Source organism: Micromonospora sp. NPDC023966, assembly GCF_040639095.1.
Lineage (GTDB): Bacteria > Actinomycetota > Actinomycetes > Mycobacteriales > Micromonosporaceae > Micromonospora.
Window position 1 is genome coordinate 1 of record NZ_JBEZZJ010000039.1, and the last position, 56,771, is coordinate 56,771.

52 protein-coding genes and 4 pseudogenes are annotated in these 56,771 nt (G+C 67.1%); 23 read left to right on the top strand and 33 right to left on the bottom strand.

Annotated elements, in window-relative coordinates:
* Positions 1 to 450: IclR family transcriptional regulator C-terminal domain-containing protein (locus tag AB0F68_RS30330; protein ID WP_357344422.1), on the top strand; the 450-nt coding region annotated here is incomplete at its 5' end.
* A gap of 123 nt (positions 451 to 573) precedes the next feature.
* Here the strand turns inward: AB0F68_RS30330 and AB0F68_RS30335 are convergent.
* Positions 574 to 723, bottom strand: a pseudogene (locus AB0F68_RS30335) (IS256 family transposase); the annotation flags it as partial.
* A 606-nt stretch (positions 724 to 1,329) separates the two neighbouring features.
* Here AB0F68_RS30335 and AB0F68_RS30340 point away from each other — a divergent pair.
* A complete protein-coding gene (locus AB0F68_RS30340; protein WP_357344424.1) occupies positions 1,330 to 2,673 on the top strand; it encodes a hypothetical protein in 1,344 nt (447 codons plus the stop codon).
* Here AB0F68_RS30340 and AB0F68_RS30345 read toward each other — a convergent pair.
* Both AB0F68_RS30345 and AB0F68_RS30350 read right to left on the bottom strand, forming a co-directional pair.
* Positions 2,642 to 3,313 carry a hypothetical protein gene (locus AB0F68_RS30345; RefSeq protein ID WP_357344426.1) on the bottom strand — a complete coding sequence of 224 codons (672 nt, stop codon included), beginning with the start codon at positions 3,311 to 3,313 and terminating at the stop codon, positions 2,642 to 2,644. The genes AB0F68_RS30340 and AB0F68_RS30345 overlap by 32 nt on opposite strands.
* Positions 3,314 to 3,398: 85 nt before the next feature.
* Positions 3,399 to 4,922, bottom strand: coding sequence for a DUF4127 family protein (locus tag AB0F68_RS30350; protein ID WP_357344428.1), 1,524 nt, complete (start codon positions 4,920 to 4,922; stop codon positions 3,399 to 3,401).
* A 184-nt stretch (positions 4,923 to 5,106) separates the two neighbouring features.
* Here AB0F68_RS30350 and AB0F68_RS30355 point away from each other — a divergent pair, with 184 nt between their 5' ends.
* Positions 5,107 to 5,874: an AAC(3) family N-acetyltransferase gene (locus tag AB0F68_RS30355; protein ID WP_357344430.1), complete on the top strand. Its 768-nt coding sequence runs from the start codon at positions 5,107 to 5,109 to the stop codon at positions 5,872 to 5,874.
* Positions 5,875 to 5,896: 22 nt separating this feature from the next.
* Here AB0F68_RS30355 and AB0F68_RS30360 read toward each other — a convergent pair whose 3' ends face one another.
* A complete protein-coding gene (locus AB0F68_RS30360) occupies positions 5,897 to 6,571 on the bottom strand; it encodes a GntR family transcriptional regulator (RefSeq protein WP_357344432.1) in 675 nt (224 codons plus the stop codon).
* 445 nt (positions 6,572 to 7,016) lie between these two features.
* On the opposite strand from AB0F68_RS30360, the gene AB0F68_RS30365 reads away from it, so the two are divergent.
* The 6 genes from AB0F68_RS30365 (at position 7,017) to AB0F68_RS30390 (ending at position 13,597) form a co-directional block, all read left to right on the top strand.
* Complete coding sequence (locus AB0F68_RS30365; protein WP_357344434.1) at positions 7,017 to 8,258, top strand: ABC transporter substrate-binding protein; 1,242 nt, start codon at positions 7,017 to 7,019, stop codon at positions 8,256 to 8,258.
* 37 nt (positions 8,259 to 8,295) lie between these two features.
* The gene (locus tag AB0F68_RS30370) at positions 8,296 to 9,168 is read left to right on the top strand and encodes a sugar ABC transporter permease (RefSeq protein ID WP_357344436.1); all 873 of its coding nucleotides are present in this window, start codon (positions 8,296 to 8,298) and stop codon (positions 9,166 to 9,168) included.
* 79 nt (positions 9,169 to 9,247) lie between these two features.
* Positions 9,248 to 10,036 carry a carbohydrate ABC transporter permease gene (locus AB0F68_RS30375; protein WP_357344438.1) on the top strand — a complete coding sequence of 263 codons (789 nt, stop codon included), beginning with the start codon at positions 9,248 to 9,250 and terminating at the stop codon, positions 10,034 to 10,036.
* Positions 10,033 to 10,764, top strand: a complete 732-nt coding sequence (locus AB0F68_RS30380) for a putative N-acetylmannosamine-6-phosphate 2-epimerase (protein ID WP_357344440.1) — start codon at positions 10,033 to 10,035, stop codon at positions 10,762 to 10,764. The genes AB0F68_RS30375 and AB0F68_RS30380 overlap by 4 nt, the downstream gene beginning before the upstream one ends.
* Entirely contained in the window at positions 10,761 to 11,750 is a 990-nt protein-coding gene (locus AB0F68_RS30385) for a BadF/BadG/BcrA/BcrD ATPase family protein (RefSeq protein ID WP_357344441.1), read from the top strand. The genes AB0F68_RS30380 and AB0F68_RS30385 overlap by 4 nt, the downstream gene beginning before the upstream one ends.
* A gap of 11 nt (positions 11,751 to 11,761) precedes the next feature.
* Positions 11,762 to 13,597: a DUF4434 domain-containing protein gene (locus AB0F68_RS30390; protein WP_357344443.1), complete on the top strand. Its 1,836-nt coding sequence runs from the start codon at positions 11,762 to 11,764 to the stop codon at positions 13,595 to 13,597.
* A gap of 158 nt (positions 13,598 to 13,755) precedes the next feature.
* On the opposite strand, the gene AB0F68_RS30395 is transcribed toward AB0F68_RS30390, so the two are convergent.
* The 3 genes from AB0F68_RS30395 to AB0F68_RS30405 all read right to left on the bottom strand — a co-directional run bounded on the left by AB0F68_RS30395 (position 13,756) and on the right by AB0F68_RS30405 (position 16,297).
* The gene (locus AB0F68_RS30395; protein ID WP_357344445.1) at positions 13,756 to 14,997 is read right to left on the bottom strand and encodes an alpha/beta hydrolase; all 1,242 of its coding nucleotides are present in this window, start codon (positions 14,995 to 14,997) and stop codon (positions 13,756 to 13,758) included.
* A 290-nt stretch (positions 14,998 to 15,287) separates the two neighbouring features.
* The gene (locus AB0F68_RS30400; protein WP_357344447.1) at positions 15,288 to 15,941 is read right to left on the bottom strand and encodes a nucleotidyl transferase AbiEii/AbiGii toxin family protein; all 654 of its coding nucleotides are present in this window, start codon (positions 15,939 to 15,941) and stop codon (positions 15,288 to 15,290) included.
* A 2-nt stretch (positions 15,942 to 15,943) separates the two neighbouring features.
* Positions 15,944 to 16,297, bottom strand: a complete 354-nt coding sequence (locus AB0F68_RS30405) for a hypothetical protein (RefSeq protein ID WP_357344449.1) — start codon at positions 16,295 to 16,297, stop codon at positions 15,944 to 15,946.
* Between the two features lie 1,112 nt (positions 16,298 to 17,409).
* Here AB0F68_RS30405 and AB0F68_RS30410 point away from each other — a divergent pair.
* From AB0F68_RS30410 to AB0F68_RS30420, 3 genes are all read left to right on the top strand, one after another.
* Positions 17,410 to 19,971, top strand: a complete 2,562-nt coding sequence (locus AB0F68_RS30410; RefSeq protein WP_357344528.1) for a DEAD/DEAH box helicase — start codon at positions 17,410 to 17,412, stop codon at positions 19,969 to 19,971.
* 626 nt (positions 19,972 to 20,597) lie between these two features.
* A complete protein-coding gene (locus AB0F68_RS30415; protein ID WP_357344451.1) occupies positions 20,598 to 20,786 on the top strand; it encodes a hypothetical protein in 189 nt (62 codons plus the stop codon).
* Positions 20,776 to 21,735 carry a hypothetical protein gene (locus tag AB0F68_RS30420; RefSeq protein ID WP_357344453.1) on the top strand — a complete coding sequence of 320 codons (960 nt, stop codon included), beginning with the start codon at positions 20,776 to 20,778 and terminating at the stop codon, positions 21,733 to 21,735. The genes AB0F68_RS30415 and AB0F68_RS30420 overlap by 11 nt, the downstream gene beginning before the upstream one ends.
* Before the next feature lie 180 nt (positions 21,736 to 21,915).
* Here the strand turns inward: AB0F68_RS30420 and AB0F68_RS30425 are convergent, their stop codons facing one another.
* The 11 genes and pseudogenes from AB0F68_RS30425 to AB0F68_RS30475 all read right to left on the bottom strand — a co-directional run bounded on the left by AB0F68_RS30425 (position 21,916) and on the right by AB0F68_RS30475 (position 28,560).
* A complete protein-coding gene (locus AB0F68_RS30425; protein WP_357344530.1) occupies positions 21,916 to 22,758 on the bottom strand; it encodes an IS5 family transposase in 843 nt (280 codons plus the stop codon).
* Positions 22,759 to 22,936: 178 nt separating this feature from the next.
* A complete protein-coding gene (locus AB0F68_RS30430) occupies positions 22,937 to 23,272 on the bottom strand; it encodes a hypothetical protein (RefSeq protein ID WP_357344455.1) in 336 nt (111 codons plus the stop codon).
* A 511-nt stretch (positions 23,273 to 23,783) separates the two neighbouring features.
* Complete coding sequence (locus tag AB0F68_RS30435) at positions 23,784 to 24,107, bottom strand: VOC family protein (RefSeq protein WP_357344457.1); 324 nt, start codon at positions 24,105 to 24,107, stop codon at positions 23,784 to 23,786.
* A gap of 206 nt (positions 24,108 to 24,313) precedes the next feature.
* The gene (locus AB0F68_RS30440; RefSeq protein ID WP_357344459.1) at positions 24,314 to 25,021 is read right to left on the bottom strand and encodes a hypothetical protein; all 708 of its coding nucleotides are present in this window, start codon (positions 25,019 to 25,021) and stop codon (positions 24,314 to 24,316) included.
* Between the two features lie 391 nt (positions 25,022 to 25,412).
* Complete coding sequence (locus tag AB0F68_RS30445; RefSeq protein WP_357344461.1) at positions 25,413 to 25,592, bottom strand: TrmO family methyltransferase; 180 nt, start codon at positions 25,590 to 25,592, stop codon at positions 25,413 to 25,415.
* Between the two features lie 60 nt (positions 25,593 to 25,652).
* Positions 25,653 to 26,375, bottom strand: a complete 723-nt coding sequence (locus tag AB0F68_RS30450; protein WP_357344463.1) for a class I SAM-dependent methyltransferase — start codon at positions 26,373 to 26,375, stop codon at positions 25,653 to 25,655.
* Positions 26,376 to 26,436: 61 nt separating this feature from the next.
* Positions 26,437 to 26,568: a hypothetical protein gene (locus AB0F68_RS30455; RefSeq protein WP_357344465.1), complete on the bottom strand. Its 132-nt coding sequence runs from the start codon at positions 26,566 to 26,568 to the stop codon at positions 26,437 to 26,439.
* Positions 26,569 to 26,580: 12 nt separating this feature from the next.
* Positions 26,581 to 26,709, bottom strand: coding sequence for a hypothetical protein (locus AB0F68_RS30460; protein ID WP_357344467.1), 129 nt, complete (start codon positions 26,707 to 26,709; stop codon positions 26,581 to 26,583).
* Positions 26,710 to 26,733: 24 nt separating this feature from the next.
* Complete coding sequence (locus tag AB0F68_RS30465; protein ID WP_357344469.1) at positions 26,734 to 27,000, bottom strand: hypothetical protein; 267 nt, start codon at positions 26,998 to 27,000, stop codon at positions 26,734 to 26,736.
* A gap of 263 nt (positions 27,001 to 27,263) precedes the next feature.
* A pseudogene (locus tag AB0F68_RS30470) lies at positions 27,264 to 28,261 on the bottom strand (ATP-binding cassette domain-containing protein).
* A complete protein-coding gene (locus tag AB0F68_RS30475; protein WP_357344471.1) occupies positions 28,258 to 28,560 on the bottom strand; it encodes a hypothetical protein in 303 nt (100 codons plus the stop codon). Before AB0F68_RS30475 ends, AB0F68_RS30470 begins: the two are co-directional and overlap by 4 nt.
* Positions 28,561 to 28,619: 59 nt before the next feature.
* Between AB0F68_RS30475 and AB0F68_RS30480 the strand changes: the two genes are divergently transcribed.
* The gene (locus AB0F68_RS30480; protein WP_357344473.1) at positions 28,620 to 29,249 is read left to right on the top strand and encodes a TetR/AcrR family transcriptional regulator; all 630 of its coding nucleotides are present in this window, start codon (positions 28,620 to 28,622) and stop codon (positions 29,247 to 29,249) included.
* Between the two features lie 400 nt (positions 29,250 to 29,649).
* Entirely contained in the window at positions 29,650 to 30,948 is a 1,299-nt protein-coding gene (locus AB0F68_RS30485; protein ID WP_357344475.1) for an IS4 family transposase, read from the top strand.
* A gap of 598 nt (positions 30,949 to 31,546) precedes the next feature.
* On the opposite strand, the gene AB0F68_RS30490 is transcribed toward AB0F68_RS30485, so the two are convergent.
* Positions 31,547 to 32,029, bottom strand: a complete 483-nt coding sequence (locus AB0F68_RS30490; protein ID WP_357344477.1) for a TetR/AcrR family transcriptional regulator — start codon at positions 32,027 to 32,029, stop codon at positions 31,547 to 31,549.
* A 35-nt stretch (positions 32,030 to 32,064) separates the two neighbouring features.
* Here AB0F68_RS30490 and AB0F68_RS30495 point away from each other — a divergent pair, with 35 nt between their 5' ends.
* From AB0F68_RS30495 to AB0F68_RS30520, 6 genes are all read left to right on the top strand, one after another.
* The gene (locus AB0F68_RS30495; RefSeq protein WP_357344479.1) at positions 32,065 to 32,355 is read left to right on the top strand and encodes an antibiotic biosynthesis monooxygenase; all 291 of its coding nucleotides are present in this window, start codon (positions 32,065 to 32,067) and stop codon (positions 32,353 to 32,355) included.
* Positions 32,345 to 33,334 (top strand): ATP-binding cassette domain-containing protein, encoded by a 990-nt coding sequence (locus AB0F68_RS30500; RefSeq protein ID WP_357344481.1) that lies wholly within the window; start codon positions 32,345 to 32,347, stop codon positions 33,332 to 33,334. The genes AB0F68_RS30495 and AB0F68_RS30500 overlap by 11 nt, the downstream gene beginning before the upstream one ends.
* 86 nt (positions 33,335 to 33,420) lie before the next feature.
* Entirely contained in the window at positions 33,421 to 34,167 is a 747-nt protein-coding gene (locus AB0F68_RS30505; RefSeq protein WP_357344483.1) for an ABC transporter permease, read from the top strand.
* 50 nt (positions 34,168 to 34,217) lie between these two features.
* On the top strand, positions 34,218 to 34,646 hold the full coding sequence (locus tag AB0F68_RS30510; RefSeq protein WP_357344485.1) for a hypothetical protein: 429 nt from the start codon (positions 34,218 to 34,220) through the stop codon (positions 34,644 to 34,646).
* Positions 34,647 to 34,704: 58 nt separating this feature from the next.
* On the top strand, positions 34,705 to 35,166 hold the full coding sequence (locus AB0F68_RS30515) for an SAM-dependent methyltransferase (RefSeq protein ID WP_357344487.1): 462 nt from the start codon (positions 34,705 to 34,707) through the stop codon (positions 35,164 to 35,166).
* Between the two features lie 216 nt (positions 35,167 to 35,382).
* Positions 35,383 to 35,808, top strand: coding sequence for a hypothetical protein (locus AB0F68_RS30520; protein WP_357344489.1), 426 nt, complete (start codon positions 35,383 to 35,385; stop codon positions 35,806 to 35,808).
* 141 nt (positions 35,809 to 35,949) lie between these two features.
* Here AB0F68_RS30520 and AB0F68_RS30525 read toward each other — a convergent pair whose 3' ends face one another.
* The 9 genes from AB0F68_RS30525 to AB0F68_RS30565 all read right to left on the bottom strand — a co-directional run bounded on the left by AB0F68_RS30525 (position 35,950) and on the right by AB0F68_RS30565 (position 50,261).
* Positions 35,950 to 37,449, bottom strand: a complete 1,500-nt coding sequence (locus tag AB0F68_RS30525; RefSeq protein ID WP_357344491.1) for a hypothetical protein — start codon at positions 37,447 to 37,449, stop codon at positions 35,950 to 35,952.
* 256 nt (positions 37,450 to 37,705) lie between these two features.
* Positions 37,706 to 41,317, bottom strand: coding sequence for an alpha-glucuronidase family glycosyl hydrolase (locus tag AB0F68_RS30530; protein WP_357344493.1), 3,612 nt, complete (start codon positions 41,315 to 41,317; stop codon positions 37,706 to 37,708).
* A gap of 27 nt (positions 41,318 to 41,344) precedes the next feature.
* Positions 41,345 to 45,034, bottom strand: coding sequence for an alpha-glucuronidase family glycosyl hydrolase (locus AB0F68_RS30535; protein WP_357344495.1), 3,690 nt, complete (start codon positions 45,032 to 45,034; stop codon positions 41,345 to 41,347).
* A gap of 204 nt (positions 45,035 to 45,238) precedes the next feature.
* Complete coding sequence (locus AB0F68_RS30540; protein WP_357344497.1) at positions 45,239 to 46,033, bottom strand: substrate-binding domain-containing protein; 795 nt, start codon at positions 46,031 to 46,033, stop codon at positions 45,239 to 45,241.
* A 703-nt stretch (positions 46,034 to 46,736) separates the two neighbouring features.
* Positions 46,737 to 47,648 (bottom strand): NADP-dependent oxidoreductase, encoded by a 912-nt coding sequence (locus AB0F68_RS30545; protein WP_357344499.1) that lies wholly within the window; start codon positions 47,646 to 47,648, stop codon positions 46,737 to 46,739.
* A gap of 44 nt (positions 47,649 to 47,692) precedes the next feature.
* Positions 47,693 to 48,073 carry an MmcQ/YjbR family DNA-binding protein gene (locus AB0F68_RS30550; RefSeq protein ID WP_357344501.1) on the bottom strand — a complete coding sequence of 127 codons (381 nt, stop codon included), beginning with the start codon at positions 48,071 to 48,073 and terminating at the stop codon, positions 47,693 to 47,695.
* Between the two features lie 45 nt (positions 48,074 to 48,118).
* Complete coding sequence (locus AB0F68_RS30555; protein ID WP_357344502.1) at positions 48,119 to 48,766, bottom strand: nitroreductase family protein; 648 nt, start codon at positions 48,764 to 48,766, stop codon at positions 48,119 to 48,121.
* Positions 48,767 to 48,827: 61 nt separating this feature from the next.
* A complete protein-coding gene (locus AB0F68_RS30560) occupies positions 48,828 to 49,619 on the bottom strand; it encodes an isocitrate lyase/phosphoenolpyruvate mutase family protein (RefSeq protein ID WP_357344504.1) in 792 nt (263 codons plus the stop codon).
* 108 nt (positions 49,620 to 49,727) lie between these two features.
* Positions 49,728 to 50,261 carry a carboxymuconolactone decarboxylase family protein gene (locus tag AB0F68_RS30565; protein ID WP_357344506.1) on the bottom strand — a complete coding sequence of 178 codons (534 nt, stop codon included), beginning with the start codon at positions 50,259 to 50,261 and terminating at the stop codon, positions 49,728 to 49,730.
* Positions 50,262 to 50,396: 135 nt separating this feature from the next.
* On the opposite strand from AB0F68_RS30565, the gene AB0F68_RS30570 reads away from it, so the two are divergent.
* The gene (locus AB0F68_RS30570) at positions 50,397 to 51,032 is read left to right on the top strand and encodes a TetR family transcriptional regulator C-terminal domain-containing protein (protein WP_357344508.1); all 636 of its coding nucleotides are present in this window, start codon (positions 50,397 to 50,399) and stop codon (positions 51,030 to 51,032) included.
* 91 nt (positions 51,033 to 51,123) lie between these two features.
* Positions 51,124 to 51,471 (top strand): annotated as a pseudogene (locus AB0F68_RS30575) (transposase); the annotation flags it as partial.
* 370 nt (positions 51,472 to 51,841) lie between these two features.
* On the opposite strand, the gene AB0F68_RS30580 reads toward AB0F68_RS30575, so the two are convergent.
* Both AB0F68_RS30580 and AB0F68_RS30585 read right to left on the bottom strand, forming a co-directional pair.
* Entirely contained in the window at positions 51,842 to 52,246 is a 405-nt protein-coding gene (locus tag AB0F68_RS30580; RefSeq protein ID WP_357344510.1) for a DUF4440 domain-containing protein, read from the bottom strand.
* Between the two features lie 112 nt (positions 52,247 to 52,358).
* Positions 52,359 to 52,769 carry a GNAT family N-acetyltransferase gene (locus AB0F68_RS30585; RefSeq protein WP_357344512.1) on the bottom strand — a complete coding sequence of 137 codons (411 nt, stop codon included), beginning with the start codon at positions 52,767 to 52,769 and terminating at the stop codon, positions 52,359 to 52,361.
* A gap of 972 nt (positions 52,770 to 53,741) precedes the next feature.
* Between AB0F68_RS30585 and AB0F68_RS30590 the strand changes: the two are divergent.
* Positions 53,742 to 54,355, top strand: a pseudogene (locus AB0F68_RS30590) (IS5 family transposase); the annotation flags it as partial.
* Between the two features lie 49 nt (positions 54,356 to 54,404).
* Here AB0F68_RS30590 and AB0F68_RS30595 read toward each other — a convergent pair.
* The 3 genes from AB0F68_RS30595 to AB0F68_RS30605 all read right to left on the bottom strand — a co-directional run bounded on the left by AB0F68_RS30595 (position 54,405) and on the right by AB0F68_RS30605 (position 55,887).
* Positions 54,405 to 54,632 carry a hypothetical protein gene (locus AB0F68_RS30595; RefSeq protein ID WP_357344514.1) on the bottom strand — a complete coding sequence of 76 codons (228 nt, stop codon included), beginning with the start codon at positions 54,630 to 54,632 and terminating at the stop codon, positions 54,405 to 54,407.
* Positions 54,633 to 54,850: 218 nt separating this feature from the next.
* Positions 54,851 to 55,606, bottom strand: coding sequence for a 50S ribosomal protein L11 methyltransferase (locus tag AB0F68_RS30600; protein ID WP_357344517.1), 756 nt, complete (start codon positions 55,604 to 55,606; stop codon positions 54,851 to 54,853).
* A 77-nt stretch (positions 55,607 to 55,683) separates the two neighbouring features.
* Positions 55,684 to 55,887, bottom strand: a complete 204-nt coding sequence (locus AB0F68_RS30605; RefSeq protein WP_107078210.1) for a cold-shock protein — start codon at positions 55,885 to 55,887, stop codon at positions 55,684 to 55,686.
* Between the last annotated feature and the right edge of the window lie 884 nt (positions 55,888 to 56,771).

Here is a 56,771-nt window from a genome sequence, read left to right on the forward strand (position 1 = left end):
GAGGTGGTGTACGTGGCCCGCGTGCCCACCAAGCGGATCATGACGGTGGGGATCAGCGTCGGCACCCGGTTCCCGGCCTACGCCACCTCGATGGGACGAGTGCTGCTCGCCGCGCAGCCAGCGGAATGGCTGGACGACTACATGGCCACGGCCGAGCTGAAGCAACTGACACGCAATACCCTGACCGACCCGGCGAGGCTGCGCGCGGTCCTGACGAAGATCGCCGCTCAGGGGTACGCGATTGTCGACCAGGAGCTGGAGGAGGGGCTGCGGTCGCTGGCTGCGCCGATCCACGGCGAGAGCGGGCAGGTGATCGCCGCGGTCAACGTCTCCGCGCACGCCAGCCGCGGGTCGTCGGAGGCGATCCGAAAGGAGCTGTTGCCGCCGCTGCTCGAAACGGCCAGGCGGATCGAGGAGGACGTGCGGCAGGGGCAGCGCCGGCCGACCTGATCTCGGCGACGCCGGTGCCTCCTCCATTGCGGCCTCGAGTGCTTGCGATCGAACCCTTGGCCGCGGGCCTGCGGCGGCGCCATCAGGGTGAGACAACGTACTCATCGAGAACGTCGGTCCTGGAGCAGCATCGCCTTTCTCATAGCCGAGGTGCTCGGTCATCTCCGCCTCCAAGGCGGTCTGCGCAACGGTGCGGGTGATCTGGCTGAGCAGGCCACCAGGCCCGACCAGCGACACACCCTGCGCCCGGGCCTGATCGATCAGCTCCTGCGCAATCCGCACGTCCAGCCCCGCAGGAGCCGGGCCTTCGACAGCCTGCGTGTCCTCGGCTGCGGTGTCCTTGTTCGTCAACGTTGATCCTTCCCGGCCGGAGCAACCGCTCCAGCCTGCCGGATCACCGCCTCACACACGATCTTTCTGACAGACCCGACCAAAGGGCTGTTTCCGTGGTCAGTCAGGGTCCCTAAAGGACCTGCGGGGGTTAAAAATCAAGTTAGGCGGGGTCGTGCAGGACGGTTTGGCCGACGAGGTCCAGAAAACAGCCGCTAAGGCGCTTGTGCTTGTGGACGGTAGGCGCTTCCGATCCGGTTGCCGCCGAACTGGCCGCCGCGCTCCTCCGTCTCGAAATGGTCTAGCCAAGTTGCCTCTTGACGACCATCGATGCTGCATCTACGGTCAGTGGTTAGCGGAATGGACTATACCAATCTGGAGAGGCGAAGAATGAGACGAGATCGAGGTCGTCGTAGACCAGCGCGCTCCATCGCCGTGGGCGTAGTCATCGCAGCGTTGACTGCCTTGACCATGGGGCCAGGCCCGGCACTCGCGGCGGACCAGGCTGCATCGGCCGGAATCACGTCCAGTAGCGACCGGGTGCGTAGGGTGAGCGGCCCAACCATCCAGCTCGACCCAGGGTTTGCGTACTACCAGGGCCGCTCGCGGGAAAGCATCGCAGACGAGATCGTCCAGAACGGCTATGTGGCGGTTCGGTACTTCGTCGTCAACGAGAACAACGTCGACGCTGAGTTGGTTGACGCACTCCAGGCCCGGGGACTGACTGTGTGGGCGCTGGTGCTCGGCAACGGCTCCTACTCAGTAGAACGCTTCCCTGAGGGCTGGCAGGACTGGCAGATGCAGCTCGTGACGCCAGCGAACGACGGGTACTACCGCTTCTCGCCGCACTCGCCCGAGTACGTCGCCTGGAAGAAGCAGGCCGTTGCCAAGCTCGTCCACGACTACGGCTTCGACGGCATCGAGGTCGCCGAGCCCTACTTCCCGGACTGGAACGGCATCAGCCGCGGCTACTACGGCGACGTCGGCCCGCATGCACAGCGTGCCTTCAAGGCGGAGTACGGCCGGGAGATCCCGAACTTCACCGACCCCAGCGCGAGCAACTACTACCTCAACGACCGTGAACTTTACGACAAGTGGGTGGAGTTCCGCGTTGACGCGGTCAACCGCTTCCTCAACGAGCTCATCAACGGGACTGGGGGTGTCCGTGACGTCAACCCCGGCGTGCTGGTTGCGACCTGGTCCTTGGCGGTCGACGCCGGCCCCGACTCTGTTGCCTTGGAGCGCGAATACCAGGGACTTGACGCCGCCGAGATGATCTCGACGGTCAAGCCGGACCTTCACGTGCTGCAGACCAACTGGCCCGACTGGATCCGCCCCGACCTTCCGGGTGACTACGTCCTCACATACCAGAACTTTGTCGATGACATTCGAAAGGACCACCCGCGCATTCCGCTCGGCGTGCAGACCGACATCGGATCCCAGCCCGCAATGGCTCGCGATCGTAACTGGCTCAACAGCTTCGTGCAGACCGCGACCGAGATGGGCTTCAGCACGTGGACCGCGTACGAGTACCACATCGGCGGGTACATGTACCAGGAGCCGCCTGTGCCGACCACGGCTGCTCGACTTCCAGACGGCGGCGTCACGGTCTCGTTCCAGAAGAGGATCGACGCCGAGTCGGCCAAGGCACCGGAGAGTTTCGCAGTCTACATCGGCGACAACCGCCGCCTTTGGGTCAAGCGCGATTCCGTGTCGGTTGACGGCAACCGAGTGGTCATCGATGGGGAAGGGCTGCCCCGCGGCGCGTTCAAGCTTCAGGTTCGCAACGTGACCGACGACCCCGACACGTGGCTGTACCACAAGGATGCCTCACCGAATGTCGTGCCCGCCGGCGCGAGCATCATCGTTCCGCCAGTCCGCGGTGGCTTCTGACGCCGAAGGCGCCAGACCATCTATGGTGCGGCCTCAGCGTCATCCTCTGATAGTGCAGCTTATGCATGAGGGCGGTCGAGGAAGCGGACGCGACGTTGAGTGATGACCGCACAAGGGCTGGAAGCAGTCCCCTCCCATGGGAGGGGACTACTTCCAACCGGCGGGCTCCGACGGTGATCACGTGGTGGTTCGAGCCGGTCCAGGTGCGGTCGACCGCTCGGCGGCGTTGGCCTCGAGGCGGTCGGCCAGCTCGTGTGGGCGGCTCAGCGCGGTGGTGCCCGCCGTCGATCTCGTCCGGGGTGATGCCTAGGCGCTCCCGGGCGACGCGGCTGAGGAGCCGGGCGTCTCTGCTGGCGCGGGGATCATGGGCGCGTGACCAGGACGAGCAGTTCACCGCCACGCGGTCGTAGACGAGCGGGGCGGTGAAGCCGCCGAGCGATTGCACGACGGCGGTCGGATTGCTCCGGTCTCCGATCGCGTCGGCCACGGTGTCGGCGTATCGAGCGGGCCGGCCGAGTCGTCGTCGCAGGGAAGATCCGGCGAGATGGCCTCGCGCCCGCAGTTCGGCCTTCATCAGATACCAGTACCAGCCGACATCACCTGCGTCGTGGATGCGGCGCAAGGTGACGAGGCGGTCCATGGCTCCGTGCCGCGCCGCCGCCGCTGCATGGTGATCTCGGCTGCTATCAGCTCGTCGGAAGCATGGACCGGCCTCAGGGTGGAGATCACGGGCGGTGCTGCTCCGCGGCCGCTTCTACCGGCGCGATCTGCAGACCGATTTCGAAGGGACGCCCCCAGGGGAAGTCGACGGACCGGACGCGCCACCTGGCGTCATCCTTGTCGAGCAGCTGTGCCAGGACTTGGTCGAGCCGGTCCCGGACCCAGTCGGCGGCCTGCCGGCCGCGCTCGCCGTAGAGATCGACCTCGTCGTAGCCGTGCCCCCGCGCCATCAGCTCGGCGCGTACGACGGACTGGTATCCATAGTCCTCGACGAGCCTGATGAGGAGGAACCGCTGCTGCGCCGCGGCGTCGAGCGTGCCAGCGCGCTCGCCAACCACGGCGGTCACGGCCGCCGCCACCGTGGACCCCATCGCGTTGCCTGCCGTGTTCCATCCGCCATACGACAGCAGCCGGAGCAGCAATCCGGCGTCGCGGAGGCCCTCGACCAGCGCGGGGTCGGCGCCGTTGGGGAACCGGCAGTCTGCCACGGCGACCCGTTCACCGCGGTCAAGTGCCGCGCCGACCGCCTGCACGGTAGTGGCGATCAGGGCCGGGTCGGTGGGCTGGGGTCGGGAGCCGTAGTAGTCGCCGCCGTCGGGGCACGGGGCGTGCACGAGGAGCCGGACGTCGGCCTCCTGTGCCGTCACTCGCGCGCCCGCGGCGCTGATCTGTCGGCGGGCGGTCGTCTCGAGGGGGACGTTCTCGAAGGGCGCGATCCGGGCGAGTCCCTCCGGCTCGGAGCAGTCGACCGAAAAAAAGACGGTGGTGCCGTGGTGGAGGCTGAGCAATCGGGCGGTCATCACGGCAGCCACCTCGTCCGCGCCCGGGTAGACCAAGAGGTTCTGCTCCGGGCCCAGGAGCGTGCGCCAGTAGTCGACCAGGACCTGTTCTGCGGAGCCTGCCGAGAACTTGGCAGTGTCGTCAGCGGTCAGGAGCAGCGTCTGCACGATGCCCGAGTGGAGCATGCTCAGGCCGGCGAGGTTGACGCTGTGGTTGCGCAGTCGCCGCAGGGCGAAGTCCCGGCGCACCTCGTCGGGGACGCGGTCGTCGCCGACGAGTGCCGGGCCGGTCCTGAGTTGGTCCAGCCACGCCCGGTGTGCCTTTGCGCCGAGGGCGTGCAGGTCGGTCCCGAACTGTGTCCAGTACTCCGGCTCCTCTGACGCGTTGTTGGAGTTGCTTGCCCTCAGGAACACGTTCAGTGCGCCGACGTGCAGGTCGGGATGCCGACGGTGGATCTCCTCGAGCACGTAGAGGTTGGCCAGTACCTGCCGCAGCGGGTCGTGGCTGATACGTGAGGGGATTAGCCCGCCGTAGCCGAGCATGTCGAGCGAGACCACCGCCCCGTGCAGCCCGCCGGCGCAGACCTCGGTGAGCCAGGAGCCGAGGACGCGCGGGTCCGCCGCCGTCCGGAAGTGGGGAAGCATGTGCGACGGGGGAAGAAGAACCGAGGCACCGGCGATGGCGGCGATCTCTGCGACCATCGCGGTGTTGACCGGGCGGTCGTCCAGCGGGAGCAGCGCAAGGTCCATGGGTTCTCCTTGAGGTGGCGTGGATGCCACGAATGGTATACACCACTGTCGTAACAAGTCACGGCTTCAGGCCGGATCGATTGGCGCTCGAAGGCCTGCCCACGGGGCTCTCGGTTGGGACCAGTGGGGGGCGATGGTACTTAATTGGCCTGTACCAAAAGAGAGAGGGAAGTGATTGGGAACCGTGAGCACGATAGAACAGGCACAGATTTCGACGGAGCTGGCGCGGCTCGGGCTGCGCGCGGGTCACCACGTCCTGATCCACTCGTCCCTGTCCTCGCTCGGCCGCGTCGCCGGCGGCGCCCCGGCTGTCGTGCAGGCGCTGCTCGACGTGGTCGGTGACGAGGGGACGGTCCTGGCACCCACGTTGACGGGCAACGAGCACATCGGGCCGAACACGCATCTGGTATTCGACACGGCGGATTCGCCGTGTTGGACGGGAAGGATGGCCGAGACGCTCCGGACCTGGCCACAAGCTGTGCGCTCGCTTCACCCCACCCACTCGGTGACGGCTGTCGGAGCTGCCGCGACCAGGCTGACCGAGGGCCACGAGGACTGCGTGACCCCCTGCGGGCCCGGCTCGCCCTATGCGCGCCTCGCGGCCGACCCGGACGGCATGATCCTTCTCCTAGGCTGTGACCACGAATCGAACACGACACTGCACCACGTTGAGGAGCTGGCGGGTGCTGCCTACCACCTCCAGCCGGTCCCTGTCCGGGCGGAAATCCGTCATCTAGGTCGCACTGAGCTGCGCGACTACTGGCTCCACCGGTACGGAACTCGCCGCGACTTCGGCCGGCTCGAGCCCCTGCTCATGCAGAGGAGGTTCCAGTCCATCGGCCTGGTGGGCGCCGCAACGGCCAGGCTCGTCCCGGCCGGCCCCCTGGTGTCGCTCGGCGTCGAGGTGTTGCGGGCTTCGCCAGATTTCTTTGTGGCCTCTGAATCGCCGTAGATGCCGCGTTCCGCGGGGCTCCTCAGTCCTTGTACCGCTTCCGCACGGCCACGCTGAGGTCGTAGGAGTAGCGGTCGCCGCGGTACAAGGAAACCGCGTGCTCTACGGGGCGGCCGCGGTTGTCGACGGCAAGTCGCTCCACCTCGAACGCGGCTGAGAACGATGGCACCCCGAGACGGGCTGCGTCCTCTGGGTCGAGGACCGTGGCCCGGATGCTCTGGTCGGCACGGTCGATCTGGATCCCGTACCGACTGGCGAGAAGCTCGTACAGCGAGCCACCGACGTCCTGGGCGGTCAACCCCTGCACCAAATGCGCCGGCAGTTGGCAGCGCTCGACACACATGGGCGCGCCGTCCGCCGTTCTCACTCGGCGGATCGACATCACGGGGGAGCCGGGGCTCAGTTCCAGGGCCGACGCCAGCTTCGCACCTGCGGGCTCCAAGCTGATCTCGATGGCGAGCGAGCCGGGCACCATGCCCCGCGACCGCATGTCCTCAGAGAACGACGTGAGCTCCATCGACTTGGCGATCCGCGTTGGCCGTACGAACGTCCCCGAACCCTGGACCCGGTAGATCCTGTTCTCCGCCGTCAGGTCGTCCAGGACGCGCCGGACCGTCAGCCTGCTGACGCCGAGTTCTTCGGCGAGCTCCCGTTCGGTCGGGAGGCGGTCGTGCGGACCGAGGCCAGCGTCGATCATTCCCAGGACATGACGCCGCACCCATCCCGACTTGCCACGGGCGGGCTTCTCCTCCCGGGACGGTTCGGCGGGCTGGGACCTAACCAAAGAAGACATTGACACCTCTCGCGCAAATGGTATGGCAATGGTATACCCGATCTCGAGGCCTCCGGTGGCTGGTCCCGACCTCCCGCGGTACGGCCGGATCGACGTCGGACGACCGTTGGGCGCGCGCCCGTAGGCAGTCGAACCAGGCGGAGCACGGTGCCAGAGCGGGACCGCCGACGGTGTCACCCGCCGCAGGCGCACCACGAGACGGACCTAGGTTATTGACGTCGGCTGGAAATTGGCGTAGACCTTTCACTCATCTTCTTCATCCTTTGGAGTTGCCATGAGATTAACGCAGTTCGCTCGCGGGAGGCGTTTCGGCAGGAGGTACGCAATCGCTGCGGTTGCGGCAGCACTGGTGCTCGGCACCACTGCGTGCTCGGGCGGCGGAGCCGGGGGAGACAAGACCTCCGACGGCAAGACGGTCATCACGTTCTCCTACCTGTGGACCGGTCCAGAGGCCAAGGCCCTCGAGCAGGTCATCGAGAAGTTCAACGCCAGCCAGAGCAAGATCCAGGTGAAGGGCGTCTCCAACCCCGATATGCAGAAGCAGCTTGCTTCGATGTCGAGCGCGCAGGGAACGTTCGACATCAGTGACGGCTTCGGCAACCAGGTCGGGAGCTGGGCCAGCAAGGGGATCCTCGAACCACTCGACCAGTACCTGGGCAGCAACAACATCGACGCCAACGACTTCGTCTCCGCTGCCATGGGCCAGATGAAGTACAAGGACAAGACCTACGCGCTTCCGATCGCGGTGCACAGCTTCCAGCTGCTGTACAACAAGAAGTTGCTCGCGGAGGCCGGTGTGCAGCCGCCCAAGACCATGGACGAGTTCGCCACTGCGATCCGCAAGCTGACGAAGGTCGACGGCAAGGGGAGCATCACCCAGCTGGGGCTCGGCAACCCGGACCTCCCGACGTCCATCACCACGCTCGGCTACGCCTTCGGGGGCGAGTGGAACGACCCGGCCACGGGTGCGCCCACCCCTGACAAGCCGGGCAACGTGAAGGCGCTGGACTTCTACGCCCAGAACATCGTCCAGGCGTACGGCGCGGACAAGGTGAACCGCTTCGTGGGCGGATTCGGTCCCTACTCGTCCGCCCAGGACCCGTTCCAGACCGGCAAGGTCGCAATGGAAATCGACGGCGAATGGCGCTGCGCGAGCATTGCGTCCACCTCACCGAACTTCGAGTGGGGCGTGACCCCGATCCCGGTTGCCGATCCCGCTCCGGCCGGCACGACGCAGCTGACGAGCAGCACCCTCTTCATCCCGGCCAACTCTCGGCACAAGAAGGAAGCCGCGGAATTCATGGCCTACATGCTGGGCAAGGACGGCATGTTGCCCTTCAGTAAGGCACTCGGGAACCTCCCGGCGCGGACCTCGATGCTGGACGACCCGATCTACCGCGATCTGAAGAACTTCCAGCCGTTCCTCGACTCGCTGAAGCAGGACAAGGTGAAGGCCCTCTCCAGCGCCCCGGGTGGCTCCGAGTACGCCACCGACCTCGCCTCGGCCATCGACTCCGTCAACCGAGGCAAGAAGCCAGCGCAGCAAGCGCTCAGTGAGCTGGCGGCCAAGGCAGCTTCGTATGGCGGTTAGGCGTCGGCGAGCAAAGGCCACGCTCCGCAACTCCCTTGTGGGGCTGGCCTTTGCCTCTCCGTTCGTCGTCGGGTTCGCGGTACTCATCGCCTACCCTCTGCTTGCGTCCCTGCAGTACAGCTTCACCGACTTCAACCTCTTCCAGCCGCCGACGAACGTCGGCCTCGACAACTACCGGGCGATGCTCGAGGACCCGCGGCTGATCACGAGCGTGAAGAACACGCTGGTGTTCGCGGCTGTGGGCGTACCGCTCAACATTGGTCTCGCGCTCGCCGGCGCGCACCTGCTGAACCTCCCGCTGCGCGGTCAGCCCTTGTATCGGGCGATGGCCTACCTTCCGACCATCGTGCCGGTCGTCGTGGGCGCATACCTTTGGCGGTGGCTGCTCAACCCGGAGTACGGATTCGTCGACCACCTGCTGCGGCTAGCGCATCTGCCGGCTCCCAACTGGCTGATGGAGCCCGGCTGGGCACGCACGGCGGTCATCATCTTGTCGGTCTGGACGGTCGGCGGGACGATGCTCATCTACCTCGCTGGATTGCGAGAGGTTCCGATGGAGCTGTACGAGGCCGCGAGTCTCGACGGCGCCGGCTTGTTCGCCAAGTTCCGACACATCACCTGGCCGTCGCTCACCCCCATCACCCTCTTCCAGTCAATCGTGCTCATGATCGCCTATCTTCAGCTCTTCGCCCAGCCCTATCTGCTCGCCCAGACTCGCCTCAACCAATCCACCGCCGGCCCGGGCGACTCAATGCTGAGCTACTCCATGTACCTGTTCCAAAGCGCATTCGTGAACCTGAAAATGGGATACGCCTCTGCAATGGCCTGGGTGCTGTTCGTCTTCACCATGCTGCTCACCTTCGCGCTTCTAGGATCCGCTCGAAAGTGGGTGCACTATGCCAACAACTGAGGTGATCGAACCCACGGCAGCGCTCAGCCGAACGCCGACGCGGCGTCGGCGGAGAGCTCCGCTGCCGGCCGTCGGAGCCGTGCCGCTGGTAGTGATGCTGTCGTTCTTCGTCTTCCCGTTCCTCGTCATGGTGATAACGGGGTTCAAGACGCCGGCGGACATCTTCCACTCGCCGCCGAAGTTCTGGCCGACAGACTGGACGACCGAAAACTACGCCGCCGCCGGGGACGCCCTGCCGGTCGGCCGCTACATGCTGAATACCTGCATCGTCACCGGCCTGTGTGTTCTCGGCACACTGATCAGCTGTCCGCTGGTCGCCTACTCCCTGTCGAAGGTGCAGTGGCCGGGCCGAAAGGTGCTCTTCGGGTTGGTGCTCGCGACCATGATGTTGCCGCCCCAGGTCACCATGATTCCCGTCTACATCATGTGGAGCAGGCTCGGAGCAACCAACAGCTACTGGCCCCTCGTCTTGCCCAGTTTCCTCGGCACGCCGTACCTCATCTTCATGGTCCGGCAGTTCATGATGGGTATACCGGATGAACTGCTGGAGGCCGCGCGCGTTGACGGAGCCTCACACTGGCGGATCTACCGATCGGTCGTGCTGCCGCTCTGCCGTCCCGCGCTCGTCACCGCCGGCGTTTTCCAACTGGTGTGGACGTGGAGCGACTTCCTCGGACCCCTGCTGTACCTCAACGACCCCGACAAGTACACACTCTCGGTCGGTCTCTACGCCTTCTTCTCCGAGCATGACGTGGCATGGGGCCCGCTGATGTCCGCATGCGTGATCTTCACGCTCCCGGCTCTGGGGATCTTCCTGCTCGGTCAGCGGTTCTTCATGAGCCAGATGACGGCCGGAGCACTGAAATGACGAACGGATCTTCAGGTGGAAAAGCTGCGTCGTCCAGCGACTTGTTGAGGAACTTCGGTGGCGGACTGGTGATCTCCTGCCAGGCGCCTGACGGCCATCCTTTGGCGCGGCCGGACCTGATCGCGGTGATGGCCACATGCGCCGAGCTCGCCGGAGCTGTCGGCCTGCGAATCTGTGGAGCCGATAACATCCGCGCGGTCAAGCAGGTGACCCATCTGCCGGTCATCGGCCTCGACAAGGTGCCGGGCAAGCATCGTCCTTTGATCACTCCGTCCTACGAGCATGCGGCAAGGCTGGTCGAAGCGGGCGCAGACATCGTAGCTCTGGAGGTGACCGCGGAGGGCGCTCCGGATCCGGGGGCCATGGTCCGACGCGTCACGGAGGACTTGAGGACGCCGGTCATGGCGGATGTCTCCACCCTCGACGAAGGACTCATGGCATGGAATGCCGGAGCGGCCGTCGTGGGGTCCACTCTTTCGGGGTATACCGCCTACACGGGACCTACGCCCGACCACCCGGACATCGCCCTGGTGAAACAGCTTTACGGGCATGGACTGCATGTGGCGGCCGAGGGTCGCTACCGCACCGAAGCGCAGGTGGCAGAAGCCTTCGGCGCTGGCGCCTCCTTCGTCGTGGTCGGGGGCGCCATCACGGACCCCGTCGCCATCGCCAGGCGGCTCGTGGCCGCTACGTCGCTCAGTCGTGACAGGGACAGAGGCACGCAGTGAGCGCGGTGCTGGCCGTCGACGTCGGTCAGAGCGGCGCTCGCCTGAAGCTGGCCGAGGACGGCGCGACGCTCCACGAGTGGAGCGTCGCGCCAGGCCGAGCGGACGATGAGCCCCACGCAGTGCTCGGCGCACTGGCAAGCGAGGTCGCCGCAGCATTGGACAGCCACCACCTACCGACCCCCCAGGTCTTGTCAGCCGGCATGACGGGCTTCCACGACGTGGTCTGCGGAGCGGAGGAGGCGCTCGGCTCCTACCGGCCGCTCGGGGTCGAGCGGGTTGTCCTCGCGACCGACGCAGTGACCTCCTACCTGGGCGCTGTCGGGCTCGTCCCGGGCGTCGTGGTGGCAGCAGGGACGGGAACCATCGTGCTGGCAAGCGACGTGAACGGCCGATGCGAGCGGATCGACGGCTGGGGCGCCACGCTCGGTGACGATGGAAGCGGATATGCGATCGGCCGGGCAGGGCTTCGTGCTGTCTACCGCTGCCTGGACGGCAGAGGCGGCTGCAACCTCCTACGCGAGGCGGCCGAAAAGAGGTATGGCTCGCTTGCGGATCTTCCGAGGCGGCTGGCCAGGACGGCCGACGCCGCGCCGCTCGTCGCCGGATTCTCGGAGGACCTGGCCCAAGCCGCCCGCGATGACGACCCGATCGCTACCGCCATCTGGCGCCAAGCCGGGGAAGACCTGGCGGACTCGGCTGCCGCGGCCGTGCTTCGTGTCTTCGGCGAATTGACGTCTGCGCGTGCCTTCACCATCTCGTGGACCGGGTCGCTCTTCCGGGCGGGCCCACTGCTGGTGGAACCGTTCCAGGCCCGGCTGGCCGAGCACGGTCTTCCCGCAGCCGAACCGCCGAAAGCCACCGGGCTCCAGGGCGCCCTTCTACTAGCTGACGACGGCGTGGCGCGCCTATTCCCTAAAGCCGCAGATGTCGCCTCCGTCGCCCACGGACAACACGATCTCCGCCCAACGAACCGCTCGAGAAGATGAGGATCAGGCTTGTGAAGAGAAGGATCGCAGCGGCCTTCAGTGCGCTGGCCACCGCCAGCGTCGTCATCGTGCCTCACTCAATCCCAGCACACGCAGCTTCAGGTCGTGGACAATGCGCCTCGAGCGCTCCGTCCTTCTCCGGGTCCTTCATCCAGCCCGACCTGGTCGACCGCTGGACGGACGCGCAGCTGCGCGCCGAGATGGAGATGCTGGCAAGGGCCTGCATCAAGGAGCAGGTTATCCAGTGGACGGCCGATACCGGGACCAGCCCGGCAACCCGCATCTACCCCTCCTCCGAGCCGCAGAGCACCAAGACCGACGTGGTGGGACGGATCCTTGCCGCGGCGCAGCGCCAAGGCATCAAGGTGTTCCTCGGCCTACAGACGAACAACCAGTGGTGGAATCGGTACGCCAACGACGAGGCATGGCTGGACGCTGAGGCGGCATACGCGAACAAGCTCGCGGACGACCTGTGGCAGAAGTACGGGTCGACCTACCGAGACACGATCGCCGGCTGGTACCTCTCCTTCGAGGTAGACAACTGGAACTTCCCCTCGACCGTCACGTGGGACCGCATGGCGTCCTTCTACCAGACCGTCGGCACGCATCTGAACCAGCTAACCACCGGCATGCCCGTGGTCATTTCGCCCTTCTACAACAGCAGCGGCGGACTCTCTGCGGACGGGTGGTCGCAGATGTGGCGCCAAATCCTTTCCGCATCCGACATCGACGTGATTGCGATGCAGGACGGTGTCGGGGCGGGACACGCCACCACCGAGCAGCTGCCCGAATGGTTCGCCGCGACCAAACAGGCCATCCAGGACGTCAGCCCGACAACCCAGCTGTGGGCCGACACGGAAACGTTCATCCCTTCTAGCACCGGCTTCATCTCAATGCCCACTGCCCACGTAGTCAGCGACATGCATGCCGTGCGGCCCTACGTCAACAGGTACTGGAGCTTTTCCTACGACCACTACTACAGCCCCGTGGTGGTCAATCCCGCCTACGACAAGACCTACCGTGCCTATCTCAAGACCGGAGCGGTCGAATCAGAAGCCCCGACAACTCCCGCTGGGTTTACCGCCATCGCCAGCGATCCCCAAGCGGTTACGCTGCGTTGGCAGGCGTCGACTGACAGAATTGGGGTCACGCGGTACCTCATCTACCGCAACGGCACCCTTGTGCGCCAGCTCGCCTCACTCGACCGCTCCAGCTGCGGGAAGAGCGAGGGCTGCATCGAGCACCAGCTCCAGGAACCAGTCACATACGTGGACTCCCAGCTCAACCCGGGAGAAACCTACGAGTACACCGTCGTCGCCGAAGATGCGGCAGGAAACAGGTCGGCACCGACCGCCCCTGCGTCTGCCACGACAGCCGCAGCACCGCCTACACCGGTGAACCTGTCGCGGGGTGCCGGTTACTCCTGCTCGCTGCCCGCAGACCAGGGCTACCCCGATCCAGGAGCGAAGCTGACCGATGGGCAACTGGGCACCGTGGCATACATTGATCCCGCCTGGACGGGGCGGCTGACCAGCTCGCCGTTCACCTGCACGCTGGATCTGGGCCGTGTCACGACGGTCAACGAGGTGACAAGCCGGTGGCTGCAAGACCCGGGGACCGGCATCGTCCTACCTAAGAACGTGGACGTGGCGGTGTCGACCGACGGCCAGAACTTCACCGCCCTCGGGTCCATGGCCGCACCGTCGCTGGGGGATGCTCGCGCGGTGGCCACGTTCCGGCTCATCAACCTCACCACTGGGACCCGGTTCGTCCGTCTGAGCGTCAACCCGACCGGGGCGGGCTGGTCCTTTACCGACGAGGTAGAGGTGCGTCAAGCGACCTCATGATCCGCGTCCATCTCCGTCGCCTGCGCGGTCGGCCGCCCCGCCCACCCCGGACACGTCCCCAGACGGCCCGCCGGCCGGGTCGTACATGTCGGGCCCCGACGGGTTGCCACCGTTCGGGGAAGACGTGATGCGTGCTATCGGATTGTTTGCGTTGCTTTTTACAAGTCGAGCCGAATCATCATCTCGTGGCCCCCCGCCGTTCGGATAAAGCTGAAAGCGCCATTTCCATGTTGTTCAATCGATCTTGTCTTGATCCATTGAGCGGAATAGTCATGTAAGGTCGCAGCTGAATTTTCCCAAGGCATGAAGTGTCCAGTCCTAGGTAGCTGAAACATCACCTTGTTGCGGCCTTTGATGGCGCGATAAAGCCAAGTAGGATCGAATGGCGGACCCGGCAACTCATTTAGGGGCGGACCGCCCCATTGGGGAAGGGGCCGGCTTTCTGGACTGGTGAACACCTGCGAGTCGCTTTCGCCGTAAACAATGGCCACCGGCACATCGACGCCGAGGGCGTCGTCGTTAGTGACCGTCGCAAGGTTCCATCCAAACCGCAGCACGGTTCTGATTCTGATCACACCCGGTATGCCCGGCCAACCCCAACTGGCGGCGAGCGGATCCTGCTTCATGATTTCTTTCCAAAGCGCGTCTTCGATGTCCGACTCGCGCCTCGCGCCCTTGTCGAGGTCGAGCTTCCACAGCCCAGCTGTTTCGCCGCAGGTCTGAATCGTCATTGGAACGCCGAATTTGGCTGGGTCCAGCCTCGGGTCCGGATAGGGGATGGGGCCGGTCAGGCCATACGGCGGGAAGATGGGCGCGAGAAGAAATAGGCTGTTTACTCGGTAAGGGTACGTCAATGTGAATCGGCCAACAGTGAATGCCCCGGCCGAGTAGCCGATCAGGTGAATGTGATAAATACCCCGGTATTCGGCGATCCAGTTAAGGACCGTGCCGAGTTCGGCGACGTCGCTATCCGTGTCGTTGAGATACCGCCCGTAGGGATGCTCGCCCGTGTAAGGAGACCAGAACGGACCGGACACATAGACTTTTTCTTGGTCGGCAACGGTGAAATTCTTGGTGTCGTCCATTGGTTGGGGGTGGGTTGATTTCCCAGATCCCTGTTGCTCCACGATGAAAACGTGGATATCTTGGTCCGCAAGTGCCCTTGCCCAGCTGTAACGGCTCCAAATGGTTCCGCGGCCGAAGTCAAAAGCCGGAAAGCCTGGCACGCTGGCGCCGTGCAGCATGACAACGACAGGCTGGTTCTTGAATTCCCGTGGGCGGTACTCTCGCACTGCGAGCTGGACAGGGGTGCCAGGATTCGCGTGGAGAGTCGAATGGTGATCCAACTGGAGGTTGTTTACAAAGTACACGATATCCGTCCAATCGATGGGCTCCGCCAAGCCGGGTCCTGTCCGATCCCGAGTCGGCACCCTGGTAGCAGATCGACGCCATCAGAACAGTCTGAGATGACGATCCAGCACGGACCGATTGATCAGTCGGCGGTCACCCAGAATCGTGAACGGCGCAGGTATCGCCCTGGTCTACCTTGCCGCAGGAATGGTCACCGCAACCGCACGGGCAAGCAGCGGTCGCTTGACCGGTCGATGTCGGCGTCACGCATCCATTGATACAGGGCTGCGGTAGCCGTACCGCCACCAGGACACGCGCCCCTGCACGTTTCAGGCGGACGCTACGGCAGGTTGGTGGTGAGTTCTTCGCGCCATTGCGCGAAGCGTTTGCGCATTTCACTGATGTGGGCGGGGTGGGCGCCGTAGGCGGCGAAACGGCGGTCCGGGTAGCGCTCCAGCATGCCGAACAGGTCCGCCAGGATGCGCCGGTCGAATCCCGCGTCGGATTGTTCGGCCAGCTCGCACAGCCGCGTCCGGGTGTAGCGGCCGGTCATGAGGGCCGCGTCGATGTCCAGGAAGTCTCGGGGCTCGGCTCGCGTATACAGGGCGGACATCTTGCCCGCGACGACGTCGTCGGCGTGCAGCACCGGCCCGACGTCCATCATCACCGGCGGCAACGCGCGCCAGTTGGCCGCCAGTTCGACCTTGTACGGGTGCTCAGGTTGAGCGGGATCGGTGACCGCGAGCCGGGCGAAGGTGTCGAACTGCTGCGTCACCTCGACGGAATACCCGCCGGCGCGGTAGCCGTCGACTACCGCGTCCACTGCTGCCCCGAACTCGCCACGACGCTCCCACGCCGTGAACAGGTCGATGTCCTCGCTCGGGCGGTCCAGGATGCCGTGGGCCTGCACGGCGTAGCCGCCGGCCAACGCGAATCCGTAGCCGGCGGCGACCCGCAGGCCGATCTCCGCCAGGCGGAGGTGAACCTGATCCACTCTTACCCGGCCAGCGTCTGCGGCGGCGTGCTCAGCTCGGGAAAGCGTGCCTGCCACAACGCCCGCAGCCGGGCCGGGAGCCACAAGGCGGGCCACAAACGGCGCAGCGTCGGGCCGTGTAACCACCGGCACAAGTCGTCAACCGAATTGGCCTGGTTCAGCACCGTCTGGTACATCAGCTGCAGATCACCGGCGTCGTCCAGGTCGTAGGTGCTGTCGCCGGACCAGTCGAGCCACCGATCGAGCGTCACCACACCGCGAACCGGACCGCGCAGGTCGGACAGAGTGGCGGCGACCACAAAGTGCCGCTGGTCCACATACCGTGACCCAGGCGGTGCGCCATTGCCGCTGGCCATGTCTCTACCTCCCGCCCAGATCGTACGTCTGAGCGGCGTCGCTGGCTGGCACGACATCGACCTGCCGGCCATCTGATCTCCCGGGCTCGGCCTGCAGCCTGACGGTCATCGCCAAGGACGAACTACCCGCCTGCCGATCACCACACGAGCGGCCGGGCGCCTGCCAGCTGACCGCCTTACCCGGGGACCGGACTGCCGCCGCCCGCGCGGGTTCGACTTCTCGCGCTGGCCGTCGGCAGCCTCCGGTCGGCCATCCCAGGCCGCGGCCCGTTGGTGCCCGAGCCGACGGGGCGGACGGACCGGGTGGCGCTGGGCACTGCCCACCTTGCGGAAGGATACGCTCGCGGCTGCCCGGGCCAGATGTCGTGGAGGTGAGCTTGGCACGGCTGCTGCTGACCGGGGACGAGGAGTCCGTGCGCGTGGCCGTGGGCACACGGTTGTTCGTCCAGGCACGGGCCCACCTCAATCGCGGCGAGCTGATCGACGTGCAGTGGGATCCGCAGGCCGGGCAGGCTCATGCCCGGCTCTGCGGCGAGCTGCCCGGCACGGTGACCGCCATCGCGTCCACCGATCCGAGTGGCGACATCACGGCGGTGCAGGGATCGTGTAGCTGCGGTGACGATCCGGGCTGCGCCCATCCGGCCGCGTTGATCCTCGCCGTCGTGTCGGCCCGAGGTGTGCCCCGCCCGCGGGCCGTGGCGCCACCGCCGGCGTGGGAGACCGCGCTGTCCCCGCTGGTCGGTACGGCGCCCGAGCCTTCCGCCGATCCGGAGTCGGCGCGGGCCGGCGTCGGGTTGCAGTTCGATCTCGTCGCGGCTGCCGAGCAGGCCGGCGCGGAATCGTCGTGGCGGATCGCCCTGCGCCCTGTGGTGCCAGGTCGCAGCGGGTGGGTACGGTCGGGGATCTCCTGGTCGAATCTCAGTTACGCCTGTTACGGGCAGCCGAGGCGGGTGCAGCGGCACTGGCAGCTCCTCAAGGAGATCCTGGCGCTGTCCACGGCAGCCGAGGACCGGCACTACTACAGCGGCTACCAGCAGACGGTCTACCTGGACGCGTTCGCGAGCCGGCGGATCTGGGACCTGCTCAGCGAGGCTCAGGAGACCGGGTTGCCGATGCTGCAGGCCGGAAAGGCGGCCGGGCGGGTCGTCGTGTGTCGGGAAGCGGCGCGGGTGTCAATACGGGTCGACCGGACCGGTGATGGCCTGCTACTCGTACCAACCTTGCTGGCCGACGGCGTGCCGGTCGCCCCGGATTCGTCCCTGCTGGTGGGCCAGCCGGTCCACGGCATTGCCTGGTGGGGCGTGCGAGGACAGGCCGCCCCGCGGCCACGGGACAGGGTGCTGCGGCTCGCGCCGCTCGCGCGGCCGCTGGAGCCGGGCATCGCCGGCATGCTGGCAAGGCCGGCGATCCGGGTTCCCGCCGACGACGAGGCACGGTTCTTTGAGCAGTACTATCCGAGCCTGTTGCGGCAGGCGGAAGTGGTCGCGGTGGATCCGTCGGTGCGATTGCCTGATCTCGGGGCGGCGGCGTTGACGTTGACGGTGGAACGCATGGCCGGGCATCCTCGGCTCTCGCTGCGATGGGAGTGGGTGCTGCGGGTCGGTGACCGTCACCATCGGGAGCCGCTGTGGGCGCCCGCACCCGTCGCCCACGCCGCCGAACGGGAGAAGGTGGTGCGGCGGGTGACCGAAATGGTCGCCGACCCGGCGCTGGGCCTGCTGGAATCAACGCCTGCGGGGCCTCAGCTGGCGGCCACCACTGACGTGGCCGGCGACACGATGATCCGGTTCCTGAACGACATCCTGCCCCGGCTGACCGACATCGACGGCGTCGATATCGTCACGCAGCTCGACGACGCGAGCTTCGCCTACCAGGAGACGCTGCAGGCCCCGGTCATCACGTTCGCCGGCGCAGACACCGGTGGGCAGCCGGACTGGTACGACCTGTCGGTACAGGTGACGGTCGGCGGTGAGCAGGTGCCGTTCGACGAGCTCTTCGTCGCGCTCGCCGCAGATCAGCAGTACCTCATCCTGCCCAGCGGCACCTACTTCAGCCTCGACCACCCCGAGTTCCGCCAACTGCGCGACCTGATCGCCGAATCCCGCGCACTGGACGACCCGCCGCCCGGCGTGCTGCGGGTCGGGCGCTTCCAGGCCGGGCTGTGGCAGGAGTTGGCCGAGCTCGGCGAGGTCACCGGCGAGGCAGCCGCCTGGCAGGAAGCGGTGCGCTCACTGTCCGGCGCGGGCAACCGCGTCGAGCATCCGATCCCATCGGGGCTGAAGGCCACGCTACGGCCGTACCAGCAGGACGGGTTCCGGTGGCTGGCCGCCCTGCACGAGCACCGACTCGGCGGGGTCCTCGCCGACGACATGGGCCTGGGCAAGACCCTGCAGGCATTGGCCCTGATCTGCCACGTCCGCGAGACCGGCGGTCCACGGGCGCCGTTCCTAGTAGTCGCCCCCGCCAGCGTCGTGCACAACTGGGCGAGCGAAGCGAGCCGGTTCACACCGGACCTCGTCACCACCACCATCACCCAGACCCGCGCACGACGTGGCGCGACCCTCGCCGACGCGGTCCGCGGTGCTGATCTGGTGGTCACCTCCTACACCCTGTTCCGACTCGAGTTCGAAGACTACGAGGCCCTCGACTGGGCCGGGCTGATCCTCGACGAGGCCCAGTTCGTCAAGAACCCCCACTCGCAGGGATACCGCTGCGCGAAGCAACTCCCGGCACCGTTCAAGCTCGCCATCACCGGCACGCCGATGGAGAACAACCTCCTCGAACTGTGGTCGCTGTTGTCCATCACCGCGCCTGGCCTGTTCCCCCGCGCGGACCGGTTCACTGATCACTACCGCCATCCCATTGAGAAGGCCCACGACCCGGAACGGCTCACCCAGCTACGACGGCGGATCCGGCCGCTGATGCTGCGCCGCCGCAAAGCCGACGTGGCCGCCGACCTGCCGGACAAGCAGGAACAGGTCATCGAGCTGGACCTCAACCCGAAACACCGCAAGGTGTACCAGACCTACCTGCAGCGGGAGCGGCAGAAGGTGCTCGGACTGCTCGGCGACCTACAGCAGCACCGGTTCGAGATCTTCCGATCACTGACCCTGCTGCGACAGGCCAGCCTCGACGTCACCCTGGTCGATCCGAAACACCGCGCCGTGCCATCAACGAAACTGGACGTGCTGGCCGAACAGGTCAACGACCTCATCGCCGAAGGCCACCGCACTCTGGTGTTCAGCCAGTTCACCCGCTTCCTGGCCGCCGCCCGGCAGCGGATGGAAGCAGCCGGCATCCGCTGCTGCTACCTCGACGGCGCCACCCGCGACCGGGCCACGGTGCTCGCCGACTTCAAGAACGGTACGGCACCGGTGTTCCTAATCAGCCTCAAGGCCGGCGGTTTCGGACTGAACCTGACCGAGGCCGACTACTGCATCCTGCTCGACCCCTGGTGGAACCCCGCCACCGAGGCGCAGGCCGTGGACCGCGTGCACCGCATCGGGCAGACCCGCAACGTGATGGTGTACCGGCTGGTCGCCAAGGACACGATCGAGGAGAAAGTGATGGCGCTCAAGGCCCGCAAGGCCGAACTGTTCGGCAGCGTCCTCGACGGCGGTGACTTCGCGTCCGCGCAACTGACCGCCGCCGACATCCGAGACCTGCTCCAATAGTGCATCCGCGGCGGGCCTCACGCCGGCCGCGGCGGCCGACCGAGGCGAGGACCGCAGCGAGCAGCGATGATGACCACCCCGGCCAGCGGCTGCTTCTCCACAGTGCCCGCTGACTGCTATAGGATTTCGGCATGAGCACCCATGCTGACCATGGGTGCCGTAAATTTGTGCACGATCCCCCCTCGGACACCGGTTTTCGTGGAGATTCGCGCAAGATCGACCGGTAGCGGCGGGGCAGCGGTTCACCACCGGTGGCATCCGTGCTCATGAGGAATCTCGGGGGACGATCCCGCCTGCGCTGAATGCGGCGCGGCCGCACTGGCGGGGGCTGCCGTGAGCCGCCGGCGGCCCTCTCCTCGCCGGCACGACGAGCAGCTCGTCGAGGCGCTCGTGCCCACCCCACTGCCGGCCGAGCCGCCGCAGCCGGCACCTATGCCGACCCTGCCGCCGCCCGCTGACCAGCCGTCCGGCGGGGTGCTGTTCGACGTCGCCCGCCCCGATTCCGCGGGTCGGGTGACCGCCCGTCCGCTGCTGCGTGCCCTGGGTTGGACGCCTGGCCTCGCCCTGCGCGTCGACGTCGTGTGCGCCGCGGTGCTCATCACTCCCGCCGCTGATGGGAGCACGTCGTGGGTGCCCGTGAGGAGCTTCCCCTGCCGGCCGCCGTCCGCCGCCTGTGCGGCATCACTCCCGGTCAACCGGTGCTCCTGGCCGCCTTCCGCGGCCGAGACCTGATCGTCGTGCACCCCTCAAACACCATCACCGCGCTCCTGGCCGACCTGCACGCCCACATCCTCGGAGCCCCCGATGAGCGTTGACCCCGACCGCGTCACCATCGCCCGAGCTCTGCTCGACCATCTCGGCCTCACCGTCGCAGGCCTCACCGACACCACCAGCCGTGCGGTGCCGACAGTCGCCGAATATCTGCCCGATGTTGTGGCGGCGGCGAGCCCCGGCACCCGGCGTAGCTACCGCAGCTACTGGAACCGCATGGCCGCGACCCTCGGCGACCGCCGCGTCGATACGGTCACCGCAAGCGAGATCGAAGCCCTCATGCGCCAGGCCACCGCCGGCGCCCGCTCCCGCCGCAACTCCCGTCACGGCCGACATGCCGGCGAGCATTTCATCGCGGCCGCTCGCGCCTTCTACAGCCGCGCCATCGCCGACGGCTACATCGCGGCCTCGGACAGCCCCGCCCACCGTGTGCGCAAGCCCCGCCGGCTGCCCAACACCCGCCGCGCCCTCACCCCGAAAGAGCTGGGCGAGATCAACCGCGCCACCCGCAGCGGCGGCTGGAGTCTGGTGAAGAAGTGGCTCACCACGTCGGCCACCTACGTGCCCTACCTCTGGTACGGCAGCCGGTACGAGTTCAAGGTGACCGCATCGAGTCTCGCCGGGAAGAGCCAGGCGTCGAACATCTGGAGCACCCGGGTCTTCTACGCCAGCCTGGATGCCACCTGCAGGAACTACTACTTCCCCGGGCCCGGTGGATTCCCGGTCGGCTGGACCTCGATCCTGACCAATGCCGACGGGGTGGCCGGCGACGACAACTTAAAGATCGACGTGGTCCGCAAGCTCTACTCCAATGGCCGGCTCTGGATCACCTGGGAGAACAGGGTCACCACGTCGAGCACCGGTCGGTGGAGTGTCCGGGAGACCGAGACCGAGGCGCAGGACGGCGAGTACGACGTCTTCCTCACCGTCTACGGCCCCAACGGCGAGGAGTGGAGATCCGCGCACGACGAATGCTTCGGCGTCCGCGGGTGACCTGGCCGGTAGGGTCGTTCGGATGCCGAGCCGATCGAAGCCCAGCGCGGACCGGGTGACCACCCCGGGGAGCCGAGGCTGCCCGACACCCTGACCGGGCTGGTGGTGCCCGAGTACAGTCCGCTGACCGGTCCTATCAAGGCAAGTTCCCGTCCTTAGAGGTCGCGCAATTGGGCGGGTTCATGGTCGGCGGGTGGAGCGGGTGTCCCAGCGGTAGAGGGTCCAGGCCTGGCGGATGAGGCTACGGATGGTGATGATCGCGTCGGCGAGGTCGAAGTAGGCGTGGATCACGTCTTCCTTGCGTTCGTAGCAGCGTTGGAGCCGGTTGAAGGCGTTGTGCCAGGCGTTCGTGCGCTCGACGTGCCACCGCTGGGTGGCCTGGACAGGGGCCTTGACGCCTTTGCGGGCGATCTCACCGGTCAGGCCGCGTCCGGCGAGTAGGTCGCGGGTGGCGGCGGAGTCATAGCCGGCGTCCAGGTGCACGGTGATGTCGTCGGGCAGCTGACCGAGGTCTTCGAGCCGGTCGAGGGTGGGTTCCAGCAGCGGGGAATCGTGGCGGTTGGTGCCGGTGAGGACGCGTCCCAGTGGGATACCGCGGGCCTCGACCATCATCGAGCGTTTCATGCCTTGCTTGCCGCGGTCGACGGGGGATCTGCCGGCGACCTCGCCGCCGCCGGGTGCCTTGGTGATGCACCCGTCGATGGCGAGGTCGTCGAGCAGCAGGCCGACGATGCGGTCGTAGGCGTCGAGCGCGGTTGCCTTGAGCTGGGCGAACACGCCGAGGTTGATCCATTCGTCGCGGCGGTTGCGGATTGTGGTGGCCGAGCAGGTCGAGTCGGCGATTGCCTCATACGAGCAGCCGAACCGCAACACCTGCAGGAGCTTGTCGAACACGATCCGGTCGGCGATGCGTCGGCGGTGGCATCCCAGCGGGTGGCTCGGATCGGTGGCGGGTCGTGCGGGCAACAGCGCGGCGAACTGGTCCCACAAGGGGTCGCTCAGCCAAGATGGGACAGCGGGCACAGGAGTTCCAGTGATCACTAGGCGTAGGAACCTTCATGATCAATGATGTCTGTGCCCGTCTCCTACCCGCCCGATCCTCACTGACCAACTTGCGCGGCCTCTTAGACAAGAAGATCATCGACCAAGGGCTGTTTCCCTGACCAGCCAGGGTCCCCAGAGGACCCGCGGAGGTTAAAGATCAAGTTAGTGCCACCGTCGATGGTTCATGCAGTGGCAGCAAGTGGATCACTGGTTCTTCGTATGGATGGGCCGCGCGAATCGCATCTATCAGCTTGCGGGCCTGGCTGACATCGCACACCGATTCCACCTTGGTCTCCGACCCGCTCATGACTTCGCCAACCTGACCGCTATGGGGCGAGGCACCTAAAAGGGGTCTCCACCGTCCGCCTACCCGCCACAAGCTGACGCAGTGGTCGTAGGCACCGATCCGGCCGGCGCCGCTGGCGTGCAGAGCCACCAAGATGGCCTCCACGTGTTCGTTGGGAACCAGGACTTCCACTTTCAGCCGTTGCACGCGAGCGAGTGTAGAGTGCGCTCCCGCGGCGATGCCGGTGAGACCGCGTTGGATCCTTCGCGCTTTGGGCTTTCGCCGCCCAGACGTCCAGTCATTTTTGAGCGGTCAGGCCATCCCACCAGGACAGCCGACGCATCATCTCGGCTGTGCCCGCGAGCCCGGCCACCCGGCTGCGACGCTGCGTAGCGATCTAATCGCGGCAGTTGAGTGCTTGACCCCGCTTTCGATCCGGCACGGTTCGATTTGCCGGTTCGGCCATCGTGTGTGGTGCCGGGCAGCGCCACGACCTCGGATGCGGCCGGCTGGCGCACGGTGGCCCGAGCCGCATAAACCACTGTCCGAGATCAGGGATCAAGCCCCTTGGCTACGACTCGCGGTACAAAGGCACAGCACGCTGGCGTAGCTCATTGGGGTACGTCTTCGGTGCTATCGGAAAGTCATCCTCCGCACGACCATCAGATTACGATCAAGCAGGTCCATGAAAGCGCGGTGGCTCAGCGCACGCTGGCGATCAGGACACGCAGATACAGAACTCGTTGCCCTCCGGGTCCCGCCAGACCTGCCAGAGGTTCTCCTGCAGTCCCCCGATTGGGGTGGCGCCGAGTGCGGTGGCGCGGGCAATTGTCACGGCGAAGTCATCAGCAATCAGATCGAAGTGGATCCTGTTCTTCACCGTCTTCGGTTCCGGAACCGACTGAAGGGCGAGGTCAGGGCCAAGGCTGATCCAGCCGTCCTCACGACGCGTGATCTCGAGGCCGAGCAGCCCGCTCCAAAACCGGGCGAGCAGGTCGAGATCGTTGGCGTCGATGACGATGCCGCCGAGTCGGATGCCCATACGATCCTCTTTCCGGCGCGGATGATCATGATCGGACGCCCGGGCTATCGCGGTCGTGGAGAGACCGGCGGTAGCCGGTCTTGAGGATCTTCCAGTCGTGAGGTGGGCGACAGCGCCTTCGACGGCGGCGCGGATAGTCCAGGTGCCTCGTGCTGTGGGGGCCCGCTCAATGGCTTGCTGACCGACCGTCGAGGTTGTGGAGCGGGTCATTCCGCGGCTCGATTGGGCTGCAGCAGTACCTGCGCGCCGACCGGGGTGAAGCCGACGGTGAGGAAGGCTCGGAGGGAGCGGGCGTTTCCTGGGGAGACGGCGGCGAAGACGGGTTCGCCGTCGGGTACCAGTGAGAGTGCGTCGGTGAGGAGTGATCGTCCGTACCCATGGCTGCCTTCCTGCGGGCGGTGGAGTTCGACGCCTAGCTCGCGTCGTCCGGCCAGGCCGTCGGCGAGTGTGATCAGGCCCCGTTCATCACCAAAGACGCGGACATCGGTTCGGAGTTGGCGGGCATGCCGCACGCGGGGGTGGTCGTCGACGTTGGCGAGTCGTTGCAGGCGCGGGGGTCCGCCGGTCCCGCGGCCTGCCAGCGTGGCGTCGATGACGCCGATCCATCCCGTAGAGCCGGCGAGGCAGCGCAGAAAGTCCGGCGCCAGGGATGCGCCGAAGCCGTCTGGTCGGTGAGCGTGGACGTCTGCCGCGGGTAGAGCGGTGGCGACCACGGCATGGCCGGTGAAGGCCACCGAGCATTCGAGGCCCCGGGGCAGCGCAGGTACCACCGCGACCGCGCCGTCGGTAGGCGGGAAGCGTCCGTCGACGGCATCGAGGAAGTAGGCGAGTAATGGGTGGGGTTTCCCGACCGTGGCGACATCCAGCACCGGGTGGCGTGTGGACGACTGGTGTTGGCGGCTCTGATCCGTCATCGGCGGGCCTTTCGGTAGGTTGTTGGTTGACAAGCTTGCGAAGCGCGACTGAAGGGCCGTCGGCAGCCTGCTGGATGCGTTGCCAGGCGAGGACCAGGGTCGCCGCGGCAGGTGTCACACCGGCCATCAGGAGCGGCGTAGTGGCTGCCCGGCCGGTTGCCGAAAGATCTATCAGGGTAGGCAGCCGTCACGAGACGTCGAAGAGCTGCAGGGCGGCCTGGTTGGCGCCCTCGACCTCGTGTAACAGGGAAGAGTTACGCACGGTTCTGCGGGAGCCCGTAGGTGAGATCCCTCCGGGCCACTCCGACGTAGCGCTAGCTACTAAGGTACTCGGCCATCAGGCGGTCAACCCACTCCGGCTGCCGGATGTGGTCTGGGAGGAACTGGCACATCACGGGTTGATGCCGAGGACCGGTGTGCCGTCGACGGCTCCAGTCCGCGTACCCGCAGTTCCCGCCCGACTTGCCGAGACGACCTCGCAGATGGTGTAGCCGGTGCGGTTGGGCCGGTGTGGTCCGCGGTCGGCGGAGACACCGACCTCGGGCAGGTCGGCCCGGCTGCGCGACCGCAACGGCTGGCAAAATACTCGGACCGCTGGGGCGACGTGGAAAGCACCATTCTCCGGGTTCGATCACCCATTGTGGGCCGTTTCGATCGGAGTCACGCAGGTTGTAGGCCTGGTCGCGACGTAGCGGATGCCGGTGGCCTGGATCTCGCCGGAGTCAGCTGCCGCATGTTCGTCGGTTTCGCTCTTTGGATGCAGGTCGGGGAAGAAGTAAGGCGTCCGGGTGAGCAGCCGCGTGTGGAACCGGGCCTGGAGCGCTTGGATGATGGCGTGACCGCTGTGCAGACCCTCGCGTCGGGCCCAGTCACCCAGGTGGGTGCGCCAGGGTTGACCAGATGCATGCCACAGCTCTCGGTGGCTGTGCAGCCAGCCTTGCTCGCCGCTGTTGGGTAGCCGGTCGAAGGCCCATCGTGCGGTTGCCTCGTCGAAATTTTCGTACGCCCACTCCACGACGATGAGCACGCCGCCCGGTACGAGGGTCGCCACGGCACGGTCGAGGACCTGGTCGAGGTCGCTTACGTGGTGCAGCGAGGTCGAGGCCACGATCGCGTCGACCGCGCCGGCCAGCTGGTGGTTTTCGAACTCCGTCTGGTGGTAGCCGGGCCCGGACGGTGCGGCCGGGTCCACGCCAACGGCGTCATAGTCGTACTCCCGCAAGGCGGGGACGAAGCCGCCGGTCGGGCCGCATCCGATCTCCAGCACGCGGGATGGTGCCGGGGGTAGGTGGGCTTGCACAAAGGGCCAGAGGGCACTCAGCCAGCGCTGCTTCGCGGTCGTCGTGTCGATCATAAAGTCTCCTTGCGGTTGGGGCCGAGGGTGCCAGCGGCCCCCTCGGCCGCGCGGTGGGTCGTTATCTGGTGCGGAGCAGGCGTACCAACAGGGGTGCGAAGATCGCCGTCCGCATGGTGCAGGCGATCAGGATCCAGACGAGCTGGCGGCCGGGCACTCCGCCGCCCGCCATGAGTTCTCGGGCCGAGGTCACCAGGTGGGTGATCTAATTGACATAGATGGATGCTTGCAGTCGTCCGAGCAGCGTGGACGGGTCGACGAAGATGTTGCTGGACAGCGAGAGCGGGTACAGCAGCGCCTGGGTCACGCCGAGCACGGCGCCGGGCGACTTCATGAGCAGCGCCAGCGTCGTCCAGATTCAGGAGAGGTTGACGCTGAAGGCGACGACGAGCAGCACCGCTGCGGCCACGCCGAGGGCGTTACCGTGCGGGCGGAACCCGAGCGCCAGGCCGAGACCTACGACCACCATCGAGGCGAGCGCGTACCGCACCGCGTCGCTGACCACTGCCCCGATGAGTGGGGCGGCGGGTCGGATCGAGAGTGTGCGGAACCTGTCGAACGCGCCGCCGGCGAGGTCGATGCTCAGCGCGGCGCCGGTGGTGCCGGTGGTCACCAGCAGTGTCATGACGAGGATCCGGGGACCAGGTAGCCGAGATACGCGCCGGTCGACCCGCCGACCGCGCCGCCGACCAGGTACGTGAACATCAGGGTGAACACGACCGGGTGGACGGCGATGTCGAAGATCTGGACGGGGCCACGCCCTGATCTTGGCCAGGGCGCGCCGGCTGAACAGCAGGCTGCCGGGCCGGGACGGTCGCGAGCGGGTGGCGAGCATCGCACCGCGGCGCGCACCGGACCGGCGCGCATCGGTCACGGTGTCGAGCGTGGTCATTGGGTCCTCTCCTTCGGCGCGGCGTCCGCGGTGGCCGAGTGTCCGGTCAGCGCGAGGAAGACCTTGTCCAAACTCGGCTGTCCGGAAGTGAACTCGGTGACCGCGACCCGGACGCCTGACAACTCGGCCAGCGCGTGTGCCGCCCCGTCGGCGCTAGCCCGCCCGCCAGTCGTCGGCACCGGTGCGGTCAGCGCGGCGGGATCGGAGTCCAGCGTCACGGGCCCACCGAACGCCTGCGTCAGCACCCGCTCGGCGGTGGCTCGATCGTCAGGTCCGTCCAGCCGGACGTGCGGCGCTCCACCCCCCGACCGATGCCTTGAGTTGGTTGCTGGGGCCCTGGGCGATGAGGATGCCGTGGTCGATGACGGCGATGTGGTCGGCGAGCTGATCCGCCTCGCCGAGGTACTGGGTCGTCAGTAGGACGGTGGTGCACGGTGACGAGGGCGCGAATCGTGCTCCACACGTCGTTGCGGCTGCGCGGGTCCAGCCCGGTGGTGCGCTCGTCCAGGAACAGCAGGTCGGGCGTGACGATGAGGCCGGCGGCGATGTCCAGCCGGCGTCGCATGCCCCCGGAGTACGTCCTGACCAGCCGCCCGGCCGCCTCAGTGAGGGAGAACGCGTCCAGCAGCTCTGCGGCCCGGGCCGCCGCGCCTGCTCTCGAGTGACCGTGCAGCCGGCCGAGCAGATCGAGGTTTTCCCGGGCGGTTAGGCCGTCGTCGAGCGAGACGTACTGCCCGGTGAGGCTGATCCGGTCGCGTACGGCTCGGGCATGGCGGACCACGTCGTGGCCGAACACCCGTGCGGTGCCCGCGTCGGTGGGTAGCAGTGTGGCCAGCACCCGGATCGTAGTCGTCTTGCCGGCACTGTTGGAGCCGAGGAATCCATACACGGACCCGCCGGGGATACTCAGGTCGATCCCGTCCACGGCTCGTGTCGTGCCGAACGTCTTCACCAGGCCGGAAGCTTCGACGGCAAGGTGGCTGGAGGCTGTCATCGGCCCCAGACATCCTCGTCGACCACGTCGCCCTGCTCCGCGGTGACATCGCGGGCGACCGCGAACGCCGCAGCGGCCTCCGGCAGGCGCGGTGCGCCGTCGAGGGCCGCGCGCAGGGTCTCGGGCGAGTCCCACCGCCACATGTCCACCCACGTCCGTTCATCGACGCGGATCAGTCGGGTCTCGGTCGGAGCGCCGAACGCCGACCGGATCGCGTCGAGGAGGTTCCTGCGTCGCTCCAGCACGGTGTCGGCGTCCGCCGGGTCGGCGGTGAAGCGCGTTATCCGGATGAGAGCCATCCCTGTACCCCTCACTAGAGTTTATATCTAGAAACTTATTCTAGTGCTACAGTACAGGCATGCAACTGGTCAAGAGCACCGGCAAGAAGGGCGAGAAGTCACGGCAGACGCGGCGGCGGATCTTGAAAGCCGGGTACGAACTGTTCGTCGAACAGGGCTACGGAGCCACGACGCTGCAGAGCATCGCCGAGCGAGCCGGCGTCGCCGTGCAGACCATCTACTTCGCCTTCGGCAACAAGCCTTCGCTGCTCAAAGAGCTGGTCGACGTCACCATCGCCGGCGACGACGAGCCGATCCCCACGATGCAGCGCGACTGGTTCCAGGCCGCGCTCGCAGCCGACACCACCGAGGCGCATCTGGGGGCGCTCGTGCGGGGCACCTCCCAGGTTCTTCAACGGGTCGCGTCGATCATGGACGTCCTGCGCGCCGCCAGCGCGCAAGACCCAAGCCTGGCCAGCCTGTGGCAGCAGGACAGGGATCCGCGCCTCGAGGTCCAGACCGCCGCGGCTGCCAGCCTCGTAGCCAAACCCGGCGCACGGGCGGACGTGTCGGTGGAGTACGCCGCCGACGTGCTCTACGGCATGCTGAGCCCGGAGGTGTATCTCCTGTTCGTCCGTGACCGAGGCTGGACCCCGGAGCGTTGGGAGCGGTGGGTCTACGACACGCTGCACGCGCAGCTATGCGGTTAGCGCGAGCGCAAGCGGTCAGCCGCCTTCCTCGTTCCGCCGGCCCGCGCAATCGCCGCACACCCACGCCAGTCGCCTGCGCGCCCACAACATCAGCAACGGCACGCACACCTCGCCCAGATACTCGCTCGCCACGTGTCGTCGCGTCGTGGATATGCCTAGGACGCAGCGCTGCAGTGCAGCGCGGTCGTAGTGGCTCCGCGCACAATGGCATGGAGTACCTGGTGGAGGCCTAGAGTCAACGCCGTTCAGTTAGGGCTGGGGTCGGCGTGTCAAGGCGTGTCTGAGACGTAAAGCAGCGGAGCTCCGGTATAGAGGGCGGTCACTCTAAGACGCCCTGACACCTGGAGCTCCGCTGGCAGATCAGATTGCCATATCCCGGTCGGTGACGATAGCCGCAGGGGTGTTCGCGCCGGGTCATCTGGGCGAGCTGACCCGGCTGGTGCCGTTCGAGATGGTCGATGATGTCCTGACCGCGACCGGACGTACGCAGTCGCGGGTCCGGCTGTTGCCGGCGCGGGTAGTGGTGTATCTGCTGCTCGCGGGATGCCTGTTCGCCGAACTCGGATACCGGCAGGTGTGGTCGAAACTGACCAGCGGCCTGCGCGGCCTGCCGATCGCCTCGCCCGCGTTGCGTCAGGCCCGGCAACGCCTCGGCCCGCGCCCGGTGCGGGCGTTGTTCGACCTGCTCCGTGGCCCTGCCGCGACGAGCGCCACGCAGGCGCGCTGGCACGGTCTGCTGCTGACGGTAATCGACGGCACCACCCTGGTCGTCGCGGACTCGCCGGCGAACACCGGCCGATACACCAAGCATCGCTGCACCAACGGTAGTTCCGGATACCCCCAGCTGCGGTTGAGTGCCTTGCTGACCTGCGGCACCCGGTCGGTGATCGATGCCGTGTTCGACCCGGTCAGCGTCGGTGAACTCGACCAGGCCCGGACGCTGACCCGTAGCCTGCAGCCAGGAATGCTGCTGCTGGCCGACCGCAACTACGCCGCCGCCGACCTGCTGGCCACCATCGCCGCGACCGGCGCGCACCTGCTGATCCGCGCCAAGGCCAACCGCCGTCTGCCGATGATCGCCCGCCTGCCCGACGGATCCTGGCTGTCCAAGATCGGCGCCCTCACCGTCCGGATCGTCGAAGCCCGGATCAGCATCACCACCACCGCGGGCACCCACACCGGCGACTACCGGCTGATCACCACCCTGCTCGACCCCCACACCCATCCCGCCGCCGCGTTGATCCGTATCTACCACGAACGCTGGGAGATCGAGACCGCCTACCTCGAACTGAAATCCTCGATCCTCGCCGGACGCGTGTTACGCGCCCGCACCCCCGACGGCATCGATCAGGAAATCCACGCCCTGCTCATCGTCTACCAGCTCCTACGCACCGCCATGGCCGACGCCACCGACAGCCAGCCCGGCCTCGATCCCGACCGGGCCAGCTTCACCACCGCCCTGAACACCGCCCGTGACCAGATCGTGCACGCCGCCGGCGTCATCGCTGACGCCGTCATCGACCTGGTCGGCGTCATCGGCGCTCAGGTCCTGGCCAACCTGTCGCCCGAGCGCCGCCTGCGCACCAAAACCCGCATGATCAAACGCTCGAACTCCAAATACCAAGCCCGCGGCCCGAACATCGACCGACACAGCTACAAAGCCACCACCAGCATCGACGTCATCAACCCCGACCCTTGACACGCCGACCGCCGCCCTAACTGAACGGCGTTGGGCCTAGAGTTCGTCGCGCGAGGAGCCGTCAAGCCGATGGTCGACGTGTGAGCGTATCGGCGAAGCGTCCGAGGCTGCGAGCAGCGGCAAGCCCCGCTTTAAGGCAGTGGTTGCGTTCTGGCCTGTCGCCTGAGCCTCGTAGCGGACACCAAACGCCACCACCGATCGGCGATCCGGTAGCGCCTGGATACCAGCATCGGGGTGGCCTCACGATCATGCTCACTTGCGGCCGTTGGGTGCCCCAAGCGCCTGCAAACCGGCCCATCCCGACTTTCACCCGCCAGCCGCGTAGCAGGCCGCGGATACAACGCCCATGAAAGCCAGTCTGGTGCGGAGGAACAGGTGGGCCAGCAGACCCAGCATGAACAGGCCGGTCGCCGCAGCAGCCCAGCGGACCTCCGACAGCGACCACAGGGCAGTCCACGCGGCTGACCACGCCGCCGTGGTCCCGCCGGCAGTAGAGGCTGCGCTGCTCGCGGACGAACAGTAGATACAGATTTCGCTCTAGAAGTACGAGCAGAGGTTAGCCGCGGTCCCCGCGGTGACGCCGTCCCGCGCTCCGGGCTTAGCGACCAGAGCCTCGGCAACGGCCGTGCGCACGGTGAGCCGGGGCTGCTCGCCGGCTGGCCGCTGTTGCGCGACCCCGGCGTCGGTCGCGGTGGCGACCATGTCGATGATGGCCGACACACGGCACAGGACGGCGCCGGTACCCGCACGTGCGCGTGCAGCAGGGCGTCGGCGGTCTCCGCCGCCATGGCGGCGCGGAACCATGGCCGCTCCATCGTGGCGACCGGCTCGTCGTCTCCGACGATCGTGACGTCGACAAGCTCCTTGAGCAGCTTGCGCTTGTTCCGAACACGAAGTAGATCGTCTGGATCGCGACCCCCGCCCGGTCCGCGACCGCCTGCAGGTTCGTCGCGCCATACCCGTTGGCGACGAACAGATCGAGCGCGCCATTGAGGATGCGCCGCCGTGTCTCTGCTGCTCGCTGGCTGCGCCTCTGCAGCTCTTGACATTGGACACCGCTGTAGCGTATCTCTAGAAGCATTCACTAGAGGTAACTTCTAGAGATCGGTTCTAGGCATGTCTGTCATCACTCTCACCCGCTTCACGATCGAACCCGCTGCCGTCGCCGCGTTGCGGACCCGGCACACCGACCTGGTCGCCGCGATCCGCTCGGCGACCCCGGGCCTCGTCGAGGCACGACTTGGGAGGATCGACGAACGGACCGTGGTCGGAATCTGGCGGTGGGATTCCGCCGAACACCTTCAGGCGGCCCGCCGGATCGCGCCGGACCTCCCGGAGACCGCGGCCGCGTTCTCGCTGGCGAGTGCGGTCACTGCGGATGATGTGGCCGTGGTCGATGAGCACTGACCCGACGCGCGGCGAGCTCGCGATCGAAGCCACCGGCCTGGTGAAGGTCTTCGGTGCCCGCCGCGCCGTGGACGGGCTGGATCTGGCCGTGCCCGCCGGTGGCGTGTTCGGCTTCCTGGGTCCGAACGGGGCGGGCAAGACGACCACCGTCCGCGTCCTGGCCACCCTGCTGCGACCGGACGGCGGCACCGTTCGGGTGCTCGGCCACGACGTCGTGCACGAAGCCAACCGCGTTCGCGACCGGATCAGTCTGACCGGCCAGTTCGCCACGATCGACGAGGAACTGACCGCGGTCGAGAACCTCACGATCCTCGCCCGACTCCTCGGCTTCAGCCGTGCCCGGGCCAGGACCCGCGCTGACGAACTGCTCGACGGCTTCGGCCTCGCCGACGCCGCCGGTACCACCGTGAAGACCCACTCGGGAGGCATGCGCCGCCGGCTGGACATCGCCGCCAGCATCATCGTCACCCCCGACCTGCTGTTCCTGGACGAGCCAACGACGGGCCTGGACCCGCACAGCCGCAACCAGGTGTGGGGCATCGTGCGCGCCCTCGTCCGCGAGGGCACCACCGTCCTGCTCACCACGCAGTACCTCGAGGAGGCCGACCGCCTCGCCGACCGCGTCGCCGTCGTCGACCGCGGCCGGATCGTCGCGGAGGGCACACCCGCCCAGCTCAAGGCGTCGGTCGGCGCCGGCACCGTTCAGGTCCAAGTCCTCGACCCGGACCGCCGGGCCGAGGCCGCGCGCCGGCTGACCGACGCGCTCGGCGTCGCGGTCCAGGCCGACGCCAACGACGGACTGCTCTCAGCCCGGGTGGACGACCCCACGTTCGCCTCGCTCGCGCTCACCGACCTGACCCGGGCCGGGATCGACCTCACCACGTTCGCCCTCGGCCAACCAAGCCTCGACGAGGCGTTCCTGGCCCTCACTGGGCACCGCCCCCAGGCCAGCACCGACGCCAGAAAGAAGGCAGCATGACCACGACACCGACAACGCCGGACACGATCGACCACGCACTCCATGACGCAGTCTCGACTCGGCCACGGCCACCGCGCGCTAGTCCGGTGTCGGCGTCCCTGACGTTCGCCTGGCGGGCCCTGCTGAAGATCAAGCACGTCCCGGAACAGCTCGCCGACGCGATCATGATCCCGGTGCTGTTCACCGTCATGTTCACGTACCTGTTCGGCGGCGCAATGGTCGGCTCGACCCGCGAGTACCTTCAGTTCCTCCTCCCAGGCACCATGGTCTTCGCGGTCCTGCTCATCACCGTCTACGCGGGAGTCAACCTCAAAACCGACATCACCACCGGCGTCGTCGACCGCTTCCGATCCATGCCGATCTGGCGGCCGGCCCTCATCGTCGGCGGCCTGATCAGCGACGCCGGACGCAACCTCCTGGCCGCGGGACTCGTCCTCGCCCTCGGACTCGTCATGGGCTTCCGGCCCGAGGGCGGTGTCGTCGGGGTCCTGCTGGCGGTCGCGCTCGTCCTCGCGTTCGCCTTTGGCCTGTCCTGGGTCTGGGCGACGCTCGGGCTGGTCCTTCGGACGCCGAGCGCCATTTCGGCGGTGAGCTTCCTCGTGCAGTTCCCGCTCACCTTCGCCAGCAACGTGTTCGTCGACCCCCAGACCATGCCCGGATGGCTGCGAACGTTCGTCGAGGCCAACCCGGTCAGCCTGCTCGTCGACGCTGCCAGAGGCCTGATGCAGGGCACCGCCGAACCTACACAGATCGGTGGCGTGCTCCTCGCTGCGGTCCTACTCGTGGCGATCTTCGGCCCGTTGACCATGCGCCTGTACCGCACCCGGACATGACACCCGACCGTCGCCCATCCCGACGGACACCCGCAGGAGGAACGCGCCCCATGCTGACACGCCTTCACCTGGCCGCGGCCGCGACAGCCGTCACCGCGACCGCGCTGCTCGTCCTCACGGCGATCATCACGACACTCCTCGACGCACACCGGAGCGCCGACGTCCGGCAGGCTGTGCTGTGGGGACAACTCGTCCTCGTCCCAGCCCTGGTCATCACCGGGGCGACCGGATTCCGCATGGCCGGAACCTCGGCCGACGCCAGGATCGGGGCCAAGAAACGCCGGATGTCGTTGATCGCCGGTATCGGGCTGCTGCTGCTGGCTCCCGCCGCCTTCGCCCTGCACCGGTTCGCATCACGCGGCGACTTCGGTGGCCCGTACTCCGTCGTCCAGACAGTCGAGGTGCTCGCCGCCGTGACGAGCCTCGCCCTGATGGCAGGCAACATCCGCGACGGTCTACGGCTCACCGGACGCCGCTGACCGCTCCACAACCACCGGCCGCCCACACGGCCGCTCTTCTAGAAGGGCAGGGCAGACGATGCAATTCGTGGTGCAGCCAATCGGAACCGTTCGCAACAGCCGCCCGGACATCGCCGTGACCGATCATTGGGGAGCGGTGACCAGCACCATCACGGTAGACCCACGGTTCGGCGAAGACTGTCTGCTCGGCCTGGCCGACTTCTCCCACGTCGACGTCTTCTTCGTCTTCGACCGGGCCACGGAACGGCCCCACTACCGGCCCCGCCCGTCACGCGGCCGAAAGGACCTGCCGGCTGTCGGCGTCTTCGCCGACCGCGGGCCCCACCGCCCCAACCGCATCGGCATGACCACCTGCAGGATCACGTCCGTGAACAGCCGGGTACTCGAGGTGCTCGGCCTCGACGCCGCGACCGGCACGCCCGTCATCGACCTGAAACCGACGATGATCGAGTTTCAACCCACCGCCGTCCGGCAACCGGCATGGGTCACGCGCCTCATGGCCGAGTACTTCCTGCTCTGAACAAGATCAACCAGCGACTGAGGTGAGTCGTCGATGTCCTATCCACCGCCGCGGTCCGTTTGGGCGGCGGCCGGAGTACGAGCCAGTTGGTGGGGTATAAGCGCCCGAGCATGGTTGGTGCTCCCATGGTGATCGGACGTCGGCGAACTGACGTGGACGCGTCGGCACCTGACTGGACTTGCGCCTCCTGGCGGGCAACTCAGTCCGTCGACCCCGATGAAGGCATTGCCGGACCTGCTGGAATCGATCGGGATGCCCGCGAACCGAGAGCGACAGGGTGGCCTCTTCCGGTCGACCGCGGGCTTTCTGTTGTGGCGGGTGGTGGTAGGTCAGTCGGAGTCCAAGTTGCCGGTAAACCTCTGCGCGGTCGGCTGGGTCGGCCTCGCGCAAGGCGACGGCGATGTCGCCGAGTTGCTGGACGAGTTGCGTGATCTGCTCACGGCTCATCCTCGGGGCAAGCCTCGGTTTGGGCTCCTTGAGTACAGCGAGGGCGCGGCGACGACCGGCCTCGACCTCGGCGATCCATCCCGTGATGATCTTGGGATCGGCGCCGGCTTCCAGTGCTGCCAGGTGACGGGCGAGCTTGGTGTCACAGTCGGTGATTGCGCGCGGGCCAGCACGCGGGCTCTGTCGTCTGGCTGAGACTCGTCTTGGCTGTCCGCCATCGCGGCGATGGTGTCGTGGATTCGGTGGGGGCGAAGGCGGAGGCGAGGACCGCGTCGAGCGGTGGCACGAGGTCTTGTTCGCGTAGGTAGACGTTTCGGGGGTGGTCGATCTTGTTGGCTAGGGCGTACTCCTGGGCGTAGCGGCACCGGTAGTACGCCTCGCCGTTGGACCGCTGGCCCTGCATCCGAGGTCGGACCACGGGGGCTCCGTGCCGTACCCGGTGGCGATCCGCGGCTCGTCGTCCCAGAGCCCCGGGACGACGCCGGCCTCGAACGCCCAGGCGAAGCGCCGGTAGTACTCGTCGTGGACCACCTGGATGTATTGCCTGATCGCCTCCTCGTCGAACAGGTTCAGGTACCCGTCGCCGCCGAAGTCTGTGCGGGGATGGTGGAGGTAGTACTCGATCTGGTAGTCGCCCTTCGGGACGCTCCACGGCGTCCCCTCGCGGAAGCGGTCGGTGAGGTCGATGAGTCCGCCCAGGTCCGGCTCGCCGTCGCGCAGCGGCAGCGCGGCCACGCCGACGACGTTGTCGGCCGGCACCGGTGTGGCGGAATCGCTCAGCGCGGACTCCGAGTCAAAGGTCTGCGAATGGAGGATCGTGCCGTCCGGCGCGGTCACGCGCAGGTTGTCGAAGGTGGCCGACTCGTGCTGCGTGGTCGCTTCCCGGAAGCCGATGGTGCCGTGCGCGTAGGTTGCGTCGGTCGTCTCGTCGACGACGGTGCCGTCGATCGAGGTGACGATGTGGCCACTCTCGACGCGCGTCTCGACGTGGTACGACCGGCCGCTGACCACGTTGAACGGCAGCGGGAGCACCCGGGTCGAGGCGTACGCCCCGTTCTTGTAGATGATCTTCGTGAGGTTTCCCCCCGCAGCGCCCGCGTGGGGGTAGTTGCCGAGCAGATAGATGTAGCCGTTCGCGGCGTCCTGCGCCCGATAGACCCAGCCGGTCTGCGCGTAGTTGTGGCCGCCCAGCGATGCCGTCTGCAGTGGCTGCGTGTCGAAGGAGAGCGTGTAGTCGGTCCAGTCGCTCCCGCCGCCCAGGAGCGTGACGTAGCCACCGTCGGCCTTCAGGCGGCCGTCGGATACGCTGAGCGAGGCGGGGATCAGCCCGGGAAACCGCCCGCGGACGTCGAACGATCCCGGTCCTGAGGCATTGAGCTCGCTCCGCGCAACGCTCTGCGCGCGCAGCTCTGGATGGCGTTCATAGACGCGGTCGCCGACCGTACCGCCGTTCACCACCCAGCCTGCGGCGCGGCCGCTCGGGAAGCTGCGGTCGTTGTACAGCCACACCTTCATGCCCGTCCGTTGCGCCTCGCGCAGGGCATGCCCGACCATTGCGAACCAGCCCTCGCTGAAGAAGGCGGGTTTCAGGGACGCGGTCGCATCGGGGAATATCACGGCCTCGCTGATGCCCTCGCTGCGCATGTCGGTCAGCTGGCGGTCGACGAGGTCCTCGGTGATGGTCCCGTTCCAGAACCAGAGCATCGTGGGCCTGCTGTCGCCGGGCGGATTCTCGAAGCGGGCCGCCGACAGGGCGGCTCCCGCTTCGGGGTCCGTTTGCTGCCTCCCCTCCTGCGCCGGCTGCTCGCTGCCGGCGAGTGCCTGCAGGGGGGACATGGCCACGAGGACCAGCGCCGTGATGACGCCCAGGATTTTCGACGAAGGCCTGCGCCGATGAGTGAAACGCTTACTTTTGTCTGGACCGGCACGCCGACCCCTCCTCATGATCGAGTTACGCGCAACGGTTATCGGATGCTCCACCACGGTGGACGATGGCGCGACGGGCAACCACGCCGCGCTGCACCTCTGAATCGTTTCAACTTCACCTGCCATGTGAAGGTCGGTTCGAGCATCAATACGGGTCACGGGTCACTCACTCGTACGCTTCGAGCTCAATGATCCTGCTGTATCCGTGGTCGTTGGTGTCGTGGACGACGATCCGCAGCGCATTCGCCGTCGTTGCTGGGAACGTCGACTCGACGACGCCCGCGGTGTTGCCCCGCACTTCCGCCGCCGTCTGCCACCCACCCGCAACCTGCAGCTGAACGTCGTAGTCGCGCAGGCCCCAGCTGGCCGCCGGGTACTGCCGACTGTCCAGGGTGAAGACCTTCACCCGCCCGAGCCGCACCGGGCGCTCCCAGCTGGCGGTGAGCGAGTCGGGGAACACGCCGGGCGTACCGTCGTTCCATCCGCCGGCACCGTTGTTCCACTGCTCGGAGTCGGTGTTCCCGTTGCTCGCCATCGCCGGCGAGGAATTCGTGTGCGTGCTCGACCCGGACATCGTCGCCACCCGCCCCCAGTTGTCGGTCGCCATCAGGGACACGGTCAGGGACTCGCCGCCCACCTCGAAGGTCAGCGTGCCGTCCGGCGTGCCGCGATCCCGCATGACCGTCAACGGGACCTCGAGCGAGCCGCCGGCGGGCACGGTCCAATGCTCGGACTCCACCGTCACCCGGTAACCCTTGCTGGCGCTCACCGCCAGCCGTACGACCGAGTCGGCGTCGGTGGTGTTCTGCAGGGTGAACACCACCGGGGCCGGCTCCTCGGGCAGCGTGAGCACCTCGTTGGCAGAGGCATCCGCCACCACGACCGGTGGCAGGACCGACGCGGGATCCACCATGGCGAGCGCGTTCAGGTGCCAGTACTCGCCGGGGATGCCGGACAGGCGAAGGTCCACCGTCCTGCCGGACGGCCCGCCGTCGAGCGTGAAGGCCAACCACTGGAACTCGTTGCCCGCGAGCACCCGGCTGCGGGCCAGCTCGACCCCGTCGACGCCAACGATGGTGGGCCGCGAGCCGACGACGTCGCCGACGAGGAGATATGTGGGGTACGAGCCCGGCGGGACGGCGATGCGCAGGGTGCGGGCGGGGACGTCGGCGCAGAAGTCGCGCCGCAACGCGTCGAGGGCCGATCCGCGGTCGCGCTGCTGCGGTGGGGTGCCCACCCAGCCGAAGCCGCGCTGCGCGTCCCAGGCGGTCTCCGGGCTCACCCGAGCGTAGCCGGGCAGCAGGGGGCTAGACGTGGACCCGGCGTCGAGGGCGCGTACGCACCGCCGGCCTACCGGCGCCACGACCAGGGACGTGTTCGTACCTCCGAGGACGGGCAGACCACCCGCCTGCACGTCGGCGCTGACGGAGACGATCGCTCCGACCGTAGGTGGAATGACCGGCAGGTCGACCACCTCGAACTGTCGGGACTCGGTCGCCCTGGTCGCCGCCTTGGCTGTCCAGCCGTCGGGGGTGTTCACCCGCGCCGTGACCTCGAGCGGGCCCGGCGACGCGTTGCCTATCTCCACCGGCAGGCGGTTGGGCCACCCGCCCAGGACCAGCCCCGCGCCCGGATGGGCGAGCTTGACCTGCACCCACGAGCGGCGTTCGTCGAGCACCCGGCTCAGCCCGAAGAAGTAGGCGACGATGGTGTCCCGCCACAGCGTCGCATGGCCGATCTGCGCGTCGAAACGCTCCGCGACCTCCGCGTGGCGCCGACTGTCCACCCATTGTCCGACGTTGTCCCACCTCCGGCGTTCGGCATCGGCTGCTGCGAGCCCTTCGAAGTGGGTGTCGTAGATGTGCTGGATCACCGTCTTGCCCGAGTGCAGCCGATGGGTGTACGCCACGCGGTGCATGAACAGCAGCAACTCGTCGGGCACCGACTCGAGCGACTCGTAGATCTGCTTCCACGGCTCGTGGTAGAGGCCGGTGAACCCGGTGCCGGTCGCGACCGTCCGGTCAAAGCCCACGGAGGCGCCGTCGGCGATCTGCGCGCTCGCCGGTTCCGGATCGTAATGGTCGCCGTTGCCGTCGACGAGGTTCCCGACGCCCAGCGGCGACGTGTAGTCCTCGAACGTCGCCCACGAGCCGAGCAGCATCGCGGTCAGCGGCTTGACCATCTGCGGGTGCGAGCCGAACGTCATCCGGACCCACTCGTCGGTGATCTGTTCAGCGGAGAGGCCGGGGTCCCAGGCGAGGCGCCCATAGCCGTACGCGTTTGCGCCCGCGAGGTGATGGCCGGTCCAGTTCCGGTCGCCGCCGAAGTTGGAGACGCCGGCCAGTCCGCCGTGGACCGACCCGAAGGCCGACCCGTCCACGACGCGCGCCACGGTCGTCCCCGCCCCCTTGGCGTGCGAGTCGAAGGCCAGAGCGCTCTTCCACCAAGGCACGAGGTAGCACAGGTGGGTGGCGTGGCCGGTGTGCTCCTGGGTGACCTGCAGTTCGAGAGCCATGCTGGTGCGGGGCATGGCCCCGAAGAGCGGGTGCACGGGCTCGCGGACGTGAAAGTCGACGGGGCCGTACTTCGCCTGAACTACGACGTTGTCGGCGAAGGCGCCATCCAGCGGCACGAAGGTCCGGTACGCGTCGGTGGAGACGTCCCCGTCGCTATTGTCGTACACGAACGCCCGCCAGATGACCAGGCCGCCGTGCGGTGCCACGGCTTCGGCTATCAGGTTGGCGCCGTCCGCGTGCGTGCGGCCGTACTCGGCCGGGCCCGGCTGCCCCTCGGAGTTCGCCTTCACGAGGAAACCGCCGAAGTCCGGGATCTTCCCGTACACCTCCGCTGCCTTGTCGCGCCACCAGACCTTGACGCGGGGGTCGAGCGGGTCGGCGGTTGGCAGCCGGTCGAGGACCATCGGGCTGGCGAAGTTGGCCGAGAGCATCAGGGTGACGCCCCAGGGCCGCAGCGCGTCGGCCACGGCGGCCACCTCGTCCAGCATTTTCGCCGTCAGGAACTGCGGGTTCGCGTTGACGTTGTTGACCACCGTCCGGTTGATTCCCAGCGACGCCAGATACCGCGCATAGTCGCCGACCAGCGGTGACAGGCCGGGCACCGACCACTGGAAGATCGAGCCGCCGGAATACCCGCGCTCGACGGTGTCGTTGATGTTGTCCCAGTGATTGAGCAGCCGCATCGGGTTCGCCGGCCGGTCCCGGACGTCCAGCCGTTCGACCGGCTGCTCGGTCTGCAGCAGCCGCAGAAGGTGGAAGGCGCCGTAGAGCACCCCGCGGTCTCCCGCGCTCGCCACCACCACGAGGTCCCTGCCGCCGCCGCGCACCCGACGGAGCACGAAGCCCTCCGGACCGAGCTCGTCAAGTTCGGCGGCGGCGAGTAGATCGCGGACCAGGGCGGAGCTGCTCGGGGTGCCCAGCACCACGGCACCCCGCTCGGACGGCTGGGCCGCGGTCGGGACGTCGCGGTCCAGCAGCCCGCCGAGGCCCCGCGTTAGCTCCGCCGCCGCGGATTGCAGCACCGGCGATTCGCCCTGGCGTACGACGTGCGTGAACGCCCGCGTGTATTCCGTACGTCGGCCGGGGTTTCCCACCGGGCGGTACCGCAACCACAGCTCGTGCCCGTCCTCGGCCGGATCGAGCTGGGGCGATTGCGTCGTCGGCTGGGCTTGCGCCGCCAGCGCCTGCGGAGGCAGCAGCCATGCGCCGGCCACCGCTCCGGCGCCTGCCGTCAACAGCCGTCGTCTGGTCAGTCCCGACATCGTCTCTCCTCGATTCGGTCGTCCTCGTCACTCGGCCGGCTGCAGGACGAGCGCCACCAGCCGCCAGTAGCCGTCCCGCTGGGCACCGACCAGCTCCAGGTCGGCGGTCCGGCCGTCCGCGGCGCCGTCCAGGGAGAACGTGAACCAGCGGAACTGCCCCTGCGGGATGATCTCCGGGCCGGAGGAGCCGAGATCCTGGGAGTTCTCGCGGATCGTCGTCGTTCCCGAGGGCGCGAACGCATCGCCCGTCAGCACGTGCACGTGGTGCACGCCGGGCGGCACCGCGACCCGTAGCACGTACGAGGCATCCCGTCCCAGCGTGAAGTCCCGCCGGAGATCGTCGAGGAGATTGCGGTCGCGGAAATCGGGCCTCCGGCCGACCCAGCCGTACCCACGGGCCGGGTCCCAGGCGTCGTCGGGTGCCAGGCGCTTGTACGTGGCCAGCACGGGGCTCGCCGAACTGCCGGCGTCCAGCGCGAGTGGTACCGCGTCGCCGGGTGGCACCGCGACCACGGACAGGGACCGCTCGCCGTCTCCTACCTCTGCCTCAGCCGTCACCCGGACGCGTACGGTCGCGATCGTGGGGACCAGTGGCGGCGTGACCTTGACCCGCACGGTCTCCTCCGTGCCGGCGGGTAGCACATAGGACAGCGGCTCACTCACCCAGCCATCCGGCACGTCGACCTCGATCGTGACCGGAACGGGGTCGTTGCCGGTGTTGGCCACCGAAACGGAAACCTCTGCTGGCCGGCCACCCAGCCAGGCCAAGTCGGCCTCGACGTCGGTCAGCACGGCCGGGGGCAGGACCGAGGTGGGATCGACGATGACGAGCGCGCACAGATGCCAGAACTGGTCGGGAACGCTGTCGAACGTCAGGTCGACCGTGCGACCGCTCGCGCCGCCGTCGAGTGAGAACCGGACCCAGGCAAATGACCCGCCGGAAAGTTGCGGGCTCTCGGCCACCCGCAGTCCGTCGGCGGCGATGAAGGTCGGGTAGGAGTCCGGCCCGCCGTCCCCGACGAGGACCGCGACGTCGTGCCGCCCGGCCGGGATCGCGATCCTGAGCGTACGGGCCGGGTAGTCGCCGCAGAAGTCGCGCCGCAGCGCGTCCCACGCTCCTCCCCGGTCACGATCCTGGGGAGCGCCCCCGACCCAGCCGAACCCACGCTTCGGATCCCACGCGGTTGCCGACGTCAGCCGCTGGTAGTCGGGGACAAGCGGGCTGCTGGACGAGCCGGCGTCGAGCGCGAGCAGGCATCGTCTGGCCGCCGGAGTCACCACGAAGAGCTTGCCCGTGCTGCCGAGCGTTTCCAGCGCGGTGGGCTCGACGGCGAGGTCCAGGGTGAGGAGGTCCGGGGTGACGGGCGGCTGCACCGGCAGCTTCAGCGTCGCGAACTCGGTGGACGGGATGACCCGTTCGCCGGGCGAGGCTTTCCAATCGTCGCCCGGGACCACCACGGTCGAGCGGACGGTGAGGTCCTGGCTGGTCGCGTTGCCGATCTCGACGGGCAACCGGTTGGGCCACCCGCCGAAGATCACGGCCGACGCTCCGCTGAGATCCGCCTGGAGCCAGGCGCGGCGCTCGTCGAGGATTCTGCTGTAGTTGAAGAAGAACGCCACAACGGTGTCGCGCCAGAGCTGCGCATGTGCCGTCTGATCGTCGAACGTCGTCCTTACGTCGGCGTGTCGCTGCGGATCGACGTAGGGGGCGATCCGCAGCCAGGTTTCCCGCTGCTTGAGGGCTCGGCGGAAACCGTCGAAGTGACTGTCGTAGATGTGCTGAATCACGGTCCTGCCGGACTGCAGCTTGTGCGTGTACGGCACCTTGTGCATGAAGAGCAGGAGTTCGTCCGGGACGGAGGCCAGCGACTCATAGGTGTCGGCCCAGTGCTTGTGGTAGAGGGCGGTGTAACCGGTGCCGGTCGCCGCCGTCCGGTCGAAGCCGGTGCCGGTCGCGTCGGTGTAGTGGGACAGGTTGAGCGTCGACCGGGGGTCCGGATCGAAGTGCGCGCCCAGCGGGTAGGTGAGATAACCCATGCCCAGCGGCGACGTGTAGTCCTCGTACGTGCGCCACGACCCGAGCAGCATGTCGGTGAGAGCCGCGACCAGGGGCGCGTACGTCCCGAAGGTCATCCGCACCCACTCCCGCGCGATCTCCTTCGCGTCGAGCCGCGGGTTCCAGGCGAGTCGGGCGTAGCCGTGGGTATTGGCGGCCCCCAGCTGATAGCCGGTCCAGTCGCGGTCGTCACCGAAGTTCACCACTCCGGCGAAGCCGACGTTCGTCTGGCCGTATGCGCTGCCGTCGACGATCCGGGCCACGGTGCTGCCGGGTCCCTGCATGCGGGTGTCGAAGTCGAGGATCTCCTTCCACTGCGGAACCAGGTAACACAGATGAGTAGCGTGGCCCGTGTACTCCTGGGTGATCTGCAGCTCGATCATCTGGTTCGTCTTCGGCAGCGCACCGAACAGCGGATTCACCGGTTCTCGGACCTGGAAGTCGATCGGCCCGTTCTTGGTCTGGACCGCGACGTTGTCGGCGAAGTCCCCGTCTAGCGGTGCGAAGACCCGATGTTGGTACTCGGCCCAGTCGCCGAACCCCTCGTGGACGAACGACCGCCAAATGATGATGCCGCCGTGTGGCGCAACGAGGTCGGCGAGCATGTTGGCACCTTCGGCGTGGGTGCGTCCGTAATCCAGCGGGCCGGGTTGACCTTCGGAGTTGGCCTTGACCAGGAACCCGCCGAAGTCGGGTATCGCGTCGTAGATCTCGGCCACCTTGGCCCGCCACCATGCCTGGACGCGCGCGTCGGCGGGGTCGGCGGTCCTGATCGGGTCAGCGTCGTCCGCGGTGAAGATGATGGGGCTCGCGTAGTTGGCGGAGAGGTAGAAGGTGATGCCCCACTCGCGGAGCAGCCCGGCCAGGGCTGCCAGGCCCGGAAGGCGGTTCGAGGCCAGGAACCCGGCGTCGGCGTTGACGTTGTTGACCACCGTGCCGTTGATCCCGACCGAGGCGAGCGCTCGCGCGTAGTCGGTGTAGCGCGGATCCAGCGTCGGGAGCCCGTCCCAGTTGAAGACCGAGCTGCCGGCGTACCCGCGCTCGACCGACCGGTTCAGGTTGTCCCAGTGGTTGATCAGGCGTAGCGGGCTCGCAGGGCAATCCCGCACGTCCAGCCGGCCGATTGGCTGCTCGTTCTGAAGCAGCCGCAAGAGGTGGAAGCCTCCGTACAGAACGCCACGCTCGCCGGCGCTGGCCACGACGGTGACACCCTCGCCGCCCAGGCCGATGCGCCGCAGCACATATCCCTCGGGGCCCAGCTCGGCCAGCTCATCGGCGGGTATCGCGGACCGGATCAGCGGCGAGCTCTCCGGCGTACCCAGTACGACGGCCCCCGACCGGGTTGGTGCCGAAGCTGCCGGGACGCTCCGGGCCAGCAGCCCCGTCAGGCCGCGAACCAGCTCCGATTCCGCAGCTCGCAGTATCGCTGTGTCGCCCTGGCGGACGATCTGAGTGAACGCCCGCTCGTACTCGAGTCGGCGTTCACGATGAGCGACGGGCTGATACCGCAGCCATAACCGATAGCCGTCCTCGAGTGGCAGCTGGTCCGCGGCGGGGCTGGCATGGGCGGGTTTCGTCTGCGCCTCCGCGGCCAACAGGTAGGCGCTCAGGACGCCCCCGCCGCCGGCCTTCAACAGCGCCCGACGCGATATGCCCGGCATGCGGTCCTCCTTCAGCAGGTGCTGGCAGGGGAGAGGAAGAGCTACTGCATGCGGTCTGAAACCGTTTGCAATGGTTAGACCACACCAGACGCGTGGCAGAGGGTCAATGCGTTTCGTAGCTGAAACTTGTTGCAGTCGTCGTCAATACGCCGTGGCGCGGGCGGCCGGATAGCGCACGTGGCCGATGCCACCGCCCCTGGGCCGTCAGGCGGGGGGCAGGATGGCAGCCGCGCCCTCGGGGCTGGACAGGCGCCGCCGCGGCCGCCGGCCGATCGTCCGGTCGCTCGAATCCCGTACGACCAGCTCCGGATCGAAGACAACCTGCCGGTGCTGGTGGCTGCTGTCCTCGGTTGCCTCCTCGATGAGCAGCTCCGCGGCGGTCCGTCCGAGCAGATGCCGGGGCTGGCGAACCGAGGTGAGTGGCACTGCGGCGGCGGCGGCGAAGTCGATGTCGTCGTAGCCGACGATCGCCACGTCGTGCGGAACCCGCACGCCGCGGCGGGTCATCTCCTGAAGCGCGCCGAGAGCGAGCAGGTCGTTGGCGCAGAACACCGCGGTCGGTCTGGGCATCGCCGCGGCGAGGTGGGCGGCGGCGTCCCGGCCGGCGGCGACGTTGAGGGCGTTGGTCTCGACGACGTGAAGCTCGCCCGGGTCCCGGCCGGCGGCCCGCATCGCTTGGAGGGCGCCCTGTTGCCGCTCCTGTACCTGACGGATGGTGAAGGGTCCGCCGACGAACGCGAGGTGCTCGTGCCCCTGCGCGAGCAGTTGTCGCAACGCGAGTTCGCCGCCGAGGACGTCGTTGACGGCGACGGAGCATTGCGTGTCGTCGGTCGCCCGGCGGTCGAGCAGCACGATGGGGGTGCCGCGCTCGCGTAGATGCTCCAACCGGTGGTTGGTCGTGGTCACCGGGGTGATCAGGATTCCCTGCACCCGCGCCTCGACGTTGGCCAGCTCTTCGCCGACGAACGGAAGCGCTTTGAACTTCCACCGCCTGAGCATGAGGACAGCGACCCCTGAGTGACCTCTCGCCTGAAGGTGGCGCGGAGCATGTGCGGCCCGAGCGACACAGGCGCAAGATGGCGGCGGCACTCGCGTGAGGGGTTAGGCGTCTTCAGTCAGCTCAAGATCACCGGAAGCTGCCGGAGGGCGAGCGGGTTCGGGTGGCGTAATGCCGTCAGCATCGGCGCGATCAAGCGCGCCCACCTGTCCACCGACCCGATCAAGGACTACGTCTCATGTGGTGCGCACGGCTCCGGACTCGACGGCTACTCCGCCAAGTGCGCGGTCGCCGGGCTGGCGCGACGAGCCCTGCGTGGCGTATCCACTGCGTCGGCGAGGTCCAACGGCAGGGCCTCGGCAAGATCGGCCCGCTACGCCACGCCGGACAAACCAACATCGCCAAAGCCCTACGCCACAACGCCCGAAATCACCGCAGACCTCTGCCACTCCTCGGCATCACGTGACCAAACCGAGAAATCCCTACCTTGATCTTGCGGAGGCCCTGAAGGTGCGACCGCACCTGGACTATATGCATGATTCCGTCGAGACTTTCCAGGTCGGCCAGCACGTGTAGCCCGGTGATGCGGTCGCCGTCGATGGTCAGGGGCAGGGAGAAGGGCGGTGTGTCACGAAGGCGCTGGCCTCACATGACGCATGAACACCATCATTTCGGACGATCTGCAACGTCCTTCTACCGCGGACGTCAGAACTCGAGGACGTACTTGACCCCACCAGAGCGGCCGCCCGCGACCTGGTCCGCGATCGCGGCGCCGTCCTTGATTGGTGTCGTCTGGACGTCAAGTCTCAGTTCGCCGGAGGCGGCGAGTGCCGCGAGTTCGCCGAGTGCACGTCCGTCGGGCTGCACGTAGAGGTTCGAGGTGGTGATTCCGCGAATCGGGTCGGGTGCGTCCGAGGTGATGGAGGTGAGGCGGCCTCCGTCGGTGAGCAGTCCGATCGCGTCCTCGGCGGTGCCTGTCGCGGCGATGAGGACGGCGTCGAATCGGCGATCGCTCTTCTGCGCCCAACCGTCAGTGTGGGTGTCGATGACCTCGCTGGCGCCGAGGGCGCGGAGCTGATCGGCGCGGGCCGGCCCGGCACCGGCGACGATGTCGGCGCCCCGGAGGCGGGCGAGTTGCACGGCCAGTGACGCGGTGGGGCCGGAGGCTCCGACGACGAGCAGGCGGGTGGTGGCGTCGACGTGGAGCTCGTCGAGGGCCTGCTGGGCGGTGAGCCCGGCGACCGGGAGTGCCGCCGCAATCTCCGGAGCCAGGTTCTCGGGCAGTCGTGCGACGTGCGCGGAACGGACTAGGACGCGCTCTGCCCAGGTGCCACTGCCGCCTGGCAGGGGCGCCTCGTGGACCAGCACGAGGTCTCCCGTGCGGAATTCGGTCTCGTCCGGGCCGGTCGCGATGACGCGGCCGACGGCTTCGACGCCCAGAGCTGCGGGCGGAACGAGGCCGACGTCCCATCCGCCCGTGTGAAGCAGGGCATCCCACGGCCCGATCCCTGCCGCGACCACCTCCAGGACGAGCTCGCCCGCGTCAGGCTGGCGGGGGTTCGGAAGGTCGAGGATCTCCAGAGCGCCGTTGGCGGCTCGAACACCGAGTCCGATCATGATTTGTCCTTCTGTGTTGATTCTGTTCGTGCGTGTTTGGGGTTTCAGGCGGCCGGCTTCGTGCCCGGGTCCACGGGCCGCTTGGATTTCGGGAGTTTGTCGACCACGAGCCGGTAGGAGTCGGTGACGAGTTCCTTCACCAGGTTCTCGTCGAGGCTGGACCCACCTGCTGCCGTGATCCAGTGCTTCTTGTCCATGTGGTAGCCGGTCGTGATCTCTGCGTACTGCTCGCGCAGCCCAACGGCCTCGTCCGGATCGGCCTTCAGGATCACGACGGGGTGTCCCGGCATGTCGGTCATGAGCATGAAGACCTTGCCGCCCACCTTGTACAGCTCCCAATTCGGGCCGACACGGTGCTCGAACGTCACGTCCGGCAGCTCTGTCGCGTACTCGTTCGCGACCTTCTGGAGCTCCTGTCCGTCCATAGCTGATCAACTCCTCTAGCGATCGGTTCGCCCGGGCCGGGCCGCTCAGGCGAAGGTGAACAGACGCTCGGGCTCGAACCGCGACACCGGAGTCTTGTACTGCTTCGCCTCGTCGGGGTAGCCGAGCGCGAGCAGCACGGTGGTGGTGTATCCGGTCGCGCGGATGTTGAAGGCCTTGTCCACGCTGATCGGGTCGAAGCCTTCGAGCGGCATGGCCTCGACGCCGAGCTCGGCGGCTGCCATCATCGTCAGACCCATCACCATGTAAGTCTGCTTCTCCATCCAGTGGTAGGTGTCCTTGTAGCTGTATTTGCGCAGGCTCACGAAGTCACGGGTCATCGATTCCCACCGCTCCTGCTTGGCCTCATCTGCGAACCGGCCGTCGGCGCGCTCCTTGGCGAACACCGCTTCGAGGTGGTGCTCGGTCACATCGGCCCGAGTGGTGAGGATGATGGTGTGCGAGGCGTTGAGGATCTTCTCGGCGTTGTCCTGGAACCGCTCGCCGAGGTTGGCCGCCAGCCGCTCCTTGCCCTCCTGAGTAGACACGACGTAGAAGTGATTCGGCTGGATGTTCGTCGACGTGGGAGCCGAGCGCAGGAACCTCAGCAGCTGCTGAAGAGTCTCATCCGGGATCGTCTTGCTGCCGTCGAAATACCGGCTGAGGTGCTTGCTCATGAGCTTGTCGAGATCCATGTCATCGTGCTTTCTGTGCGTGATGAGTTGAGGGGTTGTAGATGGTGAAAGTCGGATACGGCTAGGGTTTGCGGGCGAGGAGTTCGCCCACCCGGTCGAAGCTGATGCCTGTCGTGGCCGAGGCGATGTCGCCGGCCTTGAGCGCCGCAGCCGCCTGTTCGAGAGCACCCATCGCATGCGTGTAGAGCGCAGGGCCCAGGCTGATGCGCTTGACCCCCGCCTTCTGCAGTTCAGAGACGGTCAGCACCTGGTCCGCCGGTGAGATGAGAACGTTCACGGGTGTCGGCGCGACGGCGGTGACGATCGCGACCAGGGACTCGAGGTCGGGCGGGAACGGTGCGTAGAGCACGTCGGCGCCGACCTCGGCGAAGGCCGTCAGCCGTCGGATGGTGTCATCGAGGTCAGGCCGCCCCTGGATGAAGTTGTCGGTGCGAGCGGTGACGACGATGCGTCGCTTCGCCGCGACGACCGCACTGCGAACCCGGCCTACCGCGTCGTCGAAGTCGCGGATCGGGTCATCGGGATTCCCGGTGGTGTCCTCGATCCCGATGCCGGCCAGCGCGTGCGCGACGGCACTGTCCACAGTCACGGCGACGTCCTCGGCGGTGACGCCGTAGCCGTCCTCGAAGTCACCGTTGACGGGCAACCCCGTGAGCCGGCCGAGCAGCTGTGCGTGGTCGAGATGCTCGTCGCGGGTGATGCTGTGGCGTCCGTCGATGCGGCCGAGCGCGGCCGCCAGGGCCGCCGACGACGTGCCGATGGCCTCGAAGCCGGCATCCGCCAGGATCAATGCCGACACGCCATCCCAGGCGTTCGGCATGACGAGGCCCCCTTCTCGGGTGTGCAGTGCCATGAACTTCTCATAGAGCTCAGAGCCGGACATGTCGTTCCTCTCCAGTGCGGTTGATCAGGGCGAGGGTTCGACCGATCAGGTCCCTGTTCTCGCGAGTTTGGTAAGCGCTCATGCCAGGTCGGGGGCCGGGATGTCGACGTCGGTCAGGTTGACGTTGTTGAGGTAGTTGGTCAGCAGTGCCCGGACGACCAGCGTGACGATCGCCAAGATCTCCGGATCGGTGTACCCGGCACCCTGGACGGCCGCGAGGTCCGCATCACTGACCCGTCCGCGCGTCTCGATCACCCGCTGGGCGAAGCGAGCCACCGCAGCCCGCTTCGGATCGACCGAGCTTCCCGCCCGCGCCAGCTCGATGTCCTCCACGGACATGCCGCCCTTCAGGGACCCGGCCGTGTGCAGCGCCAGGCAGTAGTCGCAGCCATCGGCTTCGGACACGGCCAGCGCGATCGTGTGGCGCGTCCTCGCGTCCAGGAGCCTGCTCGCCTTCATCTGCACCGTCATGACGAGATCGAGGACGGTCGGGTTCGACGCGAGCATGGTGAACATGTTCGGTACGAAGCCGAACTGCGCTCCGACCTGGTCAAGCGTGCCCCGCACGTCGGCGGAGGGCTCCTCGGCAGGAAGAACGTTCAGGCGTGACATGGGAAATCCGCTCCGGTCCATGTGAGTGGTGTCGGTAACCGACCTCGGTCAAGTTTTGGGCTGCGTAGCCCACTCCCTAGATACAACACTACACATGACTGGGCTGTCAAGCCCACTTTTGATAAGGTGTGAAGCATGAAGTCCACGACGGCAGCGCCAGAGCCTCGCCAGCTCACCGAGAAGGGGCAGGCGACGCGTGCCCGGATACTGGAGCACGCCGCCGCGCTCATCTACGCCGAGGGCGTCCACGCCACGAACAACGACAAGCTCCGGCGCGCCGCCCGCGTCAGCGGGTCGCAGATCAACCACTACTTCCCGACCAAGGAGAGCCTCGTCCTGGCGGTGATCGAATGGCAGGCTGAACGCGTCCTCGGGCTCCATCACAGCGAACAGTTCGATGGCTTCGAGAGCCTCGAGGGGTTTCGGAAGTGGGCAGCGTTCTATATCGGGTATGAACGCGCCTACCACGAAGGCTGCAGCCTCGGGTCGCTCGCCAGCGAGATCATCAAGACCGACCTCGACGTTCACGATGAGCTTGCGGATGCGTTCGCCCAGTGGCGAGAGATCTTCCGCGACGCGCTCCTCCGCCTGCAGCGGCAGGGCCGTCTGAGCAACGAGGCCGACCCCGAGCAGCTCGCGAGCCTGCTCCTCGCCGCGTTCCAGGGCGGCATGCTCCTCGCACAAGTCGCCCGGGACATCTCCCCCCTCAGGGACGCCCTGGAAGCCGCTCTCGACTACATCGAGACCTTCGCGATCCCACACGACACATAGGCAGTTGGAACCGAATCCGCCGCTCGAGTTCCCTAGATCGGCCGTCCATCATCGGCGCATCCCGACACCGATGCCGAGGGCGACGTGCGGCGTCGGCCCCGACGTCGCCGCCCAACTACTCACCACCGCCGGCGCCAACCCCGTCCGACTCCACTCCGAAGCCGCCCTCGCCCACCTCTGCGGCGGCGCACCCATCCCCGCCAACTCCGGACGGGTGCGCCGCCACCGCCTCCACCGAGGAGGCGGCCGCGGCGCCAACCACGCCCTGCACACCATCGCGCTCTGCCGCCTGCGCTACGACCAACGAACCCGCGCCTACCTGCAACGACGCACCACCGAAGGCCTCAGCAAGCTAGAAATCCTGCGCCGCCTCAAGCGCTACATCGTCCGCGACGTCTACACCGCGCTGGTCGCCGACTTCACCGCCCTGACCACTTGACCTCCGTTAGGAGCATCGGGATGGCGAGTCGTGATGCCGCGAGCAGGTGGCCGCCCCTGGCGGCGCCGTGGACGTGGTCAACCTCGGCGCCGTCGACCACACCGGCCGCCGATGATCCGCACCTGGTTCCTTCAGCTGAAATCCGATCGATAGCACCACCATGGCGGTACCGCCGTCGTACGCGAGCCGCCGGAGCCGCCAGCACCAGATGGGATTCCGTCGTCTCCCGGAGAATTCAGTCGCACAGGTCCAAAATCTCGACCAATGAAGCGCAGTGGTATTACCCAACCGGCGGCCCGTTCACCTGAGGCTTGAGCGTGGAAACCCAATCTTCCGTGATACGGGTAGTTCCGCCACGCGCGCCACGTGTTCAGGCGGGCTGTCGCACCATCGTCCCAAGAGCATTGTCGATCAGGTACCGCCAGCGTCCATCCGCGCCGCGGCGCACGACATCACTTGCCGAGCCTTCGAGGTGTACGTGCTCGCCGTCGGGACCTGTGCCATCAATTGACCAGTCCAACACGATCTGGGCGATATCGCCGGCAACGAACACATGGCGCGCCTTGGCCTTCAGCGGCAGTCCGAGACTGATATCGCGCTCGAGTTGGGCAGCGATCTCAGTGGGATCAGTGATGGGTCGCCCGTCCCTCGCGACGAACACGACCCCCGGCTCGAACTGGGCCATCATTGCGCTGACCTTGCCGGAGTTAAATCGCTCAATCAGCGACGCGACGACGCCTTCGGGTTCAGTGGCGAGTGGATAGGATTCAGACATTTCGGCCCCCTGTTCCTGTTGGTGGAACGGTCCGGCCACAACTGGACGGCCTCGTCCAGTGGGCCTGAACCTTCTTCGCGGTCGGCGCGCATTCAGACGCGACGACGCGTGCTCAATGCCCATGCCCGGCTGTGTGCGACCGAGGGAATGCCGGGTCTAGAACGTCGGCATATTCCGGATGAGCATTGACGAATGCTGCCGCGAACGGACACGTGACGGTGGCGGTCTTTCCTTGCATGCGCAGCTCGTCGAGGACGCCGCCGATGAGCCTGGCCGCTACTCCCTTCCCCCGGAACTCGGGGAACACGGATGTCGCCATCAGTACGACGCGGCTCCCGGCCTTACTGTAGACGAGACCAGCGGCTGTCCGGCCCCCAATCGCGGCCTCGTAGATGCCGAGCTCACTGTTATCGGTGATGACGACGTCTTCCCCGTCGGGCGCGGTGGCTCCCGACAGGTTCGAGGCTCCCAAATCTTGCTCGGCACTGGTCAACGTGATCATGTCCTCGGCGTTGCCCGCCATGTTGTCTCCTGAATCTCGCGTTGGTCAGCGACCTGGGAGTGCCCAGTCAGGTCGGATGAAGTGGCAGGGATATCGCGTCTCGGACTATTGCTAACCGACGTCAGACACGTTGGCATCATCCGGGTTCGCCACGATTGACCGGATTCTTTGCGCTCACATCACCAGGAAGTCGTCCGTGCGGTACTGGCCGGGCGGGACGTGGGTGTCGTCGCGTCTGCGGCCGTCGAAGTCGCGTGTGATCACTGCCATGCCCCCTCCCCATGTGGCCGGGCGGCCGCGATCCCGCTGCCGCCCGTGCTTCCACTCAGCCCGTGGATTCGATGTGGTACCCGCCCATGACGTCATCGTCAGCGAGTGCCCCGGTGATGAGATTCTCCGCGGTGAGGACGTGGTCGCCGCAATCCGGAATATATCAACTGGACCCCCGCGTCCAGGGTAGGCAGGCGTGGCACCGGTCGACAAGTCGAGCTGGCCATCGGTGGTTTGGAGCACCATCAGCGCGCCAGACGGTTGTGGCGGTGCGTCCCTATCCGGCGGATGCCTCCCACGCGGGAGTGTAATGGACGATATAGTCCATAAAGCGCGGCTAGAGATTACTCCGAGTTGGTGGTTCGACACGTCGTAGCCACTGCGAGATGGCGGCGGCTAGTGTCTTGCCCGATGTCAGGAGAGTTCGGTGCACGTTGTTGCCTCCGGTGGGAACGTTGTCGATGGCCAGGGCGGTCGATGCGTTGGACATGATCGCCGCCCTGACCGCTGCACAGCTTGTGTTCCAAGACGGTGCAACTCAGTCATTCACGGCGGGTGGTCGAACGACCTACGTCGACAGGGGCACATCGTCAGAGGCGGAAGCCATGCTGCGGGACATGGGTGACTAAGAACTTTTAACAGAATGATCCAGGCAGACGCGGGTCTGTCCCTGATGGACGTTCAGCTACAGTGTTCGGCCGTGAGGCGAGGTGAGCAGCCGCCGTGGATCGTCTCGGACGACCTGGGACCGAGATCGAGCCGTTGCTACCGCCCCGCCCGCCTCGTCGGCAGCGCTATCCCGGTCGCAAACCGCTTGATGACCGGCAGGTGTTGTGCCGGATCTTGTTCGTGCTCTACACCGGGATCCCGTGGGAGTACCTGCCCCAGGAACTCGGGTTCGGGTCAGGCATGACCTGCTGGCGCCGGCTACGGGACTGGAACGACGCCGGTGTGTGGCAACGACTGCATGAGCTCCTGCCGGGCAAGCTGCGGGCCGCCGGTCAACTGGACATGTCCCAGGCGGTGATCGACGGCTCCCACATCCGGGCACTCAAAGGCGGCCCAAAACCGGTCCGAGCCCGGTCGACCGCCGCCGCTCGGGCTCGAAACACCACGTCATCACCGACGCGGGCGGCATCCCCCTCGCCGCGACCCTGACCGGCGGCAACCGTCACGACGTCACCCAACTCATGCCCCTGGTCGACAAGATCCCCAGGATCAGGGGCATCCGTGGCCGACCCCGACAGCGACCCGAGCGGATCTACGCCGACCGGGGCTACGACTTCGACATCTACCGCCGCCAGCTGCGCGACAGGGGCATCACCCCGGTCATCGCGGCAGCCGCTTCAGCAGTCCAGACGCCGACCGGCTCGAGGTCATCTCGCGTCACGAGGGCGGATCGGCGAAATCGGCCGGATTGAGATTGAGCGTCGCGAGTATGCCTGAGTGCTGGGCGGTGTCGATGCGGCCCGGCAGCTCTCGGTCGACCCAATCGGCCCGGCTGTGTTGGCCCCGGTGGCGCAGGGTCTCGAGGACTTTACCCTTATCAATCTTCATCGTCTGTATCGGCTCTCTTCGCGCAGAATGAATCTGCATGCTGTCGGACTCGTCCATAGCCCCAGAGGCGAGCCGTCGGCCGGACGCCTTGCTGAACGGAACCGGCTGGAGACATGCTGAACGGTCAGTGCGGTGCGTCTATTTCGTCGGCTGTAGAGGGTCGGCGGCGCGAAACTCGATCGTCACGACCGGTCTTCGGGGCGTCAGCCACAACATACCCACTGGCATCCCGTGCACCTCCTGTAGAGCGGGGCCAGCAGAGTTGTCCCGGCGCGTCACGCCCGCAGCTGCGTGGCCGGGCCCCGCTGGTCGTCCACCTGGTCGCGTCGTGGCTTGAGCACGCTCGTTAGGTGAAGCTGCGCGTCTTCCGGAACGCTACTCACCGGCACCTTGTAGGTCGCCACCCGCTCCAGCCAGTCATGGGGCACGTGGCCGCGGTCCGGATCGCCGACAACGACCCGACCGCCTCTCGCCGCGACGCGAGCGAGGAACGGCAGCATCCGGGCCGCCACAGACGGGTGGTAGAGGGCGTCACCGGTCAACACCACATCCACGCCGTCACCGTCGCCGTCAAGCAGGTCACTCGACGACAGGGTTAGTTCGACGCCGTTGGCGTGGGCGTTGGCACTGATTGCCGCGATCGAGTACGGGTCGATGTCGTTGGCGGTGACACCGGCGGCGCCCGCCATAGCCGCGGCGATGGCGACCAGTCCGGAGCCGGAGGCGACGTCGAGGACATGGCGACCGGCCACCGTGTCCGGGTGATCCAGGATGTAACGCGCGAGAGCCTGTCCGCCGGTCCAGGCCGAGGCCCAGAATGGCGGCGGGAGGGCGTGCCCCGCCTCGGCTTCGAGCCGGGCCCAGAGGACGATCGCGTCCTCGGCCATGACCAGTCGCACCTCTGGCACCAGCGGCACCGGCGCCAGCCGGAGCCGATCGATGCTGGGTGTCCCGGTCACGCGCTCGGGAGCGGACAGCGCGTACAACACCAGCGGTTCGAGGCCGGGCACCGTGGCGTCGGAACGGACCATTATTGGCCGGTTCGTGGTCTCAGCCGCCGCCGTGGCGACGGGCGAGGCCTCGCCGCCACGGCTCCGCGGTGTCAACGTCAGACCAGACGGATGTTAGCGGCCTGAAGCCCCTTCTGGCCCTGCTCGACGTCGAACTCGACCCGCTGATTCTCGTCCAGGCTGCGGAACCCGCTCGACGAGATGGCGGAGAAGTGGGCGAAGACGTCAGCGCCGCCGTCATCCTGCGTGATGAAGCCAAAACCCTTGTCCGCGTTGAACCACTTGACTGTACCGAATGCCATGTCTTCTCCTTTGAGTAACTGATAGAGCCACTTACGGCCCCGGTTGTCGCCGCCGCTCGTCCGGAAGGAACGCAGAACAAAAAGCGCCTCGCGGGTTGGATACCCACCAGGCGCTGGCAAAGTATGCGACAAACCAAAGCTTGCAACTCGCTCACGCTAGCACGGCGCGCCGCCGACGGTGTCTTGGCTGTAAGCACTGACCGCGCCGGCTACCAACCCCCGTGCCGGATGAGAACGCTGCCGCTCCCTGTGGCAACGGACGTGGTTTCCACGGCACTCGTTCGGCGCCACGGCACGCGTCACGAGGCGGGGCGGCGCGCGCCGTAAAGCTTCCAACGTGGGAGCCGGCCCCAGCCGTACACCGTGGTCATTTTGGGTTAGGATTTGGCGGGCGGGCGGGCCGAGCGAAACGGGTCCGACACTGCCCCGGCGAGCGGCCGGATCCGCCCCGATCATCTTCCGCACCCGACCTGTGGGCGGGTGAGCCGCGCGCTAACGCGCAAAAATTTGGAGCAGCTGTTGACTGAGGTAGCTACGCATGACTCAAGCCCCTTCCGTGCAGCACCGGGAGCAAATGCGCCTTTCGACCACGCACCTGCCGTCGACGTGAGTTCGGCTGCGATGACTCGGCTGCGCACCCCGTTCGATACCGAGGGTGACGCCGACCGGCAGCCGGCGGCCGCGCCCTTCGCCGCTCGCTAGGCCATCACGCGCCACGGAGCCCAGTCGGCAAGGGCCCTGCGGATTCGAGAACGGACAGCTCGTCCCCGCCGTTCGTGTTCTTCTTCCTGTTGCCGCGAACATGTGAGGAAGCGTTCCGACAAGGCCGGGGCTCGCCCTGCTCGTCCTTCCGCGACTCTTAGGAGTAGCACGTGGGCATCGAC

Bases quoted from the DNA above. Each gene is read 5' to 3' on its own strand.
- AB0F68_RS30380 (WP_357344440.1), top strand. From the start codon at position 10,033: ATGACGAACGGATCTTCAGGTGGAAAAGCTGCGTCGTCCAGCGACTTG.
- AB0F68_RS30435 (WP_357344457.1), bottom strand. From the start codon at position 24,107: ATGGGCATCCGACTCGGCGGCATCGTCATCGACGCCAACGATCTCGAC.
- AB0F68_RS30405 (WP_357344449.1), bottom strand. From the start codon at position 16,297: ATGGCCAGCGGCAATGGCGCACCGCCTGGGTCACGGTATGTGGACCAG.
- AB0F68_RS30525 (WP_357344491.1), bottom strand. From the start codon at position 37,449: ATGTCCCCCCTGCAGGCACTCGCCGGCAGCGAGCAGCCGGCGCAGGAG.
- AB0F68_RS30530 (WP_357344493.1), bottom strand. From the start codon at position 41,317: ATGTCGGGACTGACCAGACGACGGCTGTTGACGGCAGGCGCCGGAGCG.
- AB0F68_RS30580 (WP_357344510.1), bottom strand. From the start codon at position 52,246: ATGTCTGAATCCTATCCACTCGCCACTGAACCCGAAGGCGTCGTCGCG.
- AB0F68_RS30545 (WP_357344499.1), bottom strand. From the start codon at position 47,648: ATGATCGGACTCGGTGTTCGAGCCGCCAACGGCGCTCTGGAGATCCTC.
- AB0F68_RS30490 (WP_357344477.1), bottom strand. From the start codon at position 32,029: ATGCTTCTAGAGATACGCTACAGCGGTGTCCAATGTCAAGAGCTGCAG.
- AB0F68_RS30440 (WP_357344459.1), bottom strand. From the start codon at position 25,021: ATGACGGATCAGAGCCGCCAACACCAGTCGTCCACACGCCACCCGGTG.
- AB0F68_RS30410 (WP_357344528.1), top strand. From the start codon at position 17,410: ATGCTGCAGGCCGGAAAGGCGGCCGGGCGGGTCGTCGTGTGTCGGGAA.
- AB0F68_RS30510 (WP_357344485.1), top strand. From the start codon at position 34,218: ATGCTGACACGCCTTCACCTGGCCGCGGCCGCGACAGCCGTCACCGCG.
- AB0F68_RS30495 (WP_357344479.1), top strand. From the start codon at position 32,065: ATGTCTGTCATCACTCTCACCCGCTTCACGATCGAACCCGCTGCCGTC.
- AB0F68_RS30535 (WP_357344495.1), bottom strand. From the start codon at position 45,034: ATGCCGGGCATATCGCGTCGGGCGCTGTTGAAGGCCGGCGGCGGGGGC.
- AB0F68_RS30570 (WP_357344508.1), top strand. From the start codon at position 50,397: ATGAAGTCCACGACGGCAGCGCCAGAGCCTCGCCAGCTCACCGAGAAG.
- AB0F68_RS30475 (WP_357344471.1), bottom strand. From the start codon at position 28,560: ATGGCTCTCATCCGGATAACGCGCTTCACCGCCGACCCGGCGGACGCC.
- AB0F68_RS30350 (WP_357344428.1), bottom strand. From the start codon at position 4,922: ATGGACCTTGCGCTGCTCCCGCTGGACGACCGCCCGGTCAACACCGCG.
- AB0F68_RS30520 (WP_357344489.1), top strand. From the start codon at position 35,383: ATGAAGGCATTGCCGGACCTGCTGGAATCGATCGGGATGCCCGCGAAC.
- AB0F68_RS30500 (WP_357344481.1), top strand. From the start codon at position 32,345: ATGAGCACTGACCCGACGCGCGGCGAGCTCGCGATCGAAGCCACCGGC.
- AB0F68_RS30420 (WP_357344453.1), top strand. From the start codon at position 20,776: ATGAGCGTTGACCCCGACCGCGTCACCATCGCCCGAGCTCTGCTCGAC.
- AB0F68_RS30555 (WP_357344502.1), bottom strand. From the start codon at position 48,766: ATGGATCTCGACAAGCTCATGAGCAAGCACCTCAGCCGGTATTTCGAC.
- AB0F68_RS30480 (WP_357344473.1), top strand. From the start codon at position 28,620: ATGCAACTGGTCAAGAGCACCGGCAAGAAGGGCGAGAAGTCACGGCAG.
- AB0F68_RS30360 (WP_357344432.1), bottom strand. From the start codon at position 6,571: ATGATCGACGCTGGCCTCGGTCCGCACGACCGCCTCCCGACCGAACGG.
- AB0F68_RS30345 (WP_357344426.1), bottom strand. From the start codon at position 3,313: ATGGACCGCCTCGTCACCTTGCGCCGCATCCACGACGCAGGTGATGTC.
- AB0F68_RS30550 (WP_357344501.1), bottom strand. From the start codon at position 48,073: ATGGACGGACAGGAGCTCCAGAAGGTCGCGAACGAGTACGCGACAGAG.
- AB0F68_RS30460 (WP_357344467.1), bottom strand. From the start codon at position 26,709: ATGAAGTCGCCCGGCGCCGTGCTCGGCGTGACCCAGGCGCTGCTGTAC.
- AB0F68_RS30450 (WP_357344463.1), bottom strand. From the start codon at position 26,375: ATGATCGACACGACGACCGCGAAGCAGCGCTGGCTGAGTGCCCTCTGG.
- AB0F68_RS30565 (WP_357344506.1), bottom strand. From the start codon at position 50,261: ATGTCACGCCTGAACGTTCTTCCTGCCGAGGAGCCCTCCGCCGACGTG.
- AB0F68_RS30595 (WP_357344514.1), bottom strand. From the start codon at position 54,632: ATGGACGAGTCCGACAGCATGCAGATTCATTCTGCGCGAAGAGAGCCG.
- AB0F68_RS30465 (WP_357344469.1), bottom strand. From the start codon at position 27,000: ATGACACTGCTGGTGACCACCGGCACCACCGGCGCCGCGCTGAGCATC.
- AB0F68_RS30515 (WP_357344487.1), top strand. From the start codon at position 34,705: ATGCAATTCGTGGTGCAGCCAATCGGAACCGTTCGCAACAGCCGCCCG.
- AB0F68_RS30560 (WP_357344504.1), bottom strand. From the start codon at position 49,619: ATGGCACTGCACACCCGAGAAGGGGGCCTCGTCATGCCGAACGCCTGG.
- AB0F68_RS30600 (WP_357344517.1), bottom strand. From the start codon at position 55,606: ATGGTCCGTTCCGACGCCACGGTGCCCGGCCTCGAACCGCTGGTGTTG.
- AB0F68_RS30605 (WP_107078210.1), bottom strand. From the start codon at position 55,887: ATGGCATTCGGTACAGTCAAGTGGTTCAACGCGGACAAGGGTTTTGGC.
- AB0F68_RS30585 (WP_357344512.1), bottom strand. From the start codon at position 52,769: ATGGCGGGCAACGCCGAGGACATGATCACGTTGACCAGTGCCGAGCAA.
- AB0F68_RS30540 (WP_357344497.1), bottom strand. From the start codon at position 46,033: ATGCTCAGGCGGTGGAAGTTCAAAGCGCTTCCGTTCGTCGGCGAAGAG.